Below are 56,242 nucleotides of genomic sequence, written 5' to 3' on the forward strand. Positions count from 1 at the left end.
CCAACACGACGCTAACCAATTGATCCGTCGCAAAACACGTTTCGTCTTACTGCATAACGAGATCCAACCAATCATCCAGCCAAGTTACCCCAGCCAAACAATCGACCTTCTCTCTACAGAAACACGCTAAGGCTTCGCGACAATCTCTCGAGCATAAACCCTAAAGACCCGCCGCCCGCGTATCCCTTCTGACTTATCCACTTTGTCAAACAGCTGCCCGGCTCGAAGGGGCCGGTCCGTCTCGCTCTGGCCGGTTGGCCGCGTCGAGGGGGCGGCTTATACCCCTGCTTTTCAGAGCCTGTCAACGATCAGTTTTAACTTTTTTTGCCGATCGGCTGAAATTCCCCCAAACGGCGGGAATTATTGAGGAAATGGGTGGTGTCGCCGCGCCTTTCCAGCCCCTGTGCCAGCTTGTCACGGCATGTTTCACGCTTTTTTCAGACCTTGCGGACATAATTCCGTCAGATTTCCCCGGCAGAACCCTGAGGGCTCCGTTGGGGCAAGCTGGATTCCGGGCCGCCCGGGCTCTCGTGCGGCACTGGGATTCACCATTTAGTCTTTTGATCTTCTTGGGAAATTTGAGTTGACAAGAATCTAGCAACGCAGGCAAGGTCAGAATCGCTTGCATTGTTGGCAGCCAAGGTCCTGGGGGACTTACGGAATTTGGGATCGCTGCCGGCAATCAAGACCCATCACATGTTTTCGAGTTTTTGGTGACAGTATTGCATAAACCGCACACGCAGGTCTGGGGGACGCTTCGGCGCTATCTGACTTACACAACCGCCGGTATCGCCGTCATGGGCGGCGTCGGCGCTTTCGAAGCGCATCGTCCTTCCAGCATCGACACCGCCAAAGCGGCTGCGTTTGTCAGCGAGTTTTCCGGCACACAAGCCGTCACCACGGGTTTCGCCGCCTCCGGCGCCCTGGGCCGCGACGCGACATTGCCGATCTGGGCACAGCGCATTCCGACCGGCAGCAACGATTACAAGCTGGCCTCGTCGGAAACCACCACGACACAGACACCGCGCGTCACCGCGCCCGCTCTGACGCATCTGTCGCCGGGCAATGCGCTCGAGGCGACGATCGATTCCGTGACTGCCGCGGCCGATTACGCAGCCAGCGAATCCGGGTCGCCCAGCTTGTTGCCCTTTGCCGGTCAGTTCGGCATGGAAACCGGCAAGCGCGGTTGGGATGCGGGTGATTCCTTCCTGCAGGCGGCCAGCCGCGACATGCAGAAGGTGATCGAAGTCCAGCCGGGCGATACATTGTTCGGCGTGCTGGTCGATGCGGGCCTTTCGCAGGAAGATGCGACCAATGCCGTGGGCGCCCTTGCTGACGTGTTCTCGCCGCGCAGCCTGAAGGCCGGACAGGAAATCACCCTCAACATGACGACCGCGGCCGGTGCTGCGGAAACGCCCGCCCAGCCGCAACTTGTGAGCCTCAGCCTGGAACCCTCGGTCGAGCGCGACGTCACCGTGACGCGCGATGCCCAGGGGACTCTGGTGGCCGAAGCGGTCGAGAAGCCGCTCACCGAAACCCGCGCCCGCGTCGCAGGCGTGATCAAGTATTCGCTCTATGACGCAGCGATGAAATCCGGTTTGCCGAGCTCGGTGATCGCGGATGTCATCAAGGCCTATTCCTACGACGTCGACTTCCAGCGCGATATCCAGGAAGGCGATTCCTTCGAGATCGTCTACGAGCGCATCGAGAACGAAGACGGCGAGCTCGCCCGTACCGGCCAGATGCTCTATGCCATGCTCAACACCGGCGGCGTCGCGCATCCGATCTACTGGTTCGAGCGCGACGGCGATGGCGAGTTCTTCAATCCGAAGGGCGAGGCCGTCAGGAAGTCACTGCTGGCGACGCCGATCGACGGCGCGCGGATCACATCGGGCTTCGGTGCGCGCAAGCACCCGATCCTCGGCTATACCAAGATGCACAAGGGCATGGATTTCGGCGCCCCCACCGGCACGCCGATCTACGCCGCCGGCAACGGCACAGTAGCCGAGATCGGCAAGAAGGGTGCTTACGGCAATTACGTCCGCATCAAGCATAACGGCACCTTCCAGACCGCCTATGCCCATGCCAGCAAATTCGCCAAGGGGTTGAAGAAGGGCGACAAGGTCAAGCAGGGCGAAGTGATCGCCTATGTCGGCACCACCGGCCGCTCGACCGGACCGCATCTCCATTTCGAAGTCCTGGAGAACGGTACCCAGGTCAATCCGAAGAAGATCAAATCCACCGGCGGCGACAAGCTCGCGGGCAAGGACCTGAAGGCCTTCAAGGCCCAGGTTGCGGCCATCGATGCCGAAAGGCAGCAGATGCGCAATGTGGTCGAGATCGCCGAAACCCCGGATTCGACCCCGGTCGATTGCTCCGGCACCGAGGGTTGCCAGAACTGAGACGGCACGCCCGAAACGGCGCCAGGAGCGCCGTTATCCCGCCTTCCGGAACGTCAGGTTGATGCGCTGTGGCCCCAGGATTGTCGATTGATCGGGTTTCAGCGGCAAAATGCCGTGAAAATTCAGCCGCGCCTGACCACCCCAGACGACGACATCGCCGTGGAAGAGCTTCAGGCGCCGCGGCTTTTCGCTGCGCTCGCGCCCGCCGAAGAGAAAGATCGCCGGCGCGCCGAGTGAAACCGAGACGATCGGTGCGGTGAAATCGCGCTCGTCGCGATCCTGGTGCAGCGCCAGGCGCGTGCCCGGTTCATAGCGGTTGATCAGACAGACATCGGGCGAGAAGCCGGGAAAACCCGCGTCATTGGCAGCGCCTTGTGCCAGATCGCGGAACAGGTCCGGCAGCGCCGGCCAGGGCCGTCCATGCGCTGGGTCGCAAGCGGCGTAGCGATAGCCTTTGCGGTCCGATACCCAGCCCAGTGCCCCGCAATTCGTCATGGCCACGGACATGAGATGCCCGCCTTTGGTCACCATCTGACGGAACGGGGATTGCGCCGTCAGGTTGGGTAGAATCGCGACAAGGTCATCCGATTGGGCCAGGGCAAAACCCCGCAGCAAGGTCGCACCGGGACACAAGACAACTGTCTCTTCGCGCAGTTCGGGCAGAAGAAACGGCGTCATTGATAAAGGCCCTTGATCACGCAATCCGGCGGATCGATTGGACACCTGCCCCGGCACCGATAGGATGCGCGCCGACCCGTCGCGTGAAAGGCCTTCCCCACATGTCCCGTTCCGTTCGCCTGCTGGCGCTGCTGTCGCGGCGTCTGCACAATGCCGGCCTGGTGATGCTGGCCGTCGGCATTCTGGCTCTCATTGCCCATCTCTCCCACGAGCCCTTGCTGATGGCGCCTTTCGCACCGTCGATTCTCGCGATCCTGACGCAGCCGCGCAATCCGCATGTTGCTCCCAACGTGCTGATCGCCGCTTATATCGTCGCCACTGTCACAGCCGTCCTGCTGAAAAGCGTGCTGCCGCCGGAATGGTGGAGTGTCGCCATCGCCGTCGGAATCGCCATGCTGATGCTGGAAGCGCTCGACATCCTGCATCCACCGGCCGTTGCCATGCCGATCCTGGTGATGCTGGGGAGCGGCGACTTCCCGCTCCCCGCTTTCACGATCGGCGTCGTATCTCTGGCCGGCCTGTCGATGATCGGCCGGCGCTTGCCGCGCCGCGCCGAACATCCGGCAATCACTCAGCCGGCAGAGTAAGCCTTAGGCTGCGGCGCGGGACAGTTTCTCGCCGCCGATGGTAAGGCCATCCTCGCCAGCCGAGACCGAAATGGTCTCGCCCGGCTTGAAGCGACCTTCGAGGATCATCGTGGCCAGCGGGTTCTGCATCTCGCGCTGGATCACCCGCTTCAGCGGCCTGGCGCCATAGACCGGATCGTAACCGGCCTCGGCCAGCCATTCCTTGGCCTTCGCATCGACCTGGAGCGTGAGCTTGCGCTCGGCCAGCAAGGCTTCCAGCCGCTGCAACTGGATGCTGACGATGCCGGTCATGTGCTTGCGGCTCAGGCGATGGAACAGGATCACCTCGTCGAGACGGTTGAGAAATTCCGGCCGGAAAGACTGCCGCACCACACCCATCACCTGATCACGCACGGCACTTGAATCCTGGCCTTCGCCCAGACCTGCCAGATACTCGCTGCCCAGATTCGAGGTGAGGATGATGATCGTGTTCTTGAAATCGACCGTGCGGCCCTGACCATCGGTCAGACGGCCGTCATCCAGCACCTGGAGCAAAACGTTGAAGACATCGGGGTGCGCCTTCTCGACCTCGTCGAAAAGCACGACCTGATAAGGCCGGCGCCGCACCGCTTCGGTCAGCACGCCACCTTCGTCATAGCCGACATAGCCCGGCGGCGCGCCGATCAACCGCGAGACCGCGTGCTTCTCCATGAATTCCGACATGTCGATGCGGACCATCGCCTGATCGTCGTCGAACAGGAAGCTCGCCAGCGTCTTGCAGAGCTCGGTCTTGCCGACGCCGGTCGGGCCAAGCATCAGGAAGGAGCCGATCGGCCGATTCGGATCCTGCAGGCCGGCCCGCGCGCGCCGCACGGCATTGGAAACGGCGGTCACAGCCTCATCCTGGCCGATCACGCGCGCACCCAGCGCCTCTTCCATTTTGAGGAGCTTGTCGCGCTCGCCAGTCAGCATCTTGTCGACCGGAATGCCGGTCCAGCGCGAGACCACACCGGCGATGTCCTCTTCCTTCACCACCTCATTGAGCATGCGGTTCTCGGCAGCCGCCTCGGCCGCCTCCAGGCGCCGCTGCAGATCGGGAATGGTGGAATAGGTCAACTCCCCGGCGCGGGCGAAATCGCCACGGCGCTGAGCCTGCTCGACCTCGATCTTGGCATGATCGATCTGTTCCTTGAGCTTCTGCGCATCGTCAATCTTCTGCTTCTCGGCGCGCCACATGGCGGTCAGGGAGCGTGACTTCGCCTCCAATCCCTCGATTTCCTCGATGATGTGCTGCAGGCGCTCTTTCGAGGCGGCGTCGCTTTCCTTCTTCAAGGCTTCGCGCTCGACCTTGAGCTGAATGAGCTTGCGGTCGACCTCGTCGATTTCCTCGGGCTTCGATTCCACTTCCATGCGCAGACGCGACGCAGCCTCGTCCACCAGATCGATCGCCTTGTCGGGCAGGAATCGGTCGGTGATGTAGCGGTTCGACAGCGTGGCAGCGGCGACGATCGCGGCATCCGTGATGCGGACGCCGTGATGCATCTCGTATTTTTCCTTGAGACCGCGCAGGATCGAGATGGTGTCGTTGACATTGGGCTCGGCCACGAAAACCGGCTGGAAACGCCGCGCCAGCGCGGCATCCTTCTCGATATGCTTCCTGAACTCGTCGAGCGTGGTCGCACCGACGCAGTGCAATTCGCCACGCGCCAGAGCGGGTTTCAGCATGTTGGAAGCGTCCATGGCGCCTTCCGCCTTGCCGGCCCCGACCAGGGTGTGGAGCTCGTCGATGAAGAGGATGATCTCGCCGGCAGCCGCCGAGATTTCCTGCAGCACCGATTTCAAGCGTTCCTCGAACTCGCCGCGATACTTGGCCCCGGCCACGAGCGCGCCGAGATCGAGCGACAGGAGTTTCCGGTTCTTCAAGCCTTCCGGCACATCGCCATTGGCGATGCGCAGAGCGAGACCTTCGATGATCGCGGTCTTGCCCACGCCGGGCTCGCCGATGAGGACGGGATTGTTCTTGGTCCGGCGCGAGAGCACCTGGATGGTGCGGCGGATTTCCTCGTCACGGCCGATCACCGGATCGAGCTTGCCTTCGCGCGCCATTTGCGTGAAGTCGCGCGCGTATTTCTTGAGCGCGTCATAGCCTTCCTCGGCGCTGGCGCTGTCGGCCTTGCGGCCCTTCCGCAGATCGTTGATCGCCTGATTGAGTTTCTGCGGAACGAGCCCGGCATCCTTCAGGGCCTTGCCGGCAGCGTTGTCGGTCGCCATGGCCAGAGCCAGAAGCATGCGCTCAACGGTGACGAAACCGTCACCCGCCTTCTGCGCCAGTTCTTCCGCCTGGCCCAGGATACGGGCCAATTCCGGCGACATGTAGACCTGACCGGCCCCGCTGCCTTCAACCCGCGGCAGCTTCTCGATCTCGCGCTCGATGGCCGCCTGCGCGCGCGCTGGATCGGCGCCCGCCGCCTTCATCAGATTGGCGGCCATGCCTTCCTTGTCGTCGAGCAGGGTTTTGAGCAGATGTTCCGGGTTCAGGCGCTGATGGCCCGAGCGTAATGCCAGAGTCTGCGCAGCCTGCAGGAAGCCGCGCGAGCGTTCGGTAAACTTTTCCAAATCCATAATTTAGCCCTCTCTCAATCGCGCCCTCTTTGAGGCGCACGATCATGGATGCCGCCGATTGATCAGGCTGAAAGCTCGGCTCCCCGCCCATCCCTCTTCTGAAATATGGAAAACGTTAACGCCAAAACAAGGCCCCAAAACAAGAAGGGCCGGGACATTCCTGCCCCGGCCCCCATCCTGCGCCGAAATGCCACGCCGTCCAAGCTGGAGGCGGGCAATCCAAGGCCTTAATCGTTGCTCTCGACCCCGGGCAAAGCCGGTTCCGCATTCCCCTCAGCCGGGGCATCCGCCCCCGGGGCACGGGGCCGGCGGGTGCGTTGCCGGCCACGGGGGCGCGGACCGCGCCCTTCCTCTCCGCCGGCGGCGACCGCCGCCGGGGGCAAGAGATCCTCGGGATAATCCGGCTGTTCGTCGGCAGGCACGGCCGCTACCGGTGCTGCCGGCGTCTCGCTGGCTGCGACAATCGACTCGGCCGGATTTGCCGGGCCATTCACCGGGACATTCACTGGGGCGCCATTGGCATTGCCGGAATTATACTGGCTGTTGCCGTATTGGCCGCCGCCCTGGCGGTTGTCTTGCCGGTTGTCTTGCCGGTTCTCCTGGCGGTTATCCGGTCGATTTTCCTGTCGGTTATTGTGACGCGGCCGCGGCCCGCGGCCTTGCTGCTGCGGCACGAAATCGACACCTTCCTCGCTATCGCCCTCGCCATCACCGCCTTCGGTGGTGTTGCCGCCGGCATTGGTGTTGCCGCCATTGCCTTGCGGAGCGCCCGAATTGGGATTGCCGCCGTCATTCATGTTGGGCTGTGGTGCCTGGCCGCCGGTATAGAGCGCCGCCGAAAGACCCTGGCTCACATTCTGCACGTTGAAATCGGCGACCGAAATATCGCGGCCGCCGACGCGGGGCCGCTGGCCGTCATTCATCGACTGGATCACGCGGTAATAGTGATCGGCGTGCTGCAGGTAGTTCTCGGCGGCGATGCGATCACCCGAGACGCCGGCGTCCCGCGCCAGCTGCAGGTATTTTTCCAGCACCTGATAGACATTGCCGCGGACCCTGGTCTCGGACCCGCCGCCGTCGTAACTCTGATTCTTGTTGGGGATGCCGCTATGCGGCTTCCGCTGACCGCGATTGCGGCCGCGACGGTTGTTGTTGCCTGGTCTCATGCGTCGATCATTCGCTTCTGTTAGCGGCTCAGCTCCGGTCACTCGGCGCCAGGGTCAGACGGCCAGCAAGGGCGCCCATCAGCCAGGATCGGCTGCAGACGTTGCTGGCAGGTTCAGACTCCCCGGCTTAAACGCGATGTGCGGAGGCCCAGAGGGGGCGGTTCGGCCCAACGGCCATTCACCAATTACCTCGCCCCGATGCCGCGCAAACCGTATCCGCTCCGGCGCTGATTTCCAACAACTATTTTACTCTTTCGAGGCTGTCACAAGGTCGCAACGGGGCCCTGCCGAAATCCCGGTAACAGCTTGATCTGCCAAGCGATCTTAAACCGTACGAAACAGCAGGCAGCGCGTCCGCCGTGCCAGGTCGGCCTGCCGGCCCGATGGCACCATTCCAGCCGCCGTCATCAGGCCCGTCACAGACTCGGCCTGGCCGAGTCCGATCTCCAGGGCCGCCAGTCCCGTGGGCGCGAGGCGGGTTCGCAGCATCGGCGCCAGAGCACGATAGGCATCGAGACCGTCTTCGCCGCCATCCAAGGCGAGCCGCGGCTCGTGACGCGCCACTTCGGGCTCCAGGCCGGCGATCTCCGCCGCCGGAATATAGGGTGGGTTACTGACGATGAGGTCGAAGTTCGAGGGATCTTCGGCCGCGAGGGCCGCGACCCAGGCGCCTTCACGGAACGTCACGCGTTCGGCAAGCCCCAGCCGCTCGGCGTTGCGGCGCGCGATGTCGAGCGCGGCCGGCGACAGGTCGACGGCCCAGCCATGTGCTTGCGGCAATTCGCGCAGCAGGGTCAGCAGCAGACAGCCGGATCCTGTACCAAGATCCAGCACGCGCAGAGGCGCAGCGCGGTCCGGAATTTCCGCCAGGACCGCTTCGATCAGCGCCTCGCTATCTGGGCGCGGGTCCAGCACATCGCGGCTGACGACGAACGGCAGCGACCAGAACTCGCGCTCACCGATCAGATGCGATACCGGCTCGCGGTCGGCGCGGCGCGCGATGAGCGACCGATAGGCGGCGGCGGCTTCGCTTTCAACACTCCGCTCGGGAAAGCCGATCATGACGGCCGGCGGCACCTTGGCGGCAAGTCCCAGCAACAAGCGCGCTTCCCGCGCCGGCGCCTCGATGCCGGCAGCGCCCAGCGCCTTCATGCCCTCGCTCAAAAGATCGGCGATGCGGACTTGGCCCGACATCTCACTCCACTTCGGCCAGGCGTTCCGCCTGATCGTGCTGGATGAGCGCGTCGATCACCTCGTCAAGTGCTTCACCCTCGATGATCTTGTCGACCTTGTAGAGTGTCAGGTTGATGCGATGATCGGTACAGCGGCCTTGCGGAAAGTTATAGGTGCGGATGCGCTCCGAACGATCGCCGGATCCCACCTGGCTCTTGCGATCGGCGGCGCGGGCGGCATCCAGCTTGCCGCGCTCCAGATCATAGAGCCTGGCACGCAGCACCTTCATCGCCTTCGCCTTGTTCTTGTGTTGCGATTTTTCGTCCTGCTGCTGCACCACAAGGCCGGTCGGCAGATGGGTGATGCGCACGGCGCTGTCGGTCGTGTTGACCGACTGGCCGCCGGGACCGCTTGCCCGGAAGACATCGATCCGCAGATCCTTGTCGTCGATCTTGACGTCGACCTCCTCCGCTTCCGGCAACACGGCCACAGTGGCAGCAGAGGTATGGATGCGGCCCGAGGCTTCGGTTTCCGGGACACGCTGCACCCGGTGCACGCCGCTTTCGAATTTCAGCCGCTCGAACACATTGCGGCCGGTGATCGAGGCGGTCGCTTCCTTGTAGCCGCCGAGACCTGTCTCGCTGATATCCATCGGTTCGAAGCGCCAGCCCTTGAGGGCGGCATAGCGCGCATACATGCGAAAGAGACTGGCCGCAAAGAGGGCCGCCTCTTCACCGCCCGTCCCGGCGCGCACTTCGAGGATGGCGTTGCGGGCATCGGCCTCATCCTTGGGCAGCAGCATGACCTTCACCTGCTGCTCAAGCTCCGGAATGCGCACCTTCAAATCCGCCATTTCCGCTTCGGCCAAGGCCTTCATCTCGGCATCGGCCGAGAGATCGCTCGCCATGACGGCAAGCTCTGCCATTTCCTTGTCGGCTTTCTGCAGATCGGTGATCGCCGTCACCAGCGGGTCGAGATCGGAATATTCCTTGGAAAGGCGCGCAAATTCCTGCGCGTCCTTGTGGCTACCAGCCGCCAGCAAAGATGAGAGTTCCTGATGCCGCTTGACGACGCGGCCGAGTTTTTCGCGAAAGGACATGAGTTACTCTTTGTTGCGGTCGAGCCCGAACAGGCGCCGCACGGCGCGCTCGAGATCGGTATCCTTGGCATCGTCGCGCAAGGCTGTGATGGGGCGGTGCAGCAGTCGATTGACCAGCCGCCGCGACAATTCAGCGGCATCCATCTTCGGATTCTCGGACAGCAGGGCCAGCCGCTCGGCTTCGAAATGATCGCGCAAGCTCGCCAGCGAATCGCCTATTCCGCGCGCCTCTTGCGCCCGCAGGAACTGATCGAGCTCTTCCTCGATGATGGCGTTGGCAGCCTTGATCGCCGCCGATCGCTCCTGCCGCCCCGCCATGGCGAGGCGTTCGAGATCGTCGAAGGTGTAGCGAAAGGCGTCATCGATCGCATCGACCTTGGCGTCGACATCGCCGGGAACCGCGAAATCGACCAGCAGCATGGGCCGGTGCCGGCGCTTCTTGAGTGCCGCCGACACCATTGCGGCGTCGATCACGGTGCGGGCGCTGTCGAGCGCGGCCACAACAATATCGGCATCGATCAGCGCCTGCGGCAGATCGGCGAGCGACGCCGCATGCGCCTTGAATCTGGCGGCTATATCCTGTGCGCGGGCGGCGCTGCCATGCACCATGGTCCAGCGCGTGACACCCGCCTCGCGCAATTGCTCGGCCACCATCTGGCCGAGATCGCCATCGCCGACCAGCAAAGCGCCCAGATTATCGAGTTTGCCGTGCACCTGACGCGCGAGCTTTACCACGCAGGCCGCCATCGAGACTGATTGCGCGGCGATGTCCGTCTCGGTGCGGACCCGTTTCGCCGCGGCGAAGGCCGCCTGCAGGATGCCGTCGAGCTCGCCGCCCATGGCACCACGCTTGGCGGCGAATTGATAGGCGTCCTTGACCTGGCCCAGCACTTGCGGTTCGCCGACCACCTGGCTTTCCAGCGAAGACGCGACCGCAAAACTGTAACGGAGCGCGGCACGCTCGGTGAGATAGTGGAGATGCGGCGCCACCTGCGGCACCTCGGCACCCGCCGCTTCTGCGATGAGGGCGGTGATGTCGGCGGCAGCCCGCGTCTCGTCGGTGACCGCAGCCCAGACTTCGCAGCGATCGCAAGTCGCCACCACCATCGCCTGATCGAGTCCGATTTCGCGGCATCGCGACAGCAGGCGCAAAACATCGGCCTCGTCGCCCTGCAAATGCTCGCGCAACAGGTCAGGTGCCCGCTTGTGGTCGGCACCGACGATCAGGAATGTGCGCGGCGCTATCCCAAGCGGATCACCGATAGGGCGCGAGGGCCGCGGCCAAAGCATCCAGGCGGACGCTCTGCTGCTCGCCGGAATCGAGGAGCTTCAATGCCGCCTCGCCCCGCGCCAATTCATCATCGCCCAGAATGATCGCCGCCACCGCCGCGATCTTGTTGGCGCGCTTCATGCGCTTGCCCATATTCCCTGAAAAGCCGAGATCGACCACGAAATCCTGGCGCCGCAGATCGGCGGCGATGGCCAGCGCCTTGCGCTCGGCCGCCTCGCCCATCGGCACGATGGCGATCGGACGTGGTGCCGGCGGTACATCGGCCAGCGCCATGGCGCAGCGCTCGACACCGCTCGCCCAGCCGACACCCGGGGTCTCCGGACCACCCATCATGGAAACGAGTCCATCGTAACGGCCGCCACCCAGCACGGTCTTCTGGGCACCCAGATCGGCGCAGGTGATCTCGAAACAGGTGTGGCAATAATAATCGAGGCCGCGGACCAGGCGCTGGTTGAGCTCATAGGAAATGCCCAGAATATCCAACCCCTCCCGCACGACGGCGAAAAAGTCGCGTGCTTCCGATGTCAGGTATTCGCTGGAGAGCGGTGCGTTGGCAACGATCTTCTGGTCACCCTCGTCCTTGGAATCGAGCACACGCAGCGGGTTCTTCTCCAGCCGTTCCAGGCTGTCCTTGGAGAGCTTGTCGCGGAAGCTGTTGAGATATTCGACCAGCACCTTGCGATAGGCGAGCCTGCTCGCGACGTCGCCCAAGGTGTTGAGTTCCAGCACGCAGCGGTCCCAGACACCGAGGCGGCGCAGGAACTCGACGCCGGTCGCGATCGCCTCGACATCGCCGCCGGGTTCCTTGACGCCCAGCAATTCGATGCCGGTCTGATGGAACTGGCGCAGGCGCCCTTTCTGCGGCCGCTCGTAGCGGAACATCGGCCCGGCATAGAAATATTTCAGCGGCAGATGTTGGCTGAGGCCTTCCGAGATGAGCGCGCGCGCGACACTTGCCGTATTCTCCGGCCGCAAGGTGACGGTCTCGCCGCCCTTGTCGGTGAAGGTATACATTTCCTTGGTGACGACATCGGAGGTATCGCCGAGCGTGCGCTTGAACACCTCGGTGAACTCGAAGATCGGCGTCGCAATTTCCTGATAGCCGAAGCAAAGCGCCGCGCGCCGCGCCGTTTCGACGACATGGCGATGACGCCGCATGTCGTCGGGCAACAGGTCATGCGTGCCGCGAACCGGCTGCAAACCAGACATCGTTGATTTCCCCAGTGGCTATTCGGCGGCGCTCTTGCCGGCGTTTTGATCGTTGGCGGCACTTTCATTCGCAGCCTTGGCGGCTTCGATTTCGGCCGCCTTCTGCTCGATGAGTTCCGCCATGTGCTCGACGATGTCCTGGTCCTTCAACCGGTGATGCTGATTGCCGGCGAGATAGACCATATGCGTGTTGTTGCCACCGCCGGTAAACCCGATATCGGTTTCGCGCGCTTCGCCGGGACCGTTGACGACGCAGCCGATGATGCTGACCGACATCGGCGTGGTGATATGCGAGACGCGCTTCTCCAGCGCCTCCACCGTCTTGATGACGTCGAAATTCTGCCGCGCGCAGGACGGGCAGGAAATGATGTTGACGCCGCGATGCCGCAGGTTGAGCGACTTCAACAGATCGAAGCCGACTTTCACTTCCTCGACCGGATCGGCCGAGAGCGAGACGCGGACCGTGTCGCCGATCCCGGCCCAGAGCAGCGAGCCGAGACCGATCGCCGATTTCACCGTGCCGACGCGCAAGCCGCCAGCTTCGGTGATGCCGATATGGAGCGGATAATCGCAGGCATCGGCAAGCCCCTGATAGGCCGCAACCGCCAGGAACACGTCCGATGCCTTGACGCTGATCTTGAACTCGAAGAAATCATGGTCTTCGAGAATCTTCGCATGATTGAGCCCGCTCTCGACCATCGCTTCCGGGCAAGGCTCGCCATAGCGCTCGAGGAGTTCGCGCTCCAGCGAGCCGGCATTGACGCCGATGCGCATCGAACAGCCGTAATCCTTGGCGGCCTTCACCACCTCGCGCACGCGCTCCGCGCTGCCGATATTGCCGGGATTGATGCGCAGGCAGGCGGCACCCGCCTGCGCCGCTTCGATGCCGCGCTTGTAATGGAAATGGATGTCGGCGACGAGCGGCACTTTCACCTGTTTCACGATCTCCTTCAGTGCCGCGGTCGATTCCTCGTCGGGGCAGGAGACGCGCACGATATCGGCGCCGGCGGCTTCGGCCGCCTGGATCTGGGCTACGGTCGCCTTCACGTCCGAGGTCAGCGTGTTGGTCATGGTCTGGACGGTGATCGGCGCGTCGCCGCCGACCAGGACGTTGCCGACGCGGATCTGCCGCGACTTGCGACGCTGGATATCTCGATAGGGCCGGACGCTCATGTTTATCTTTGCTCACAAATGGCTTAGGGGGCATGCCGCCGCTGCCCCGCTTGGCTCGATGCAGGCCGGGCGCACCTGGCAAATCATTGGCCCTGAACATGCGCTGCCAGCCCCAAAAGATCAAGTCCCGGCGGGCGATGTAGGCGGCCTTGATGTCGCGCTAAAGCCTTGCTGTTTCAGGTGCTTACTGCTCGGTAAGGGCGCTCGGCTCGAGCTTGATCCCGCGTTTGACCACGCCGACCGAGCCGAGGCTCGGCTGCGCCCGGCCGTCCAGCTCGATCACCAGACCGCCGGCATTGCCGGTATTCATGACCAGGCCCGGCTGATCCGGCACGGCATAGCTCTCGCCCGCCCGCAGGATTCGCTGCAAAACGACATTCTGTTGGGAATCAAAGATTTCGACCCAGGAATCCTTGGCCGCGCGCAGGACAATCCGCGGTGTCGGAACAGCGCCTTCCGCTGCGGCCGGATCGGTCGGGACCGCCGCCTGCTGCTCGACCGGCGCCGTTTCGCTTGTGGCCGGCGAATTGGTGTCGGGGGTCGTGGCGGCCTCGCCGGCAGGCACGGTCACGCCGGATGTGGTCGCACCGGGCATCGTCGTGGGCGCGGCTGGCTGTGCGGGATCCGCAATGCTGCCGGTTGCCGGGGCAGATGCATCGCCAATGGAAGTTGTCGGGGCGCTGGCGCCCTCGGCCGGAACCGCGATCATGGGGCTGGTGGCCGGCGCGGCCGTACCGGTCGCGTCCGAACCCGTGGGCGTCCCCGTGGGCGTCCCCATGGTCGTCGTTGTCGTCGCGGGTGCAGCGCCTGCTTGCGACGCCTGCGCACTGGAGGGCGCGGTCTCGGCACTCGAATCGTCGGCGCTGGGAATGGAAGCGGGCGTACTCGTCGCCGATTGGCTCGCAACATCTTCGGCCGTCTGCGGCGCCTGCTCGGCTGCCGGCTCGTCGGCCTGCTTCTTCATGAGTTCCGGCACCTGGTCGATGAGATCGATGCCGGTGCCACCGGGCTGCGAGGCGAAATACCAGCCCCCATAGAGCACCACAGCCACCACCAGGCTCACCACCAGGATGATGCCGCCGGGGAAATGTTTGTGTTCGACCTGGTCGACCGGCCAGATCAATTGATTCTGGCGCGACCGACGCGCGAGTTCGTCGCGGTAATCGCTGACGATGCTGTTGCCGTCGAGGCCCAGGTAATCGGCATAGGCGCGGACGAAACCGACCGCATAGGCGGTGCCAGGCAGATCCTGCAATCGACCGTCTTCAATGGCCTGGATATAGATTGCCCGGATACGAAGCTGGCGGGCCACAGTGGCGACATCCCGCCCCAGTTCTTCCCGACGGCGTCGCAAGAGGGCGGCAACGCCGTCCTCATTCCGGTCATCAATGAATTCGCTGGGTTCGACCCCAAACATTCCTATTCTACGACTGGCCATCAAGCGATCCCGGTTACCGCCACCCACGCCGCAACCTCGATAAAAAAGGCCACGCCGAGTCAATTACTTATATAACTTCGCCGAAGTTTTGCCGCAATCGACTTTCGACGGCAATTCCCACCAATCGCACACTTACGTACGATTGTCCGCATATCCTCAAGGTAATGCCACCCCATGGTCGCGGGCGAAGGCGCGGAGGCTGCTGCGCATGTCGGTTCCGCGCTGCCGTCCCAGCGCCGCCATATGCGCCCGGAGCTGGTCCAGGTCAAGGCTGCGGATCATCGCCCGGATGGGTCCGATTGCCGGCGGCGCCATGGAGAGGGTCCGCAGACCCAGCGCCATCAGCGCCATCGCATCCAAAGGATCGCCGGCAGTCTCGCCACACAGGCTGACCGGCCGGCCGCGTGCATCGCTTGCCTTGATGATATCGCCGACGAGGCGCAGGAAGGCTGGCGAGAGCGTGTCATAACGCCCCTGCAATTGCGCATTGCCGCGATCGGCAGCGAAGACGAATTGCGCAAGGTCGTTGCTGCCGATCGAAAGAAAATCGACCCGGTCGAGAATCTCGTCCATCTGCCAATAGAGTGCCGGCACTTCGAACATGGCGCCGACGCGCACGCGCTCCGGTAGAGCCTGACCCTTGGCTTCCGCGCGCTGCAATTCCAGATCGAGAATTTGCTTGGCGTCGTCGAATTCCTCGACCTGCGCCACCATCGGGAACATCACATGCAATGCACGTCCCGCCGCCGCCTTGATCATGGCGCGCAATTGCTGGCGCAGCATCGCGGGGCGATCGAGCGAGATGCGCAAGGCGCGCCAACCCATGGCCGGGTTTTCCTCGGCGTCGCGATGCCAATAGGGCAGCACCTTGTCCGAACCGATATCCAGCGTGCGGAACACGACCGGCTTCCCCTCGGCCCCGTCCAGCACGCGCGTATAGACTTCGCGCTGCCGCGCGACATCGGGAAAGGTATGCGCCACCATGAAGGTGACTTCGGTGCGGTAGAGGCCGATGCCCCCGGCGCCCGTCACCGCCACCTGCGGCACGTCGATGAGCAAGCCCGCATTGATGAGGAGGTTGATCGCGACACCGTCGAGCGTCACCGCCGGCAAATCGCGATCCGCGGCATAGGCTTCCTGGCGCACCGCGCGCGCATGCATGCTCTTGGCGAAGACCTGCAGGATGTCTTCTGACGGCCGCAGGAAAACCTGTTCGTTGTCGCCGTCGAGGACGAGTGAATCCCCCGCCTGCACCTTGTCCATCAGATTGGCGCAATGGCCGAGCAGGGGAATATCGAGGGCACGGGCGACGATGGCGACATGGCTGCTCGCCGTCCCCTCCTCCAGCACCACGCCCCGCAATCGGTTGCGGTCGTAATCCAGCAGTTCCGCCGGCCCCATATTGCGCGCGACGATGATCGCCGCTTCCGGCAGATCGCGCGCCTGCGGCAATTCCTGCAAGCCCAGCAGATGGCGCAGCAGGCGGTTGTTGAGGTCATCGAGATCGGAGAGGCGCTCGCGCAGATACGGATCCTGGATCTCGCGCATGCGCGCACGCATGTCGTTCTGTACCTTCTGCACCGCGGCTTCGGCGGTGAGGCCGGTTTCGATCGCCTCGATGATGCGGTTGGCCCAGCCGCGATCCTCGGCCAGCATGCGGTAGGTGTCGAGCACCTCGCGATGTTCGCCCGCACCGCCCGTGCCGTCCTGCTCGACCAGCAATTCATCCAAGGCGAGCTTCATCGCAGTCATCGCATCGTCGAGACGCTCGATCTCCTTGATCGGGTCTTCGGCCACCAATTGCGTCAGCGTGATGTCGGGCTGGTGCAGCACCGCCGTGCCCAGCGCCAGACCGGGCGCCAGGACCTGCGCCTCCAGACGCTCGGGCAGAACGCCAATGCCGGTGACGGGCGACAATTCATCGCGCGCCACCAGGTCGCCGCCGGCCACCAGTTCCGCCACGACCATGGCGACGGTTTCCAGCGTCTCGACTTCTTCCTCGGTATAGTGCCGGCGCGTCTTGTTCTGGACGACCAGCACGCCGAGTACGCGGCCCGCGCGCAGCACCGGCACACCCATGAAGGATTGATAGAGTTCTTCGCCCGTTTCCGGGCGATAGGCGAATTGCGGATGATGCTGGGCATCGGCCAATGCCAGCGGTCGCGCATGGCTGGCGATATCGCCGACCAGGCCTTCACCGACACGCAGGCGCGTCAAGTGAACGGCTTCCGCCTTCAGACCCTCGGTGGCAAAGAGTTCCAGCACTTCGCCGGCGCGCAGGATATAGACCGAGCAGACTTCCGCCACCATGGCGCTGGCGATGGTGCGGGTGATTTCGTCGAGCCGGCGCTGCGCCGGCAGGTTGCGCGCCATCACCGTGCGGATGCGCCGCAGCAACAGCCGAGCGCCCGTCAGATCACCACCCGAGGGGCCGCCCGACTGCGTCATACCTCAGCCTCCCGAAATCTCTTGGAAGATCTGATGCCGGTCGGCGAGGGCCTCCACCGCGCCATCGATGAGATCCTGGATGATCGCCGCCGTCGGCTCTTCCTTGCTCACCATGCCGACCGATTGCCCGGCCATGACCGATCCGGTTTCGACGTCGCCGTCGATCACGGCGCGCCGCAGCGCACCGGCCCAGAAATGTTCGATCTCCAGCTGCGCGGCCTTCTGGTCAAGTTCGCCCGCATTGAAGCGGTCGATCACCTGGCGCTGCATCTCCATGAATTTCCGCGTGCCGTCATTGGCCAGCGCCCGCACCGGAATGACGGGAAAGCGCGGATCGATCTGGGTCGACGGCACCGCGTCGCGCGCGGCACCGCGGATGAAGGCCAGCTTGAATTTCTGATGCGCGATCGATTCCGTGGCGCAGACGAAGCGTGTGCCCAATTGCACGCCGGAGGCACCCATTTCGAGATAGCCCAGCATCGCCTGGCCGCGGCCGATACCGCCCGCGACGAAGACCGGCACCTCGCGAATGACCGGCAGGATTTCCTGGGCGAGCACGCTGGTCGAGACCGGGCCGATATGGCCGCCCGCTTCCATGCCCTCGATGACGATGGCATCGCAGCCGGATTTCACCAGCTTCTTCGCGATAGCGACGGCGGGCGCGAAGCACAGAACCTTGGCCCCGCCTTCCTTGATCCGCTTCAAGGCAGCCCCCGGCGGCAGCCCGCCCGCCAGCACGATATGCGACATTTTGAGATCGAGGCAGACATCGATCAATTGATCGAGCTGCGGATGGAGCGTGATCAAATTGACGCCGAAGGGCGCGTCGGTCATGCCCCGCGTCGCCTTCAGCTCCGCTTCCAGGATGTGCGGCGGCATCGAGCCCGACGCGATCACGCCGAAGCCGCCGGCATTCGAGATCGCCGAGACCAGGTTGCGCTCCGAGACCCAGGTCATGGCGCCGCCCATGATGGCATAGCGCGTGCCCAGGAACATGCGCCCCCGCTGCCACAGCTCATCCAGGTGAGCGAGTGCGTGGGCTCGGTCCATGGGCTGGTCTCCTTCTAATCCGGCTGAAGCTTACTCTGAATCGAGACCGTAGGCCGTGTGCAAGGCGCGCACGGCAAGTTCCGTATATTCCTCGGCCACCAGCACGCTGATCTTGATTTCGGAGGTCGAGATGACCTGGATGTTGATGCCCTTCTCGGCCAGCGCCTTGAACATGCGCTGCGCGATGCCGGCATGAGAGCGCATGCCGACGCCGATCACCGAGACCTTGACGACATTGCTGTCGGAAATGAGATCGCGGAACACCAGCTTGTCGCGATTGGCTTCCAGCACCTGCTTGGCGCGGTCGAAATCGCCCTTCGAGACGGTGAAGGTCATGTCGGTGGTCTGGCCGTCCTCGGCGATGTTCTGGACGATCATGTCGACATTGACGTTGGCATCGGCCAGCGGACCGAAGATGCCGGCAGCCACACCCGGCTTGTCGGCGACCCGCGTCAGCGTAATCTTCGCCTCGTCGCGGCTATAGGCGATGCCGCTCACCAATTCCTTTTCCATGATCTCTTCCTCATCCACCACCATCGTGCCGGGCTTGTCCTCGAAGCTGGAGAGGACCTGCAGCCGCACACGGTGCTTCATGGCCATTTCAACCGAACGGATCTGCAGGACCTTGGCGCCCAGCGACGCCATCTCCAGCATTTCCTCATACGTGATCTTGTCGAGCTTTCTTGCCTTGGCGACGATCCTGGGATCGGTCGTATAGACGCCGTCCACATCGGTGAAGATGTCGCAGCGATCGGCACCAACCGCCGCCGCCAGCGCCACCGCCGAGGTATCCGAACCGCCGCGTCCCAATGTCGTCACCCGGTTGTCCGAGCCGATACCCTGGAAACCGGCAAAGACCGCGACCTGGCCGGCGGCGAAACGCCGGTTGAGGTCGTCGCAGGGAATGTCGACGATGCGCGCCTTGCCATGGGCGTCGTCGGTTTTGATCGGCACCTGCCAGCCGAGCCAGGAACGCGCATCGACACCCAATTCCTGGAGGGCGATCGCGGTCAGACCGCAGGTCACCTGCTCGCCCGAGGCCACCACCACGTCATATTCCCGGGCGTCATGGAGCGGGGCCAGTTCCTTGGCCCAATCGACCAATTGATTGGTGACGCCCGACATCGCCGAAACCACCACGGCCACTTCGTTTCCGGCATCGACCTCGCGTTTGACGCGCTGGGCGACGGCCTTGATTCTTTCAATATTGGCGACCGACGTGCCGCCGAATTTCATCACGATTCGGGCCTTCTTGGCCCCAACCCCTGTCGCCGCTGCTTGCATCGGGAATAGCCCTACCTACCGCCCCAGTTACTGCCCAGATTTAGCGTCTGGCTGCCGGCAAAGTCAGGCTGTCCGCGAATTCCGTGCCAAGCCAGCCGTTTGAGCTGTCCATCGAGCCAAAACAGCCAGACGAAGGGGCGGCGAAATCGTGGCGGTTGCAATCTTGTTTTGCCGGGCGCGCGTATCCATACTCAAGGCCAGCTTTGGGCGCAAGGGTGCCGGCCGGATTCCCTGCCTATTTTTCAATCGCTTGATGGATTTCCCCATGTCTCCAGGCCAGGCTACCGCGCAACCGCCAAAAACCGGGCAGAGCACTGCCCAAAATTCGACCAAAGCCGGTTCGACGATCGATCCCGCCGAGATCGAGAAGTTCGCCGCCATGGCCGAGGCCTGGTGGGACCCCAGCGGCAAGTTCCGGCCCCTCCATCGCCTCAATCCCGTCCGGGTGAGCTATATCCGGGACAAGGTGGCGGTCCATTTCGGCCGCGATCCCAATTCGCCTGAGCCACTCTCGGGGCTCAGCCTGGTCGATGTCGGCTGTGGCGGGGGGCTCCTGACCGAGCCCATGGCGCGGCTGGGGGCCGAGGCGACGGGTATCGACGCCACCCGGCGCAATGTCGAGATCGCCCGGATTCATGCCGAGCAGACCGGCCTGCAGGTGACCTATCTGCCCTGCCCCGCCGAGGATCTGGTGGCGGAGGGGCGGAAATTCGATGTCGTTCTGGCCATGGAAATCGTCGAGCATGTGGCCGATGTCGATGCCTTCCTGGCTGCCCTCTCGGGCCTGCTGAAACCAAACGGCCTCCTCTTCATGGCGACCATGAGCCGCACCGCGAAGAGCTATGCCATGGCCATCATCGGCGCCGAATACATCCTGCGCTGGCTGCCCAGAGGCACCCATGACTGGAACCGATTCATCCGTCCGTCGGAACTGGCGCGCGGCCTGCGGCGGCATGACCTCGCCATCGCCGAACTGACCGGCGTCGCCTACAATCCCTTCAAGGATTCCTTCCATCTCAGCCGCGATCTCGACGTCAATTACATGGCGCTCGTCAAACCTGCGTGATCGCGGCATCCGCGCTCATTGCGCGGACTCGTCCCTGAGGTTATCTCTGAACTGACTTCACGCTCCGAGTCGCGGCTGCCTTAATCCTGCCTTAAAAATTAATTGGCACGGAATTGCCGACTGGGCGTTGCGACGCTGCACATTGGGAGAGAGACCATGACCATTCTGCGTAAAATGGCCGCTCTGGCGGTCTTGGCTGTCACCTTGCTCCTGGGTCAGGCCGGAACCAGCCAGGCACTCACGCCCCAGCAGGAGTTGATCGACAAATCGCGCATCACCTTCGAGAAGCTGATCGGCTCCTATGAATTCGGCGAGCTGCCGGGCTACCTGAAACGTGCCAAGGCCGTGATGATCTTCCCCGAGATCTTCAAGGCAGGCTTCGTCATCGGCGGCGAAGGCGGCAACGGCGTTCTGATGGTGCGCGATCCCAATCAGGGCTGGAGCCAGCCGGCCTTCTATACCCTGGCGGCCGGTTCGCTGGGCCTCCAGATCGGCGGCCAGCTCTCGGAGACCGTCTTCACGATCATGAGCGACAAGGCGCTCCAGGCCGTGCTCAACGACCAGATGAAATTCGGCGGCGACATGTCGATCGCGGCTGGCCCGATCGGCAAGGGTGTGGGCGCCAACACCACCACCAATCTCGATGCCGATGTCTACACCTTCGCCAAGACCTCGGGTCTTTTCGGCGGCGTCAGCTTCAACGGCGCCGGCATCTTGCGCAAGGACGATTGGAACGCCGCCTATTACGGCGCCGGCACGCTCCCGCAATGGATCGTCATCGACCGCAAGGTCTCGAACCCCAACGGCCAGGCTCTCGTCAACGCGCTCTCGCCTTACTGATAAGGGCTTGGTCTGAAACGCGAACGGCCGGCGCGAAAACGCCGGCCGTTTTCGTTTGTGCGCCTACGCTTCACCAAACGACTGGTGGCGCTTTCTTCTGCGCCTCGATCTTTTTCACGATATCGCCGACGTCAGCACTCAGCAGGAACGCAGGTATCTGGACAAGAGTCGCTGAGAAGGGAAACACTAGGCAAAGGCATGCACGACGCCACAGTGGCAACCGAGAAATCACCGCCTTGCGGTCCGCAACCGTGATATCAAGTGTCGAACAGCCGCGATAGCTGCCGACGCAACCGGACTTTATTTCGGACCACGCAATGAACCCGGAGAAAGGACCGGTCGCCGTCACCGTTATGCCCTTCTCGTCGAATTGCAGCGCCGGTCGAGGTCGCGCGAGTCGCGAAAACGACCAAGTCAGCACCAGGAAGGATACGCCCAGACCCAAAAAACCCAAACCACGTAGGCAAGCGCTGATCAGCGCTTCCAGTCGATTGGTTACCGTACCGTCGAGATGGCTGAATACCCATCCCATCAGCAGCAGAACGCAACCGTACGCGCATGATGCGAGAAGGCCTTTGCGACTTAGACAGACATCCACGGCTCAATGCGCCTCGGCCCAATTCGGGCCGGTGCCAACCTCGGCGATGAGCGGCACGGAAATCTCGCGCGCCGGCAGCGGCGCCTGTTCCATGATCCTTTTCACCACCGGCCCGGTCGCTTCGACCTCCCCCGAAGGCACTTCGAACAGAAGTTCGTCATGCACCTGCAGGAGCATGCGCGCTTTGAGGCCGGCTTTGGCGAGTGCTTCCGGCATGCGGATCATGGCGCGCTTGATGATGTCGGCGGCGGTCCCTTGCAGCGGCGCGTTGATGGCGGCGCGTTCCATGAAGCTGCGCCGTGCCGGGTTCTTGTCGTTGATCCCCGGCACATGGCAGCGACGGCCGAACAATGTCTCGACATAGCCCTTCTCGCGCGCGAATTTCTTCATCCGCTCCATGTAATCGCGGATGCCCGGATAGCGCTTGAAATAGGCATCGATATAGGCCTTCGCCTCGCCCTGCGGAATGCCGAGTTGCTGGGCGAGGCCAAAGGCCGAGATGCCGTAGATGATACCGAAATTGATCGCCTTGGCCTTCCGGCGCACCATCGGGTCCATGCCTTCGACCGGCACGCCGAAGACCTGGCTCGCCGTCATCGCGTGAATGTCGGCGCCGTCGCGGAAGGCATCCTTCAATGGCTGAATCTCGGCCATCTCGGCCGCAAGGCGCAATTCGATCTGGCTGTAATCGACCGACATCAGCACATGTCCGGGCTCGGCCACGAAGGCGCGGCGGATCTTCCGCCCCTCTTCCGTCCGGATGGGAATATTCTGGAGATTGGGATCGGTCGAGGCCAAGCGCCCGGTCGATGTGGCCGCCAGCGCGAACGAGGTATGGACGCGCCCCGTCTCGGCATTGATGGCCAGCGGCAGCGCATCGGTATAGGTGCTCTTCAATTTCGACAATTGCCGCCAATCGAGGATCTTCTGCGGCAGCGGATGACCCGAGGTCACGGTGAGTTCCTCGAGCACGTCGGCGCCGGTCCCGTAGGCGCCGGTCTTGCCCTTCTTGCCGCCTGGCAGCTTCAGCTGGTCGAACAGCACCTCGCCCAATTGCTTGGGCGAGCCGACATTGAATTCGGTGCCGGCGATCTGATGGATCTCGCGCTCGATCTCGACCATGCGCTTGGCGAAATCCTGCGACATGCGACCGAGTTCCGCGGCGTCGATCTTGACGCCCGCCAGCTCCATATCGGCCACGACCTTGATCAAGGGCCGCTCGATGGTCTCGTAGATCGTGGTCAGGCGCTCGGCCACCAGACGCGGCTTCAAGAGATGATGCAGCCGCCAGGTGACATCGGCATCCTCGGCGGCATAGGCGAGCGCCTTGTCCAGCGGCACGTGATCGAAGGTCACCTGCGACTTGCCGCTGCCCGCCACGTCGTTGAACTTGATCGTGTCGTAACCGAAATGCAGCTTGGCAAGCTCGTCCATGCCGTGGCCATGGGCGCCGCCTTCCAGCACATAGGAGATCAGCATGGAATCGTCGATCGGCGTTACGTCCAGGCCATAGCGCTTCATCACCGCCATGTCGTATTTGATGTTGTGGCCGATCTTGAGAACCGACGGGTCTTCCAGGAGCGGCTTCAACAATGCCAGGGCACGATCGAGCGGAATTTGCTTCGGCCGCTCGGTGCTGCCACCCAGCAGGTCGCCGGCCACACCCACATGCCCCACCGGCACATAGCAGGCGGCGTTGGGGGCAACAGCCAGCGACACGCCCACCAGTTTCGCCTCGACGATGTTGAGCGAGGTGGTCTCGATGTCGAAGGCAAGCGATCCCGCCTTGCGTGCTCGCGCGATCCAGGATTCGAGTTGCGCTTCTTCCTGCACCAATTCATAGCCGCCGGAAAAGACCGCCGGATCGGCATCGATCTGCACTTTGGTATCCGGCGCCGGCGCGGCATTTGTACCGACGCTCCGCGCGGCCTTGATCGCCGCCTCGCCGAGCCGCGCCTGCACCTTGGCGATGAGGGAACGGAATTCATTCTGCTGCAGGAAGGCGACCGCCGCCGCGCCATCGATGCCGCGCTTGGTAAGATCGTCGAGCGGCACCTCCAGCGGCACGTCGCGCTTCAATGTCACCAGATCGCGGCTGATCCGCGCGAGATCGGCATTGGCCTGAAGGTTTTCGCGCCGCTTAGGCTGCTTGATCTCGCCGGCGCGGGCCAGCAGCGTATCGAGATCGCCATAGGTGTTGATAAGCTCGGCCGCCGTCTTGATGCCGATGCCGGGCACACCCGGCACATTGTCAGAGGAATCGCCGGCCAAAGATTGCACATCGATCACCTTGTCCGGCGCGACACCGAATTTCTCCACCACCTCCGCCGCGCCGATCTTGCGGTTCTTCATCGGGTCGAAGAGATGGATGCGGTCGCTCACCAATTGCATCAGATCCTTGTCGGACGAGACGATGGTGACGTCGTGGCCCTGGGCGGCCGCCTGCGAGGCATAGGTGGCGATGAGATCGTCGGCTTCATAGCCCTTGATCTCCAGCGCCGGCACATTGAAGGCGCGCGTCGCCTCGCGGATGAGGGCAAATTGCGGAACGAGCTCGGGCGGCGCTTCCGGGCGGTGCGCCTTGTATTCGGCATAGATCTCGTTGCGGAAGGTCTTGCGGCCGGCATCGAAGATGACCGCGATATATTCCGCGTCGGCATCCTCGATGAGCTTCAGCAGCATGTTGGTAAAGCCCAACACCGCATTGACCGGCGTGCCGTCGCTCCTTGTCAGCGGCGGCAAAGCATGGAAGGCACGAAAGATGTAACCCGAACCGTCCACCAGATAGACGTGATCGGGCTTCCTGGCTGTCTCACTCATCGACCGGCCCGATCAATGGGCCCTGCATCAATGAGCATGGGCCGCTGCACCCTCTTTGAGGACGAAGCGCTTGCCGCAATAGGGGCAATCCACATGCCCTTCGGCGCCGAGATTGAGATAGACCTTGGGATGGCCGCTTGGCCCCCCGCCGCCATTGCAGGCAACGCGGCTTTCCGTGACGGTTTCAGTCTCGACAGGTTCCATTTTGGCTACTCGGCTGAAGATTGACGCTGCTTGGGGGCGATGATAGGCAGGCGGCCGGATTGAAATCAACCTTGGCCAGGCCATATTGGGCTAGGCCCCTATCTGCCCAACCCCAGCCGCAAAGGGCGCGACTCCGACCATGGCTCCCAATTCCGCCGCTTCTTTGCCGGACCTTGCCGTCTCGATCAAGGGATTGGTCAAGCGCTATGCCCCCAATAAGGGCCAGGCGGAAGGCAAGCTCGCCCTCGACCATGTCGATCTCGCCATTCCCCGGGGTGGGATTTTCGGCCTGCTCGGCCCCAATGGCGCCGGAAAATCGACCCTCATCAACATCATGGCCCAATTGGTCAGGAAGACCGAGGGTAGCGTCAAAATCTGGGACATCGATCTCGATCGCGATCCCCGGCATGCGGCCGCGGCGATCGGCGTGGTGCCGCAGGAACTCAATATCGATCCCTTCTTCACGCCGAAAGCGCTGCTCGACCTCCAGGCCGGTATGTATGGCGTGCCCAAGGCCGAGCGTCGTTCAATGGAATTGCTGGAGGCTCTCAGCCTTGCCGACAAGGCCGATGCCTATGCCCGCACCCTTTCCGGGGGCATGCGGCGGCGCCTGATGGTGGCGAAGGCCATGGTCCACAACCCGCCGGTCCTGGTGCTCGACGAACCCACCGCCGGTGTCGACGTGGAACTCCGCCAGCAGCTCTGGGCCTATGTGCGCGAACTCAATGCCCAGGGCGTCACCATCCTCCTCACCACCCATTACCTCGAGGAAGCGGAAGAGCTCTGCGATCAGATCGCCATCATCAACAACGGCAAGGTGATCGCCTGCGAGCCCACGGCGAAACTGGTGAGCCGCCTCGACACCAAGGAAGTCCTGCTGACCCTCGGCGCCGATCTTGCGAGCGTGCCGGCCGCTCTCACCCCCTTCGCCGCCGAGCTCAAGGATGCGCGGCATTTGAAACTGCACTACCGCCCGTCCGACACGCGCTTTGCCACGGTTCTGGATGCGATCCGCTCGACCGGGATCGAGATCGTCGACCTCACCACGGTCGAAACCGATCTCGAGGACATCTTCCTCGAACTCACCCGCCGCCAACCCGCGGCCTGAGGCAGGCTCAATCCATCATGTCGCCGCCCGGCAAATGCCGGCGCGCGGCTGCGATCAATGCCGGCGGCACGCCGATCTCTTCGCTGAAGGCCAGCAACTCCGGCTCCCAGCCCAGGAGATGATCGAGCACCGCCCCAAGCCCCGCCGGATCCTGCGGCAGGCGCCGCACCGCCTCGGGATCGAGCCCCGTGAGGCCGAGAAACCGGTTCCGCCGATCGTCATCCGCCAGGATATAGGCCAATGCCTGCAAGGCGAGGATTTCCGGCTCGGGCATCGGGGCTTTAGGTGGCTTCAAGGGCATGGCGATTCTCAAAGATGGGGTCACGCGGCAGACAGCTTAGCGCCAATCGGCTATACCGGCAGCAACAGAACCGCCCTTTGATTCCTGCGAGTGAGCAACATGCGCGCCGCCATCTTCGAGACCTATCGCCAGCCTCTGGAAATCCGCGATCTGCCGGACCCGGCCTGCCCGCCGGATGGCGCCATCGTCGAGGTGAAGGCCTGCGGCGTGTGCCGGTCCGACCATCACAGCTGGAGCGGCGCCGATCCCATCACGCTGCCCCATGTGCCGGGCCATGAATTCTCAGGGATCGTCACCGAAGTGGGTCCGCTCTGCCGCCGCTTCAAGAAGGGCGACCGGGTCACCGCCCCCTTCATCCTGGGCTGCGGCATCTGCCCGGATTGCCAGAGCGGCCACGCCACCATCTGCAACGATCAGATCACCGTGGGCTTTGCAATCTGGGGCGCCTTCGCCGAGCGGATCGCGATCCCGCGCGCCGATTTCAATCTGGTGCCTTTGCCGGAAAGCCTTTCCTTCGAACTGGCGGCGGCCATGGGCTGTCGCGTCACCACCGCCTTCCAGGCTTTGGTCGAGCGCGGCCAGGTGCGGCCCGGCGAATGGGTCGCCGTGCATGGATCGGGTGGCGTCGGTCTCTCCGCCATCATGATCGCGCGGGCCATCGGTGCCCGCGTCATCGCCACCGACATCCGCGATGAATCATTGGCCCTCGCCAAGGCGGCCGGCGCCGAGATCACGGTCAATGCGACCGCGCCCGATCTCGGCACCGCCATCCGCGATCTTACCGGCGGCGGCGTCCATATCTCCGTGGACGCGCTGGGCATCACGCAAACCTTCGACAATTCGATCCGCTCGCTGCGGAAATTCGGCCGCCATGTGCAGATCGGCATGCCGGTGGGCCACCACGTCACCGTCCCCCTGCCGCTCCTCGACATCCTCTATGCGCGGCAAGTGAGCCTCCTGGGCTCCCGCGGCATGCCGGCTCAGGGCTTCCGCCCGCTCCTCGCCATGGTGGAATCCGGCCATCTCGACCTCAACCCCCTGATCAAGCGCCGGATCGCCCTTTCCGAAGCCGGCGCGGCCCTGGCCGCCCTCGATTCCTTCACCGGGGCCGGAATCACGGTGATCGACCGGTTTGCCGCCTGAAAAGGCCCCCTTTTCCCGGGGCTTGCGGTTATGGATCGCCCTAGGTATGTTCCGCCCCAGCTAAGTCGTTACGACCCCAGAGGGGTCCACAGACGGCATGCACCCGTAGCTCAGCTGGATAGAGCGTTGCCCTCCGAAGGCAAAGGTCGGACGTTCGAATCGTCTCGGGTGCGCCATTTCAAGCCAATCAACCCCGTACGACGTCGATCGCGGCAACAGCGGCGCCGACCTGCGTTTGCACCCCATACTTCGCCAATCGGCAAAGTATCTTGACGGCCGATAACCGCTCCCCTAATACTTTTCCACATGGAAAACAAACAGCCGCAACTCGACCGCGCATTCGCCGCTCTCTCTGATCCGACACGTCGCGCGGTTGTGGCGCGCTTGTGCCTAGGCGAGGCATCGGTGAGCGAACTTGCCGAGCCGTTCAGCATCGGCCTGCCGACATTCTTGAAACACATCCGCGTCCTTGAGGACGGCGGATTTCTGGAGACGCGCAAGAACGGCCGGGTTCGCGTCTGCGCCCTCAAACCGGAGGCGCTGCGCCAGACGGACACCTGGCTCAGCGAACACCTCCGCCTCTGGACCGCGCGGCTTGACCGGATGGAGGCCCACATTCAGCGCCGCAAGAAGGAGATCCGCAACGATGAGTGATATGGCCAACGCCCGCCCGTCGCCGTGGTCCGAATGGCCGCTCGATCGCGAGATCGTCATCACGCGCCTGGTCGATGCGCCGCGCAGCCTCGTCTTCGAAGCCTGGACTGATCCGGTGCAATTGCCGGCATGGTTTGGGCCGGAGGGGTTCGCGATCGAGACGAAGGCGATCGACATCCGCGTTGGCGGACAATGGCGCTTCGACATGATTGCGCCGGACGGAACGCGTTACGGCAACCGCATGTCTTTTCTCCGGCTGGAGGCGCCGGCCTTGATCGAGGTTGATCACGGCTCCGACCAGGATCAAGACCCATCGGCGTTTCGAATGCTGTTGACCTTCGACGAACAGGCCAACGGCAAGACCATCGTCACCTTGCGCCAGATGCACCCGACCAAGGCACGCCGCGACGAGACGATTGGGTTTGGCGCCTTCGAGTATGGCGGCCAGACGCTCGACAAACTCGCGCGGCATGTGCAAGCGCGGGGGAAATGAGGCGCCGCTTTCCAGCCCGATTCAGCACGCGATCACAATTGCGCACCGATGCCCCGTTGCATCCTCTGAGGTGCGCCCCTTTTTCAATTAGTTAGCAGCAAGCTGCTATTCGCCCGTGCGATAGGCACTTCGCGGCGAAAGTTATTGCGAATAATATTCACTCGCATATAAACGATCCCAGTTTCTACCTTCACAGCGAGAGCAACATGACTTTTCGAGGGATCGCCACCATGGCCATTGGGGTGGCCCTGGGTATTTTGTCCCTGGCGATGACCGCCAGGGCCGAAACGGTGACCGTAACTGACATCGCCGGGCGCGAGGTCGAGGTCAGCATCCCCGTGGAGCGGATCATCCTGGGCGAGGGACGGCAGATCTATCTGCTGGCCGCCCTCGATACCGAAGACCCGTTCAAGCGGGTGGTCGGCTGGCGCGAAGACCTCAGCCAGGCGGACCCGGACAGCTACGCCGCCTATCTCGCGAAGTTCCCGCGTATCGCCGACATTCCGACTTTTGGCGGCTTCAAGGACGGCTCGTTCGACGTGGAACAGGCCGTCTCGCTGAAGCCGGATGTCGTCATCATGAACATTGAATCAAAGCAGGCGACCGAGGATGCCCGCTATATCGAGAAGCTGGCCGCAGCCGGCATACCGCTGGTCTATGTCGATTTCCGCGAGCACCCCTTCGCCAACACCGAGCCCAGCATGCGCCTGTTCGGCCACCTCATCGGCAAGAGCGAGCGGGCGGAAGAGTTCGTCGCCTGGCGGCAGGCGGAAATCAAGCGCGTCACCGACGTCATCGATAAAGCCAACCCCACCCGACCCACCGTCTTCATCGATCGCGCCGGCGGCTATTCCGAGGAATGCTGCATGAGTTTCGGCGATGACAATTTCGGCAAGTTCGTCGAGATGGCGGGTGGCACGAACATCGCCAAGGATATCATTCCCGCGACGTTCGGCAGCGTAAACCCGGAGCAGATCATCGCCGCCGACCCGGACCAGATCATCGTCACGGGCGGCTGGTGGGAAGCCTATGTGCCGGGCGGCGCCTGGGTCGGCGTGGCACCTGGCCGCAACATGGAAGCGGCCAGAGAGAAGCTGGCGGCTCTCGCCAAACGTCCGGCGATGACCGGCGTGAAGGCGGTTGAAACCGGCCGGATGCACGCCATCTGGCACCAATTCTACAACAGCCCCTATCAGTTCGTCGGCATCCAGCAGATGGCGAAGTGGCTGCATCCGGAACTCTTCGCCGACCTCGATCCAGAGGCCACGTTTCGGGAATTGCACGAAAGGTTCCTCCCCGTTCCCTACCGGCCGGGATATTGGGTGTCGCTGACCGATGCCCAGTGAGGCGGCGACTACCATCGAGATAGATGCCAAGGGAGGGCGCGGGCGCTACCGCGCCCTCATCTGGCGGCGCCAGCTCATTCTTGCCGGGCTTTCGGTTGCGCTGGTCTTCAGTTTCTGCGTCGATCTCGCCTTGGGGCCGGCACAATATGGCCTCGACGACGTGGTGCAGGGGCTCCTGATGCCGGATGCCGTGCCGCTGCAGGTCCGTGTGGTGCTGTGGGAAATCCGCATGCCGATCGCGCTGATGGCCATCGTCGTCGGCGCGGCACTCGCGGTGGCGGGCGCGCAGATGCAAACCATCCTGAACAATCCGCTGGCCAGCCCCTTTACACTCGGTATCTCTGCGGCTGCCAGTTTCGGTGCGGCCTTGGCGCTTGCCTTCGGTGTTGCCTTCATTCCGGCCGCCATCGGCTACGTCGTGCCGGCAAACGCTTTCGTGATGGCCATGCTGGCGGCCCTGCTGATCCATCTGCTCAGTGCCAGACGCGGCGTGACCGTCGAAACCGTCGTATTACTTGGCATTGCGATGGTGTTCACCTTCAACGCCCTGCTGGCGCTGGTTCAGTTCTTTGCCTCTACCGAAGCCCTGTCCGCCGTCGTGTTCTGGACGATGGGCAGCCTGATCAAGGCGACCTGGCCCAAGCTCGGCGTTACGGCGCTGGTATTTGCCGCCGTTCTGCCGGTCTTTGTCCGGCGCGCCTGGGCGCTCACCGCGCTGCGGCTCGGCGAAGACAAGGCCGCAAGCCTCGGCGTCAAGGTCCGACGGCTGCGCCTTGAAACCCTGATGCTGGTCAGCCTGCTGGCGGCCATTCCCGTCGCCTTCGTCGGCACGATCGGCTTTATCGGACTCGTCGGCCCGCATATTGCCCGCATGCTGATCGGCGAGGACCAGCGCTTCTTTCTGCCCGCCTCGGCGCTGTCCGGCGCATTGATCCTCTCGCTCAGTTCCGTGGTCAGCAAGTCGCTTATTCCCGGCACGATCTTCCCCATCGGCGTGGTCACCTCCCTGATCGGAATCCCGTTTTTCGTCTCGCTCATATTGTCCCGGCCTGGACGGGCATCGTGACATGTCCATGGTAACGATCCGTTTCGAGTCTGTCGGCGCGCGCTATGGCAAGAGCCTGCCTCTCCAGAACGTGACCACCCCGGTGTTCACCGGGGGTGAAGTCGTCGCCGTCATCGGACCCAATGCTGCCGGCAAATCCACCCTGCTGAAGCGCGCGGCGGGATTGCTCGACGGTCCGGGGCAAGTCCATGTGGAAGGCACGCGCGCAGGACACAAACGCATCTGCTACATGCCGCAGGACAACTCGGTCAATGCGGTGCTCAGCGTCTACGAATCGGTGCTGCTCGCGCGCAAGCAGGGTGCTGGCTGGTCAGTCAGCGACGACGATCTGGCTCGCATTGACGAGACGATCTCGGCACTCGGTATCGGCAACATCGCCTTCAGAAACATAGGCGAGCTTTCCGGCGGCCAGAGGCAGCTTGCCAGCCTCGCGCAGACACTGGTACGCGAACCGGATGTTCTGCTGATGGACGAGCCCACTTCGGCGCTCGACCTTTCCCGGCAGGTCGAAGTGCTCAGCTACATGCGCCATCTCGCACGCCGGCGCGGCATGGTCGTGCTGATCGCGCTCCACGACCTACATCACGCCTTGCGCTTCTGCGACCAGGTGATCGTGATCGCGAATGGCAGCCTGGTCGCCAGCGGGCGGTCGGCGGACATCATCACGCCGGCGCTCCTGCGCGACGTCTATCGTGTAGAAGCCCGCATCGAGCCTTGCTCACGCGGCATCGGGAACATCATTGTCGACGGCGTGACGTCCGAAGGCCGCTCGATTGCCGTGTAGCCGTCCGCGTCGCCTATTCCTCGAAGCGGCCCGTATCGTCACGATCACGCTCGTATCGTCTGGCGAGCGGAAATGGCGGCAACCAGGACTCGCGGCGGATGGTCCAGAGTTCGTAGGTGGGCTTCAGTTGGTCGGGGGAATCCAGGGATCCCAGGTTCACTTCGATTTCATCGGCGCTGCGTGAAAAAACCGACGAGCCGCAATGGGGGCAGAAAAACCGCCCGGCATAGTCGCGGGTTTCGCCCTCGATCGTCACCGCCTCCTGGGGGAATATCGCGGAAGCGTGAAACAGCGCCCCGTGATGCTTGCGGCAGTCGAGACAATGGCAAAGGCCGACCCGGTAGGGGAGCCCCGTCGCCACAATGCGAACCTTGCCGCACAGGCAACCACCGGTGAAGCGCTCCATGCCGCATCTCCCCTGAAATCAATCGGTCGGAATATTTATAACGCTACCCTGCCGAGCGTCCATCAAAGATGCGCTTCGGCGCCCGCGCCTTCCTTTGCGGCTTGCCTTGATTTTTTCGTGCCTTGATCTTGCGCATGGACATCGGCCGCGCGTGGGATATCTGTAAAGGGTCCATGCATCAGCCCGCGCGGGTGTGAAATGATTAATATCAAGCTGGCGTTCATCGCGCTTATCTTTGCGCTCACGGTACTTTGGACACTGGCAGACACGATGCTACCGGCACCCTTCACCTATTTCTCGCTTCGATCCGTTCTGGTGCAATACACCGGCATTATTGCCGTGGGCACCATGAGCGCGGCGCTGGTCCTCGCCCTTCGCCTGAAATGGCTCGAGCCTTATCTGAATGGGCTGGACAAGATGTACCGGCTGCACAAATGGCTGGGCATCACAGCGCTCGTCTTCGGCTTGATCCACTGGTGGTGGGCGCAAGGAACCAAATGGATGGTCGGCTGGGGCATGCTCGCGCGGCCCGAACGGGGTTCGTCCGCAACGCAAACTTTGGGCCCGGTCGAGAGTTTGCTGCGCACGCAGCGCGGCGTGGCCGAATTTCTGGGCGAGTGGGCATTCTACGCGGCCGTCGCGCTGATCGTCTTGGCCCTGTGGAAGCGCTTCCCCTACCATTTGTTCGTCAAAACGCATAAATGGCTGGCGGCACTCTATCTCGTTTTTGTCTACCATGCCGCGATCCTCGTGAAGTTCGCGTACTGGACGCAACCGATTGGCTGGGCGGTCGCGGTGTTGTTGCTGGCCGGCACTCTGGCGGCGATGGCCTGCTTGCTGGGCCGCATCGGTTCCGGGCGCAAAGTGCAGGGCGAGATCGAATCGATCATCGACTATCCGGAATTGCGCGTGCTCGAAACCTCCATCCGGCTGAGCGATCAATCATGGCCGGGCCACAGCGCCGGCCAATTCGCGTTCGTCACGTCCCGCAAGGACGAGGGCGCGCATCCCTACACCATCGCGTCCGCCTGGGATCCCGATGAACGTCGCGTCGTCTTCATCACAAAGGCACTCGGCGACCACACCGCCAGGCTGAAGACGTGGCTGAAAGCCGGCATGTCGGTGACAGTGGAAGGTCCCTATGGCTGTTTCGACTTTCGCGGCAAACATGCCTGTCAGATCTGGGTGGGCGCCGGCATCGGCATTACGCCCTTCATCGCCCGCATGAAGTATCTGGCCCGCTCGCCGGGTGCTCAGGAGATATTCCTGTTCCATCCGACGGCCGATTTTTCGCAAGTAGCCATCGATAAGCTCACGGCCGACGCAAAGGCTGCGAACGTGTCCCTCCATGTCCTCGTCGATGCCAGGGATGGGTTGCTGAGCGGCGAGCGCATCCGTGCCGCGGTGCCGGGCTGGCGGTCGGCCAGCCTTTGGTTCTGCGGCCCATCCGCCCTCGGCGAGACCTTGCGCCAGGACTTTGCCAAGCACGGCTTTCCTGCGGCGGATTTCCATCAGGAAATGTTTGAGATGCGCTGAACCGCCGCCCCGATCCGGCACAAAATCGCGCGGCATGCATAATGAACGGCTGATTACTTTCCAGCTCTGCGCTTCTGCTCGGCATGCCAGTTCAGAAACCGCATATCCATCATCAGGACAGTACCAAGCAATTCATTGAAGCACGCCGCGGCAATGTCACCAGGCTCGAGCCGGCCGTCATCCAGTTCTTCGGCCATGCGGGCGAGTGCCACAAGGGTTTCGGCGTGATGTTTGGCATGGGCATCTCGCGCCGGGTAGCGCAGCAGATCTAGATAGGTCTCTTCGTGGCGGAAATGCAACGCCATCTCATCCTTGAAGGCGATCAGACGCTTGATGAGGTCCGGAACGGCATGGCGGTGTTCGGCCTCCTCGATCAGATTGATCGCAAGCACGAGGTCTTGATGCTCGGCATCGAGCTGCGAAACCCCGGTCAGCATGGACGGCGTCAGGGAATACATGGCACTTTCGCAAGGTCGGCGTGACTGCCATCCTTGAGTGACAAGGTTAATATTCTCTTATACTGAGGCCCTCTTTCCGGCCGTCCAGAGACCAATTCACAACAACTGATCAAACGCACATGAATGGAACCAGCTTCACCTATTGTTTCCTCGATATCGAAGTGGACGGCCCCGATCCCGGACGCCATTCCATGTTGAGTTTCGCCTGCGCCGCCTATGACGAGGAGGAGCGCGAGATCGGCCACTTTGCCCGCAACCTCGCGCCCCTGCCCGGCGCCGGGCGCAGCCCCAAGACCATGCAGTTCTGGGCAACGGTCCCGGAAGCCTGGGCCTTCATCAACACCGACCCGCAAGATCCCGCGCTGGTGATGTCCGATTTCGTCGCCTGGGCCGCGACGCTCCCAGAGGAGCGCGTGCTGTGCTGCCACCCGATCCTGTTCGATGCCTTCTGGCTGGATTGGTATTTGCGGAAATTCGTCGACCAGCGCGCTTTGCAGGGGCCCTTCGACGTCACCTCGCCCTTTGCCGGGGGCGGCATCGATGTGCCGTCTTACGTTCGGGCGGCGGCCAACCTCCCCTATTCCAGCGCTCAGCCCGCTTACCCCGCCCCGCTGACCGTCGGCATCAATCACACCCATAAGCCGATCGACGATGCCCGCGGCCACGCCACCCTCTTCTTCCACGCCCGGCGCTGGACGCGGGGCCTCCGCTCTTGATTGCCACCCGCCACTCGGATTAGATGCTCCGGCTGACGGGGATCAGCACGCCCATTAATTTCATTAACTTCTTTTGCGCCTCCCGACGCGACGCCACCGGGAGCCTTGGTCGATTGAATGCTTTTCAACTCCTTTGAATTCATCTTCATCTTCCTGCCGGTCACATGGGTGACCTTCTGGATATTGATGCGCTGGACCGAGCCGCGCTTCGCGCTGGCCTGGCTGGTGGCCTCGTCGCTGTTCTTCTACGGCTGGTGGAACTGGAGTTATCTTTTCATCCTGCTCGGCACCGGCCTCTTCAATTTCTCGCTGTCGCAGATCCTGTTCGCGACGGCGCGGCCGCAGGGACAGCGACGCCTTGCGCTGATCCTTGGCATCGCTGCCAACCTCACGCTGCTCGGCTATTTCAAATACGCCAATTTCTTCATGGAGAACTTCCAATCGCTGGTCGCGATCGACTGGAATTTCGCCCATATCATCCTGCCGCTCGGCATCTCGTTCTATACCTTCCAGCAGATTGCCTATCTGGTCGACGCCTATCGCGGCGAATGCCCGCGCTACACGCTGATGCAATATCTGGGCTTCGTGACCTTCTTCCCGCATTGCATCGCGGGTCCGCTGGTGCATCCCCAGGAATTGCTGCCGCAGATGGCGGAACTCGGACGTCATGGCCGGATTCCCCGCACGCTGGTGCCGGGCCTTTTCCTGTTCGCGATCGGCCTTGTCAAAAAGACCATGATCGCGGATTCCATCAGCCCCTCGGTGGACACGATCTTCAATTTCGTGGCTGGCGGCGGCGAGATCGGCCTGGTGCAGGGATGGGCGGGCGCGCTCGCCTACACCATGCAGCTCTATTTCGATTTCTCGGCCTATTCCGACATGGCCTGTGGCCTGGCACTCATGTTCGGCCTGCGCCTGCCGGTCAATTTCCTCTCGCCCTACAAGGCTGCCAACATCATCGATTTCTGGCGGCGCTGGCATATCACCCTGTCGCGCTTCCTGCGGAACTACCTCTATTATCCGCTGGGCGGCAACCGCAAGGGACCGACGCGGCGTTACGTCAATCTGATGATCACCATGCTGCTGGGTGGGTTGTGGCATGGCGCCGCCTGGACCTTCGTCATTTGGGGTGGGCTCCACGGTCTCTATCTCGTGATCAATCACGCCTGGCGATACCTGCCCATCGGCCGTGCGATCCCGCGTGCCATTCTGACGCCGCTCGCCTGGCTCATCACCTTCGCCGCCGTGGCCATCGCCTGGGTCTTCTTCCGTGCACCCGATCTTCAGACGGCGCTCGAGATCGTGGGGGCGATGTTCGGTGCCAATGGCCTCTCCGACGGCCCCCGCGAGATCCGGCGCGCCTTGGGAACGGACGAGATGATCCTGATCGTCGGCGCCTTCCTCGCCACCCTCATCCTCCCCAACATGCCGCAGATGCTGCAGCGCTGGTCGCTCTATTGCAACCTCGGCGAATTGGAGGTGGCGCCTCTGCGCAGCCGCCTCGCGCGCCTCTTCATCTGGCGGCCGACCTGGTACTGGTCGGTGGCCGGCGGCGTGGTACTCGCCCTCGGCATCGTGGCGATCTCGCCCGATTCCGAATTCCTCTATTTCGATTTCTAGGCGGCGGGAAAATCCATGTTGCGACAAACCAAGCTCGCCACCATCACGATCGGCACCGCGGCCCTGTTGCTGGCGGGCGTCGCCGCCTTCAACATATCGGTCGATGCCAACAATCTGCTCCTCGACATGCATCCCTGGCGCGGCGACGAGATCGGCGATTACGTGGCCGAGATGCGTAGCACACCGGCTGGCATCCGCTATTCCTCGCAGGAACGCCGCATCAAGGCCAGGCTTGCGCAAACGACCAAGGCCGATTGCTACATCATCGGCTCCAGCCAGATCATGATCGCCAACCGCGACACCCTGCCCTATCTCGAATCGCACTGCACCGAGACCGTCAATCTCGGCGTATCCGGCGCAGCACTCGAGGATGCCGGCATGTTTGCCGGCATTGTCGGCGCGAAGGAGACGACACGCCTGGTTCTCTTCGGCATCGATCCCTGGGGTTTCAAGCTCAATCAGGACCGCCGCTGGCGCGAGGTCGAGCCGGCTTTCTGGCAGGGGCGCGAGGCCATCGGCCTACCCAGGCGCGATGACCTCAGCGGCGATCCGGAAACGCCCGCCATCTTCCGCCTTTTCACCTATGCCTATCTCGACCGCAATTGGCGCGTCCTGCGCAAGGAGCAGGAAGACGCCGAGGAAGCGGCGGCCCAGCCTGCCGGCGCTGCGGGCGATCCCGGCGATTACATGCGCTTCATGCCGGACGGCACCTTGGGCTATCCGCAATTTCTCCTCAACCGCGATCCGATGCGCCCCCTCGAAGACGGCGGCTATCGCATCGAAGAGCCCTTTACCGACGCCGAAGCCATCACGGAATGGAAGGCAATCATCACCTGGCTGCGGCAACGCAAGATAGAGGTGGCACTGCTCATCCCGTCCTATCATCCCCGTGTTTGGGATTGCCAAAACCAGACCATCTGCGACGGCCTCAAGGCAGCCGAGGCGGCGGCGCGGTCACTTGCGGCGGAGATGGGGATCAAGGTGATCGGTGGCTACGATCCGCGGCCTTTCGCCCTCACGCCCGCGGATTACATCGACGAGCGTCATTTGCGGCCGGAGATTCTCCGGCGGCTGGAATCGCCTCAGAACGAGTGATCGCCGCCGACATGCCCGTCGGCGCTGACGAAGATCTGGTTGGCGGTATAGGCGACCGAGGCTGATTCAAAGACGTACCAGGCGGTCTTGCCGAGATTGGCGGCAACCTTGCCGGCCGGCAGCAGCTTTTCCATTTCCAGGTTGATCGCCTCGCCATGGCGCGAGGTCATGTTCTTCTTCAGCACGATCTCGTCATCGATCCAGACGGTGAGTTCGCCTTCGGAAGTTTCCGCCTGCGGCACCGGATCGCTGAGATGCGCGATCATCAGCCAGTTCTTGCCGCCCTCACGCAGGGGCAGCGGGCCCCACATATAGCTGCGCTGCTTGGCACGAAACGCCGTGGTGAACATGGCCGAGGTGTTGATGTTGACGCCGGGCGAAGCCGCCGTGCGGTAATTGAGGCCGATCGGGATGCGTGCCGGAACCTTGCCGTCATGCGCAACGACGCGCAGGACATAGAGCACCTCGCGCGGCTGGACACCTTGACCGGCCAGAAAATCCGTGAGGTTGAAGCGCAGCATGTCCTGGCCGGAACCGTCGTAATTGTCGTTGACCAGATAGGTCTGCGCAACATCACCGTTCGGCGCACGCTCTTCCAACGTGATCTTGAGCAGCGAGGGGCTGAGGATCGGATAGAACACGACCTCGACATCCAGCCCTTCGACATAGTTCAGCGGGAAGAAGCAGTGGATGTCGTCGGCCGTGTAGTAATCGTCGAACTTGCGGCAATCGTAGAAGGAATGCGTCACCGACATGGTCTCGAAATCGGCGCCGAGATTGCCGCAGGTCAGGCGGCAGAAGACGTCATTGGTGTCGAGGTCCACCACGCAATAGCCCGGCTCGCCGGCCAGAAAATCGTTGAGGCCGGGAATATCCGTCAGTTCCACCAGCCGCGCCGCGAAGGGCACCAGTTCACCAAAGGATTGCTCGTGGCGCAGCGTCGCGCCCTTGTGATTGATGACCTCGATCCGCGCTGAAGCAGCGGCAACCGCGCGCGAGCCGTTGATCAACGAGAAGAAAGGCCGGCTGCCATTCGTGGTGATGAGATCGAAGGCCGATTGGCGCGGATTGAACCGCGTGCCGCGCATGGCATCTTCGGTATTGTTGAACTTGCGCTGGCAGGTATGGACATAGGTCAAGCCCTTGGGCGTCTCGTAGATCACATCCAGGGCCGGAAAGGCGAATTTGAGGTCTTCGGAAGAGTGAATTTCGACTTCGATCGAGCCCATGAATTCGGCCGGATTACCCAGCATCTCGCCGACATCGATGTCAAAGGCGACCTGATCCAGTTTCCAGTACTGGCGCGCCACGCGCTTGCCGTCCTGGTCACGGATGGTCGCCAGGACGCTGCCATCGGTAACGCCGTTCTTGATCTGCCAGTAATTCATGAAGACGACGCGCGTCTTGACCCGCGGATTGACCACCGCCAGGAACAGGGCGGCGGCGCGGAACACGGGATCGTAGCCAAGATCGCCGTAATTCCCACGCTTGTTCTTGAAGGTGAGGGCGATCGACTGATCGTAGGAAAGCTTGGCGACGTTCATGTTCATGACACAACTTTTATTTTTGCGGCCGGCGGAATTTGAGCCAAACTAGGCCCCCGGCGGATTTGCTGTCAACGTCACGCCGCCATATTGCGCTATCTATACCATAATTGTCGCCACGTCGTAACACCCTGATACCAATACTCTTTATTCCACTGAACACGCGACCTGGACCCCATGCTGCGCTTCCGTGCCGCAGCCCTTGATTTTCGTCATCCCGCGCCACCACCGATCGCGCAACTTGTTGTGATTGTGTCACTAATCAGCGCCTAACAGTTGGAATCGCGGGATCGCCGCTGGCTGCCCCGGAACCATCAGCCTCGGCCTTCGTTGAGGATGGCGCGTCCATTTCTCGCGGGGGAGCTCCCCCGCGCAAGTGGTATCGCGTCACTCTTTGGGGGAAATAAGCCATGAAACCAATGTCGGTACTCGGCCTGCTGCTGATCATCGGCGGCGTTGTCGCCCTCGCGATCGGCCGCTTCTCCTACACCACCGAAGAAAAGGTCGTTGAACTCGGCCCGCTGGTGGCAACGGCAAGCGAAGAGCATACGGTGCAAATTCCCGATCTTGCCGGAATCGCCGCGATCGTTGCCGGCATTGCGTTGGTCGTCGTCGCCCGGCGCCGCGCGTGAGCCGCATCATTGCGGGTGGGTGCACCCTATGAGTCGGCGCAACCCCTGGCTCAATATCGGCTTTGCCATGTGGTCCCTGGGATACGAAGCGTCGACCGTGATTGCGCTCCGCACCCTCAAGATCGCCGCTGGCGGCCCCGAGGCCTCTGCCGAATCCCGCCGCATGATCGACGAGAAGCTCCAGGCCGGGGCAGCCCTCCAGGCCCTGGCCATGACCGGCGCTCTGGGGGTGACCGCCCCTGCCGCCGCAGCCAAGACCCTCTCCCATTACCGGCGGAAAGTGCGCGCCAACCGGCGCCGGCTGACCAAGATCTAGCCAGGACCTAGCCAGCCGCCATTGTTTCCAGGCCGCTTTCGTAATATATCCTCGCCATCGGCTGGCGCTGTGGCCCCGGCCCACTTTTCCGCATCGCGCGCCATTTGGCGGTAACCGCTTGATCGGTTATCGTTATTTCCGTTTGGCGCGCCTGGGACGCATGGATCATGGAAGCCGCTAGAAACCTGTTTTCGCATCGCAAATACTGGGCGCAACGCTTCGGCACGGCCCCTTTCCTGCCCATGACCCGGGCGGAAATGGACGAATTGGGCTGGGATTCCTGCGACGTCATCCTGGTCACCGGCGATGCCTATATCGACCATCCCAGCTTCGGCATGGCCGTGGTCGGGCGCCTTCTGGAATCCCAGGGTTTCCGTGTGGGCATCCTGGCGCAGCCCGATTGGCAGAGCGCCGAGCCCTTCAAGGCTTTGGGCAAACCCAACATCTTCTTCGGCGTCACCGGCGGCAACATGGATTCCATGGTGAACCGCTACACTGCCGACCGGCGCCTGCGGCACAACGACAGCTACACACCCAACAATGAGGGCGGCAAGCGGCCGGACCGCGCCGTCATCGTCTATTCGCAGCGCTGCCGCGAGGCCTACAAGGACGTGCCGATCGTCCTCGGCGGGATCGAGAGCTCGCTGCGCCGCATCGCCCATTACGATTACTGGTCGGACAAGGTGCGCCGCTCGATCCTGGTCGATGCCAAGGGCGACGTGCTCCTCTACGGCAATGCCGAGCGCGCCGTCGTCGAAGTGGCCCACCGCCTTGCCAAGAAGGCCGACATCGCCAGCCTCGACGACATCCGCGGCGTGGCCCTCATGAAGGATCGCGTGCCCGAAGGTTGGGTGGAAGCCCCCGCCAACGACATCGACGATGCCGGCGAAGGCGCCCGCATGCTGGCCGAACAGACGGTCATCCGCCTTCCCGATTTCGAGCAGGTGGTAAACGATCCGGAAGCCTATGCCCGCGCCTCCCGCGTGCTTCACCGCGAGAGCAATCCGGGGAATGCCCGCGCGCTGGTGCAGCGCCATGGCGACCGCGAGCTTTGGGTGACACCGCCGCCCATCCCGCTGGAAACGCCGGAGATGGACGGGGTCTACGAACTCCCCTATGCCCGGGCGCCGCATCCCTCCTATGGCGATGCGAAGATCCCCGCCTGGGACATGATCCGTTTCTCGGTCACCATCATGCGCGGCTGCTTCGGCGGCTGTTCCTTCTGCTCGATCACCGAGCATGAGGGGCGCATCATCCAGAACCGCTCGGAAGGGTCGATCCTCAAGGAAATCGAGCAGATCCGCGACAAGACCGAGGGCTTCACCGGCATCATCTCGGATATCGGCGGGCCGACCGCGAACATGTACCGCATGGCCTGCAAGGACAAGCGCACGGAATCGCTCTGCCGCCGCCCTTCCTGCGTGTTCCCGGATATCTGCCCCAATCTCAACACCAGCCATGAGAGCCTCATCCAGCTCTACAAGAAGTCGCGCGAACTTCCCGGCATCAAGAAGGTGATGGTCGCTTCCGGCGTGCGCTACGATCTCGCGGTCAAAAGCCCGGCCTATATCAAGGAATTGGTGAGCCACCATGTCGGCGGTTACCTGAAGATCGCCCCCGAGCACACCGAGGACGGCCCGCTCTCCAAGATGATGAAGCCGGGCATCGGCACTTATGACAAGTTCAAGGAGCTGTTCGACAAGGCGGCGAAGGAAGCGAAGAAGGAATACTTCCTCATTCCCTATTTCATCGCCGCCCATCCCGGCACCTCGGACGAGGACATGATGAACCTCGCCATCTGGCTGAAGCGCAACAAGTACCGCGCCGACCAGGTGCAGACCTTCCTGCCCTCACCCATGGCGCTGGCGACCGCGATGTATCATTCCGGCTTCAATCCCCTGCGTCCGATCCGGCGCGGTGCGTCGGAAGCGGTCGAGACCGTGAAGGGCTTGAAGCAGCGCCGCCTCCACAAGGCGTTCCTGCGCTATCACGATGCCGAGAACTGGCCGCTGTTGCGCGAGGCTCTGAAGCGCATGGGCCGCGCCGACCTCATCGGCAACGGCAAGCATCACCTCGTCCCCACCTGGCAGCCCGCCGGCACCGGCCAGACCGGCGGCGAAGGCAAGCGCCTGGGCCGCAAGCACGGCGCGCAGATCTTCACGACCAAGGGTGTGGCGAAGAAGTATTGATTCAGTTTTCGGCTGTCGTGTAGCTTTCGAGTTGTCCGCAACTTGCCGCGTCGATTTGGAGCTGCCGCATGAGGGCGTTCACTTGGTCGGTATTGTTCGCTCTTGGCATGTCTGCCTGCACGAGCGCGTCTGGCACAACCAGTGCTATCGCGAAAGATCACCCTCTGTCCGGCCCGACCTGGGTCCTCGAAATGATCGGCGACAAAAAACCGATTGGTGAGGTACCGCTTTCCTTCCATCTTATGAGCAACGGCCAGATAGGTGGGTCTGGCGGGTGCGGCGAGCTCTTTGGGCTGTGGTTCCAGGCGAAGCCGGAGGATCCTATCGGATTGGTTGGAACAACTGATCAAGATCCCAACTGCTCGCGCGACGTCAAAGAACAAGAACAGCGCTATGTCTGGCTTCTCGATCTGGTCAAAACCTATCAAGCCGCGGGCGACACGCTGACGATGACGACAAGCACGGGTACATCACTCAGGTTCCGGCGAGCCCCTGGCAACTAAGATTAAGCCTGGCAACAACGTCGCCCTTTCGGGCAAGGCATTACCCCGCCCGGCCGGCACTCGGCTGGCGGCGTTTGCCTTTGTCCTTGTTGGTCTTCTTGCCGCGATGCTTCTTGTCGTCGAATTTCTTGGGTCCGGCATTGGCGCCTTCATGGGGCTTGGCGCCTTCATATTTCTTGAAGGCCGGGCGGTCGCCGCCATCGCGCGGTGCCTGGTCGACACGCGAACGGATGCCGAAAGGACGGTCGCCCGCCCCGCGATCCCGCGGTGTTTTCGCCCAGGATGATTTCTCACGCGGCGCGCGCTCTTCACGCGGTGCCGAATCCCGCTTCTGATAGGGCGCTCGTTCCGGGCGGTCGCCACGCGGCGCGGGTCGCTCGCTGCGTTCCGGGCGTTCGCTGCGCACAGGACGCTCGGGCCGCTCGCCGCGCGGGGCGGCGGCGCCATCGGCGCGGCGGATGGAGATGTCCTCGTTCGGCATTTTCGCCACCGACGCGCTGAAGCGCTCGGCCGCGGCAGCCGCGATTTCAAAACGCGTCGATTCCGGCTCGATCTTGATATAGCCGATCTCGTTCTTGGTGATATGGCCGCGCCGGCAGATGAGCGGGATGAGCCATTTGGGATCGGCCTGGTTGGCGCGCCCGACCGAAAGCTCGAACCAGACGGTATCGCCGGTCATGCGGTCGCGCGGCGCACCCTCGCGCGGGGCACCGCTCGGCCCACCTTCGCGCGGACCACGCTCGCGGAAGCGATCTTCGCGCCCACGATCTTCACGCGGGGCACGATCCTTGAAGCTGCGCTCGTTGCGGTCGGCACCGCGCACATCTTCGAACAATTCCTCGGGCGCCGGCAGGCGCGCACGATGGAATCGGATGAAGGCCGCCGCCACATCTTCCGCCGACCGTTCGGCCAGCAGAGCCTTGGCCAGCGCCAGATCCTCCGGCGACGCCGTTTCCGTCAGCAACGGATCCGAAAGCAGGCGCTCCTGATCGCGCTGCCGCACGGCCTCGGCCTTGGGCGGCTCCTGCCAGGAGACCTTGATATTCGCGGTGGTCAGCAATTCTTCGAGGCGCCGGCGGCGGTTATAGGGCACCAGCAGCACCGAGATGCCCTTCCTGCCGGCGCGGCCCGTGCGGCCGCTCCGATGCAGCAAGGTTGCCTTGTCGCGCGGCAGATCGGCATGGATGACGAGGCCGAGATCAGGGAGATCGAGGCCGCGCGCCGCCACGTCGGTGGCGACACAGACCCGCGCCCGGCCGTCGCGCAAGGCCTGCAGCGCATGGGTGCGCTCGCTTTGCGACAGTTCCCCCGACAGCGCCACGGCCGAGAAGCCGCGTTCGCTCAAGGATGCATGGAGATGCCGAACCGCCTCGCGGGTATGGCAGAAGACCAGAGCCGCCTTGGCTTCGTGGAAACGCAACACGTTGACGATGGCATGGTCGATATCGGTCGGCGCCACGCGCAGCGCCTGATAATCGATATCGCCATGGGCCTGGTTCTTGACCAGCGTGTCGATGCGCAAGGCATCGCGCTGATAGGTCTTGGCAAGATTGGCAATTTCACGGGCGATGGTGGCCGAGAACAGCAAGGTGCGGCGGCTCGCCGGCGTCGCATCGAGAATGAATTCGAGATCCTCGCGGAAGCCGAGATCCAGCATTTCGTCGGCTTCGTCGAGCACGGCCACGCGGAGATCGGCGGCATCGAGATGCCCGCGCTCCAGATGATCGCGCAATCGACCCGGCGTTCCCACCACGATATGGGCGCCATCGGCCAGCTGGCGCGCTTCGCGCCGCGCATCCATGCCGCCCACGCAGGCGACGACACTGCCGCCGGTTTCGGCGTAGAGCCAGGTCAGCTCGCTATGCACCTGCATGGCAAGCTCGCGCGTCGGCGCGACAATGAGAGCCAGCGGCCGCGAGCGGCGCGGAAACTGATCCTGATCACCCAGAAGCGTGGCTGCCATGGCCAGGCCGAAGGCGACGGTCTTGCCCGAGCCGGTCTGCGCCGAGACGAGGAGATCGCGGCCGGCGGCGTCGGGCGCCAGCACGGCTTCTTGCACCGGTGTCGGCTCGAGATAGGCGCGCGCGGCCAAAGCGCGCTCAAGCGCGGGATGGGAAGTGGGGAAAGGCATAACGATCCAGTCTGAAAAAGGGGGGCGCGGGCCGGTTTCCGCTGCGGAAAGTCCACAGCGCCAACCTCTGGCACATCGCGTCAAGTTGGCGGCTTGATAGACCAAAACCGGGGAAAGTGCGACCCCTATTCCCTCACATCATGGGGGATACCGCCCTATTTCCCGTCCCAAAGCGGTCGAATCGAGGCAAAGTGCCGCAGTTCCTGCCAGCCGAGGTCAAAATCATGCCCCGCGAGCCGCGTTTCGATCCCCTGTTCCAGCCCCTGAAGATCGGCCCCGTAACGGCGCCCAACCGCTTCTATCAGGTGCCGCATTGCACCGGCATGGGCTTCGCGATGCCCGAGACCCTCGCCGCCATGCGCGCCGTCAAGGCCGAAGGCGGCTGGGGCGTTGTCTGTACCGAATATTGCTCGATCGACCCCACCTCGGACGATCATCCGGCGCCCTATGCCACGCTGTGGGATCAGGGCGACGTCCGCAACATGGCGAAGATCGCGGCTGGCGTGCACGCGCATGGGGCCTTGGCGGGAGTCGAGCTTTGGCATGGCGGCTTCCGCTCCTCCAACAATCTCAGCCGCGCCACCCCATTGGGCCCGGTCAGCCAACTCACCTCCACGACGCCGGTGCAATCCGCGCGCATGGATCTGGCCGACATCCGCGACTACCGCCGCGCCCACAAGGCGGCGGCACTCCGTGCAAAGGAAGCCGGCTTCGACATTGTCTATGTCTATGCCGCCCATACCTATCTGCTGGCGCAGTTTCTCAACCGCCAGATCAACCAGCGCGATGACGGCTATGGCGGCAGCATCGGGAACCGCATCCGCCTCATTCGCGAATTGCTGGAGGAAACCAAAGAGGCCATCGGCGACAAATGCGCAATCGCCATCCGCCTGGAAGTGGATGACGAAGTGACGCCGGGCAGCGATCCCTTGGGCGAAAAGCGCTTCCTGCTGGAATCGATCCGCGACACGACCGACCTCTTCGATCTCACCATCTCGGATTATTACCAGGAGATGGGTGTTTCGCGCTTTCACAAGCAGGGCTCGCTGGAATCCTTCATCGCCGATGTGAGAACCCTCGTTGGAAAACCCGTGGTCAGCGTCGGCCGCTACACCTCGCCCGAAGCCATGCTCAGCCTTGTCAAAGGCGGCATCACCGATCTCGTCGGCGCGGCGCGACCCTCCATCGCCGATCCCTTCATCCCCAACAAGATTCGCGACGGACGCCTCGACGACATCCGCGAATGCATCGGCTGCAATATCTGCTACGCGAGCGACCATCAGGGCGTGCCACTGCGCTGCACCCAGAATCCCACCATGGGCGAGGAATGGCGCCGCGGCTGGCATCCCGAGATCGTGCCGGCGGCCTCAACGCGTGAGAAAGTCCTCGTCATCGGCGCGGGGCCGGCAGGTCTGGAAGCCGCCCTCACCCTCGGCCGCCAGGGGCATGAGGTCATTCTGACCGAAGCATCGCGGGAACTGGGCGGGCGCCTCATCAACGAGACCAAACTTCCTGGCCTCCAGGAATGGATGCGCGTGCGCGACTACCGCGCCCATCAGCTCTCCAAGCTCGACAATGTTGCGATCTATCGGGAAAGCCGGATGAGTGCCGCCGATGTGCGCGAGATCGGCGCCGCTCATGTGTTGGTTGCCACAGGCAGCCATTGGCGGAAATCGGGCTCCGGCCGCTATCACCTCGCGGGCGTCGCCAGTTTTGATGATCCGCGCACCTTCAGCCCCGATGAGATCATGGCCGGAAAGCGCCCGGCCACTGGCCCCATCGTGATTTTCGATGGCGAGGAATATTACATGGCGAGTGCTTTGGCTGAGATGTTGGCGAAGGAAGGCCGTCAGGTCACCTATGTCACAGGTGCTGGCGTGGTGTCGGCTTGGTCCGTGAAAACCGCCGAGCAGCATCTGGTGCAGGCGCGCCTCATCGAATGCGGCGTCGAAATCGTGGTGAGCCAGGTCGTCACGGAACTGTTTCCGCAGGAGGCGGAGCTTGCCTGCGCCTTTTCGGGCCGTACCCGGCGCATCGCCTGTGCCGGCTTCATACCGGTGACGTCGCGCGAGCCGAATGATGCGCTGTGGCAGGAACTCAGCGCCGATGCGAGCACTTTCCGCTCCCTTACCCGAATCGGCGATTGCAAGGCGCCGGGCCATATCGCCATCGCGGTCCATGACGGCCACCGGGCGGCACGCGAACTGGGCCAACCCGCTCTTGTCAAACGCGATCGGGCTCTGGTAGATGCGCATCTATGAGTCAGATACTCGTCGATGCAGATGCTTGCCCGGTGAAAGCGGAAATCATCCGCGTCGCCGAGCGGCATGGAATCGCCGCATCCTTTGTCAGCAACAGCGGCTTTCGCCCGCATCCCAACCCGCTCATCCGCAATATTGTGGTCGGAGACAAGTTCGACGCCGCCGATGACTGGATCGTCGAACAGGTGAAGCCGGGCGACATCGTCATCACCGCCGACATCCAATTGGCCGATCGCTGCCTCAAAGCCGGTGCCGAGGTCATCGGCAATACCGGCAAGCCCTTCACCATGAACAGCATCGGCACGGCGCTGGCCATGCGCGAACTCAGCAGCCAGTTGCGCGACATGGGCGAGATCAAAGGTGGTGGCCCAGCCTTCTCGCAGGCCGACCGCTCGCGATTTCTGAATGCACTGGAAGTTACCGTGCAGAAGATGAAGCGGCGGGGCGTTTAATATTCATTTTCTGTCATGGTCCGCGAAGGCGGACCATCCACGAGTTTGGCTAACACCTGAAGAAAGTAAGTCGTGGATCCTCCGCCTTCGCGGAGGATGACAGTTGAGAGAGCTCGCATGATTATCGCTCCCCCAACTCCACCGGCTGCCCATGCGGCGTGTGTTCATAGGCCTCGATCCAGGCCTCCTTGCGCGCGGCGAGCTGGGCCGCATCGGTCAAGGCATGCTTCTTCGACAGCCGCTCCAACGCTTCCAGCGCGCATTGATAGTAGGTAGATGCCGTATCGGGTGCGCCGCCAGCATTGGCGCGGCGGATTTCGTCCCCCAGCGTGTCGGACCATTCCGCCGCCGTGAACCGGCCCTTGGCCACCAGCGCCGAAGCGAGCGCGATCACCTGGGCCTGCCAGGGTTCGGCGAAAGCGGGCTCGCCGTCGCGAGCCTTCAAGGGCGAGAGTTCAGCGGCCTTCAAGATAACGCTCCCACAGATCGACGAAGACACGGTCGCGGCGCCCGGTCGCTTCTGGCCACAGATCCGCCGCCTGGAAGGCGACGGTATAGAGCGGTTCGGCGATTTCGCGGCCCAGAGCGTTCTCGTCGGGGACGATATGCGTGCCGCGATAGGCATGCACGATTCCCGGCCGCTCCATGGCATAGCCGGGCAGGCGCGTATGGGCGATGCCGCCGAGGCGGATCGTTTTCACCTTGTCGCCGATGGCGAAGGCCGGCTTGCGATCGACCGTCAGGCGGAAATCCTTGGCAAAGCGCGAAGCTTTCTCCACATCGGCTGCGCGTTGTGGCGGCGGCACCTGAGGGGCTGCGCGCTCGGCCTTGCCACGCGCGATCTCGCCAACGCTCGCCCAATCGTCATCCACCATCATGGCGGCATAGACCAGCAGCCATTGATCGAAATAGGGCCGCGTCATGTATTGTTCGGCCGGAATGAGCTCGCGGACATGGCGCCACCAATCCAGCGTCCAGCCGGGCGCCCCGGTCATCGCTTCGTTGATGCCCCACATGCGCGCTTCCCATGCGGCATGGAACGGCGCCTCGTCGGCATCCATCACCACCGCGCCCAAGCCGTCGCGCCCGCCCATATCGTGAATGCGCGTCATCGCTCAGGCCCTCGCCTTCAGAATATCCGTGCCGATCATGCTGTTGCGCGTGACGAGTGCCGCGAGTGCTGCCGCGTCCAGCCCTTCCGTCCCGCGCGGGCGCTGCGGCAGAACGAGGTAGCGGAGTTCCGAGGTGCTGTCCCAGACCCGAATTTCGACCTCGTCGCCAAGCTCCACACCGAATTCCTTCAACACCGCACGCGGCTCGCGCACGATGCGCGCCCGGTATTCCGCAGCCTTGTACCAACCCGGCGACATGCCGAGCAGCGAAAAGGGATAACAGGAGCAGAGCGTACAAACGACGACGTTGTGAACGCTGTCGGTGTTCTCGACCGCCACCAGATGGCCGGTCGCATGCCCCTGATACCCGAATTCGCGGATGGCCGCGGTGCCGTCGGCGAGAAGCTTGGCCTTAAAGGCAGGATCGGTCCAGGCCTTCGCCACCACATGGGCGCCGCGTTTCGGCCCGATCTCCTCGGCATAAAGATCGATCCAGGCATCGATCGCGGCGGCATCCACCAGCCCCTGCTCCACCAGCAGGCTTTCCAGCGCCTTCACGCGCAAGGCGGGATCGCTCGGCAGATCGCTGTGCAGATGTTCGTGAATCTCGATGATTTTTTTGGGATCGTAACTGGTCATGATGGCGGCGTTCTTCCCTGACATATTCCGCCGCATCTCATCCGAGAGCGGGAGAGCGGTCAAGGGCAGTCCGTTGAGAAGTGTTAATTGTCATGGTCCGCGAAGGCGGACCATCCACGAGTTTCCTTCAGTTGCGCGGAAGTAAGTCGTGGATCCTCCGCCTTCGCGGAGGATGACAATCTAAAGGGCCATCGACAACTGGTCCCTCACGCCACATGCCCACGTAATTTCAGCAGATCGATCAGGAACCGGTCCCGTTCCGCCTCCAGGTCTGCAATTGAGCGGCCGGAAGCCTCGCTCTCGATACCAGCCACCAGCATCGCCTTGATCTCGTCGGTGAGGCGCACGCGGCCAAGACTTTGCCAGCGTTTCTCCTGGCTGGGTCCGAGATGGTCGAGATAATGCCGGATCCCGCCGGCACCGCCGCCCAGATGATAGGTCAGATGCGTGCCCTGCACCGCCCAGCGCATGGCCGGACCGTGGATCAGCGCCTTGTCGATATCGGCGACATCGGCAACGCCCTCGGCCACCAGGTGGACCGCCTCCTGCCACAAGGCAGAGCCCAGGCGATTGGCGACATGACCCGGCATCTCGCGCTTCAACCGAATGGTCACTTTGCCGAGACTTTGGAAAAAGGCGTCCGCGACATCGAGCACCACGGGATCTGTGCCGAAGAGTTCCACCAGCGGCATCAGATGCGGCGGATTGAAAGGGTGGGCGACGATCACGCGCCCTTTGTTCCGGCATTTTGCCGTCATGTCACTCAACAGCAGTGACGATGTATTGCTGGCGATGATGGCGCCAGCGGGTGCCACCAGGTCGAGTTCCATCAGGAGGCCGATCTTGAGATCCAGCCGCTCCGGTGCGCATTCCATGACGATCTCGGCATCGGCCACGGCTTCGGCCAGCGTCCTTGCCAGATGGACCTCGCCGCCGGCATCTGCCCGCAATTCTGCCAATTGCCCACGCAGCCGATTAACCACAGTGGGCAAGGCCGCAAGCGATTCAGCCGCCGGGTCGAAAGCGCGCACCGACAATCCACGGCTGGCACAAAGGGCTGCCCAGCTGGCGCCGATCAGGCCGCAGCCGATAATCGCCACCCTGTTCACAAGAATATCGGCCATGGTCTCGTCAGTTGATGGTGGCTTGCCCGTAGCGGCGCTGGATCGCCGCGAAGCTACCATCCTTGCGCATCGCGGCGATAGCCTTGTTGATGCGCGGCATCATCTCGGCCGTATCCGGCACCGCCTTGCTGAGACAGATGTAATAGGGCGAACTGCGAAGCTCGGTATAGGTCATGTCGCGCTGCGGTTCGTCGCGCAACAGGAACTCGATCGGCGCCTTGAAGGAATAGAGATGATCGAAACGGTCGTTGCGCAGCATGTCATAAGCTTGGCGGTCGCTGCTCACGGTTTCGTATGGCAACGTCGCATCGGCAAGCTCGGCTTCGAGATTGTAGCCCTTGACCACACCAATCCTGTGGCCGCGCAGATCGTCGAGATCGGCGATCGGCGCCGGGTGCCCATGAGGGCGGCTGTAGACTCCGATCGACGTCTCGCCGATGGCCTCCGAGAAATGAAATATCGGCGCACGATCTTCGCGATAGGAGCAGGAGCAGAGGCCATCGAGGGTTCCGTTGCTGGCTTCGGCATAACCGCGCTTCCACGGCATGAAGCTGGGTATGAGGTGCAACCCCGCACGGCGGCCGATCTCGGCAATCGCCTCCACATCCGCGCCGCGAAGGCCGTCGGCACCAGGATGTTCGATCTTCAACGGCGGAAAATCATTGCAGGCGAGAATGACACTGCGCGGTTCGGCCCCGGCCGGCTGTGGGGCCAGGATGACCGACAGCAGCATCGCCACCAATAAGCCGAACATGGCGGCACGACGGTCGAAGAATCGCTCACGTATGATGCATGACATGAAAACGAACCGGCGGAATAGACACGATGACGATATGGTTTCAGGTATTCGTTAAGGAAAGGGAAAGGCCCCAGCATAGGCATTTAATGCCGAATGCGTTGGTGCTAAACGAGACGCTCCACGCATCGTTTAAAGGTCTCCCATGCTGATCTTCAAAATTCTGCCCTTGATTGGTGCATTTTCCCTCGCCGCCTGCGCGCATTCAGGGACGACTCCTTCCGCCGCCGACCTCCAGGGCGCCGAATGGGTCGTCGCGGACATTGCGGGGGCCGGCGTTGTCGACAAGTCCCGCGTGACGCTGAATTTCGATGCCGAGGGCCGCTCGGGCGGCATGGGATCCTGCAACACCTATGGCGCCGGGTATCAGATCGAGGGCAGCAAGATCACCTTCGAGCAACCCTTCTCGACCATGATGGCCTGCGAGCCCGCTTTGATGGATCAGGAACGGCGCTATTTCGATCTGCTGCCGCAAATCCGCACCTTCGACATCGCCGATGACGGCGCACTCATCCTCTCGACCGAGGATGGCCGCAAGATCATCGCGCGGCGCTGATCCTATTTCTTGTGATGGAAGATGCGGCCCAGCGTGTTGAGCAGCACCTGGGCCGCGAGGATCGCGGTCATGCCGGTATGATCATATTCCGGCGCCACTTCGACCAGATCGATGCCGACGATATTGCCGCGCTGGGCGAGGCCGTCCAGGAATTCCAGCATGTCGTAATAAAGGAAGCCGCCATGGCTGGGCGTGCCGGTCCCGGGCGCGATCGAGGGATCGAAGCCGTCGATGTCGATGGTGAGATAATAGTTCTTCCCCGCCGGCACCCGCTCAAGGACCGCCGCCACGCCGAGCTTCCGGAAATCGCGCACCGAGAGGATGTCGGAGCCCATGCGCCTGGCATCGGCATAGCCTTCCCGCGCGGTGGATGAGACGTTGCGGATGCCGAGCTGCGTCAAGCCGGTGACGTAATCCTTCTCGGCGGCACGGCGCATCGGATTGCCGTGGCCGAAGCGGACACCGTGGCGTTCGTCGACGAAATCGAGATGGGCGTCGATCTGCACCACATGAATCGGGCCCTGATCGTCGAAGGCGTTGATGCAGGGAATATTGACCGAGTGATCGCCGCCGAGGACCACCGGCAGGGCGCCGGCCTTCAGGATCTTGCGGACGGCGTATTCGACATTGTCGTGGCTCTTGATCGTGTCGGTATGGACGATGTCGGCATCGCCGATATCGACCATGCTGACCTTGCTCTTGGGCATATAGACGACGTCGTCCTCGAAATCATAGGCGCCGTCATGGCCGAAGGAGAACAGGGTCGAGGCTTCGCGGATCGAGCGCGGGCCGAACCTGGCACCGGCGCGCCATTGCGTGCCGAAATCGAAGGGAGCGCCGACCACGGCGACATCGGCCTTGATATTGTCCCAGTCGAGGCAGAGCGGGCTTTTGGCGAAGGTACAGATGCCCACAAAGGGCAAATCCAGCCTGCCCTGCTCGTAACCGTGACCGTTGTCAGCCATATCCCACTCCCAACCGGCGATGAATCGCTGCCGACCCTAGCGAGACGCCGCCGGTTGGGAAAGAGGTTTCCGTCAGGTCAGCTTCGACTTCAGGAATTCGATCGAGCGGCCCCAGGCGAGGGTCGCGGCACTTTCGTCATAACGGGCGGTATTGGTGTCGTTGTTGAAGGCGTGATTGGCACCCTCATACATGTAAAGCTGGAATTCCTTGCCTTCCTTTTCCAGCGCCGCCTTGTAGGCCTCGATCCCGGCATTCACCCGGTCGTCGATCCCGGCATATTGGAGGAGGAGCGGCGCCTTGATCTTCGGCACGTCGGCGGGATCGGGCTGCATGCCGTAATAGGCGACAGCGGCATCGAGGGTGGGATCGGCCACGGCGAGATTGTTGACCATCGCCCCGCCCCAGCAAAAGCCGATGGCGCCGACCTTTCCGTTGCTGTTGGCATGCGTGCGGAGGGCGGCAACGACATCGACGGCACCTTGCACGGTCGCGGCCTTGTCGAGGGTCCCGATCATCTCGCGCGCTTTGTCCTCATCAGCGGGCGTGCCGCCCAAGGGGGAGAGGAAATCGACCCCGCCGGCCAGGAACCCTTCCGTGGCGAGGCGCCGGGTCACGTCCTTGATATGCGGGTTAAGCCCGCGATTTTCATGGATAACTTCTACCGCCGGGAATTTGTCGCCGGAAGCCGGCTTGGCGAGATAGACGTTGAAGGCGCCGATTTGGATCGTTTCCACGACGATGCGGGCATCGTTTTCCGGCACGATCTCGGCCAGCGCGTAATTATTCTTGAGGAGCGGCAGCAAGGCATAGGCGGCACCCGTGCTGCCCGCCAAAATCGTCAATTTTTCCAGGAACTTGCGGCGATCGATGTCGCCATGGGTAAAGCGGTCGTAGAGATCGATGACGCCCTGATCGAGCTTTCCCTTCGCCATTTTACGGCCTCCCTTATGTTTGTTTGAACAAAGGGATATAGCGCTGATCGGTGACATATCCAGTTCCAGCGAACCGATTAGCTAATCGATTAGCTAATCGATTAGCTGGCGGATTTCTGGCCTAGAACAGTGACATGGCAGGTACCCCCGGAACTGGTCAGGATGGCTGCCTCAACATCGAAAGCGGCGGCGATATTTTGGGGGGTGAGGACGTCGCCGACCGCCCCCTGGGCCACCACCCGGCCGTCGCGGAGGAGGAGACCCTGATCGGCGAAGCGGAGCGCTTCGGTGAGATCGTGGAGCACGATCACGATGGCGATCCCCTGCCCGGCCAGACGGCGGACGAGATGCATGATGCCGAGGCGCTGGGCGGGATCGAGATTGTTGGTGGGCTCGTCGAGGAGCAGCAGGCGCGGCACGCAGGCACCCATCGGCTGCCAGATCTGGGCGAGCACGCGGGCGAATTGCACACGCTGACGCTCGCCGCCGGAAAGGCGCTGGTAGGATCGACCGGCAAAGTCGGTGAGACCGACGGCATCGAGCGCCCAGGCCACGGCGGCGCGCTCGCCGCCGGCGCCGTGATGGCGGTAGGGCAAGCGGCCGATCGCCACCAGATCGGCGACCGTGATCGGAAAAGCGACATGCGCAGTCTGCGGCAGCACGGCGCGGATCGTTGCAAGTTCGGCAGGCGACCAATCGCCAAGCTTGCGTCCGGCCACCACCACCGACCCGACGCGCGGTGGGAGATCACCTGCCAGAACATGGAGCAGCGTGGATTTCCCGGAACCGTTCGGCCCCATCAAAGCCAGCACCTCGCCCGGTTCGACCTTGAGCGAGATGTCGGCGAGATGGCCGCGCGTGGTGGCGATGTTGTCGGCGCGGATCATTGCGATCCGCTGCGCATCTGGCGCACCAGGAGATAGAGGAAGATCGGTCCGCCGAGGGCGCCCGTCACCAGGCCGATCGGCAATTCTGCCGGCGCCACGGCGATGCGCGTGACGAGATCGCCGAAGGTGATGATGACAATGCCGATGAGGGCCGAGACCGGCAGCAACCAGCGATGATCGTGACCAATGACGAGGCGCGCGAGATGCGGCGCCACCAGGCCCAGAAATCCGATGAGGCCGCAGAAGGCGACGATGGCGCCGATGGTGGCGGCGACCGTAACGACGATGAGGCGCTGCAACCTGGCGACGGGAATGCCGAGATGGCGCGCCACATCATCGCCGAGGCTGAGCGCGTTCAAGGCGGGGGCGACGCTCCAGGCAAAGGCCGCGATGATCGTCACCGGCACGGCGACGATGCCGGCCTGCAGCCAGCCATTGCCGGCGAGGCTGCCCATGCGCCAGAAGGTGATGTCGCGCAATTGCTGTTCGTTGCTGACGAAGATTAGGAAGCCGATAGCAACCTCGGCGATGACACCGATGCCGATACCGGCCAGGAGCAGCACCACGGTGGCGGTGCCGCCGGAAAGATCGGCAATGCGCAGAATGAGAAAGGTCGCGATGAGCCCGCCGCAGAAGGCCGCGATGGGGAGGACGAAGGCCGGATGGGCACCGAGCCAGAGCGGCAGACTAGGCAGCATGACGATCGCAAGCGCCGCCGCCAGCGCCGAACCGGAGCTGACACCGATGAGACCCGGATCGGCCAGCGGATTGCGGAAGAGGCTTTGCATCAGGCAGCCGCCGATGGCGAGGCCGATGCCCGCGAGGATCGCGATGACAATGCGCGGCAGACGGATCTGCGCGAGAAGATGCCGTTCCACGTCGCCCAGGGCGGAGCCATCATCAAATCCCGTCATCCAGGCGAGTACGTCCAGCACCGGGATGGCAAGTGGTCCGGTGGCGATGGCGGCGAGCGAGGCTATGACTGCCAATGCACCCAAGACCAGCACGACGCGCCGGCGATAGCGGTCGCGCCCCATTCCCGCAGGCGCCGGCGCGTCGATGTCCAGGAGGGTCATCTGCTGCCAGCGGCGCTAGCTGACCCAGGGGCGGCCGGGCAAACCCGGCCAGTCGAGATCGGGATGCAATTGCCGGGCAAGATCGTAACAAGCATGAGCCGAGCGCGGCCCCAAGGCCAGAAGTGCCGCACCATCGATCACGATCACCGGGGGCCGGGCGCTTTCCGGCAGATCGGCGAGGCCGAGATCCTGCGCGGCGCGCACGGCCGCATCGACATGGCTCTCCGGCGCCGCATCGCTCTGGAACATGGTGACGACGACATCGGGCTTGAG

General features: G+C 63.0%; 52 protein-coding genes and 1 tRNA gene (1 of these 53 cut by a window edge). 23 read left to right on the plus strand and 30 right to left on the minus strand.

All coding sequences use genetic code 11. The features are described 5' to 3' along the window. The first annotated feature begins 713 nt into the window (after nt 1-713). Nucleotides 714-2,402 (plus strand): peptidoglycan DD-metalloendopeptidase family protein, encoded by a 1,689-nt coding sequence (locus ACE3PR_RS20165; protein WP_374375824.1) that lies wholly within the window; start codon nt 714-716, stop codon nt 2,400-2,402. Between the two features lie 33 nt (nt 2,403-2,435). Here ACE3PR_RS20165 and alkB read toward each other — a convergent pair whose 3' ends face one another. Continuing rightward, nucleotides 2,436-3,080: a DNA oxidative demethylase AlkB gene (gene alkB / locus ACE3PR_RS20170; protein ID WP_374375827.1), complete on the minus strand. Its 645-nt coding sequence runs from the start codon at nt 3,078-3,080 to the stop codon at nt 2,436-2,438. A 101-nt stretch (nt 3,081-3,181) separates the two neighbouring features. Here alkB and ACE3PR_RS20175 point away from each other — a divergent pair, with 101 nt between their 5' ends. Next, entirely contained in the window at nt 3,182-3,667 is a 486-nt protein-coding gene (locus tag ACE3PR_RS20175) for an HPP family protein (RefSeq protein WP_374375829.1), read from the plus strand. A 3-nt stretch (nt 3,668-3,670) separates the two neighbouring features. On the opposite strand, the gene clpB is transcribed toward ACE3PR_RS20175, so the two are convergent. The 11 genes from clpB to ACE3PR_RS20230 form a co-directional block, all read right to left on the minus strand. Continuing rightward, entirely contained in the window at nt 3,671-6,268 is a 2,598-nt protein-coding gene (gene clpB / locus ACE3PR_RS20180) for an ATP-dependent chaperone ClpB (protein WP_374375832.1), read from the minus strand. A gap of 227 nt (nt 6,269-6,495) precedes the next feature. Continuing rightward, nucleotides 6,496-7,434 (minus strand): DUF4167 domain-containing protein, encoded by a 939-nt coding sequence (locus ACE3PR_RS20185; RefSeq protein WP_374375834.1) that lies wholly within the window; start codon nt 7,432-7,434, stop codon nt 6,496-6,498. Between the two features lie 324 nt (nt 7,435-7,758). Beyond that, complete coding sequence (prmC, locus tag ACE3PR_RS20190; RefSeq protein ID WP_374375837.1) at nt 7,759-8,628, minus strand: peptide chain release factor N(5)-glutamine methyltransferase; 870 nt, start codon at nt 8,626-8,628, stop codon at nt 7,759-7,761. 1 nt (nt 8,629) lies between these two features. Continuing rightward, entirely contained in the window at nt 8,630-9,706 is a 1,077-nt protein-coding gene (prfA, locus tag ACE3PR_RS20195; protein ID WP_374375839.1) for a peptide chain release factor 1, read from the minus strand. A 3-nt stretch (nt 9,707-9,709) separates the two neighbouring features. Next, the gene (gene hemA / locus ACE3PR_RS20200; RefSeq protein WP_374375841.1) at nt 9,710-10,996 is read right to left on the minus strand and encodes a glutamyl-tRNA reductase; all 1,287 of its coding nucleotides are present in this window, start codon (nt 10,994-10,996) and stop codon (nt 9,710-9,712) included. Continuing rightward, nucleotides 10,962-12,206, minus strand: a complete 1,245-nt coding sequence (gene hisS, locus ACE3PR_RS20205; RefSeq protein ID WP_374375844.1) for a histidine--tRNA ligase — start codon at nt 12,204-12,206, stop codon at nt 10,962-10,964. Before hisS ends, hemA begins: the two co-directional genes overlap by 35 nt. 18 nt (nt 12,207-12,224) lie before the next feature. Further along, nucleotides 12,225-13,379, minus strand: a complete 1,155-nt coding sequence (ispG, locus tag ACE3PR_RS20210; protein WP_374375847.1) for a flavodoxin-dependent (E)-4-hydroxy-3-methylbut-2-enyl-diphosphate synthase — start codon at nt 13,377-13,379, stop codon at nt 12,225-12,227. A gap of 184 nt (nt 13,380-13,563) precedes the next feature. Further along, nucleotides 13,564-14,796 carry a RodZ domain-containing protein gene (locus tag ACE3PR_RS20215; RefSeq protein WP_374375850.1) on the minus strand — a complete coding sequence of 411 codons (1,233 nt, stop codon included), beginning with the start codon at nt 14,794-14,796 and terminating at the stop codon, nt 13,564-13,566. Nucleotides 14,797-14,973: 177 nt separating this feature from the next. Next, on the minus strand, nt 14,974-17,265 hold the full coding sequence (gene ptsP, locus ACE3PR_RS20220; RefSeq protein ID WP_374375852.1) for a phosphoenolpyruvate--protein phosphotransferase: 2,292 nt from the start codon (nt 17,263-17,265) through the stop codon (nt 14,974-14,976). Nucleotides 17,266-17,268: 3 nt separating this feature from the next. After that, on the minus strand, nt 17,269-18,315 hold the full coding sequence (locus ACE3PR_RS20225; protein WP_374375854.1) for an NAD(P)H-dependent flavin oxidoreductase: 1,047 nt from the start codon (nt 18,313-18,315) through the stop codon (nt 17,269-17,271). 30 nt (nt 18,316-18,345) lie between these two features. Beyond that, entirely contained in the window at nt 18,346-19,551 is a 1,206-nt protein-coding gene (locus tag ACE3PR_RS20230) for an aspartate kinase (RefSeq protein ID WP_374375962.1), read from the minus strand. Nucleotides 19,552-19,864: 313 nt separating this feature from the next. Here ACE3PR_RS20230 and ubiG point away from each other — a divergent pair, with 313 nt between their 5' ends. Further along, entirely contained in the window at nt 19,865-20,665 is an 801-nt protein-coding gene (gene ubiG, locus ACE3PR_RS20235; protein ID WP_374375857.1) for a bifunctional 2-polyprenyl-6-hydroxyphenol methylase/3-demethylubiquinol 3-O-methyltransferase UbiG, read from the plus strand. Nucleotides 20,666-20,821: 156 nt separating this feature from the next. Continuing rightward, nucleotides 20,822-21,505 carry a lipid-binding SYLF domain-containing protein gene (locus tag ACE3PR_RS20240; RefSeq protein WP_374375860.1) on the plus strand — a complete coding sequence of 228 codons (684 nt, stop codon included), beginning with the start codon at nt 20,822-20,824 and terminating at the stop codon, nt 21,503-21,505. 70 nt (nt 21,506-21,575) lie between these two features. On the opposite strand, the gene ACE3PR_RS20245 is transcribed toward ACE3PR_RS20240, so the two are convergent. From ACE3PR_RS20245 to ACE3PR_RS20255, 3 genes are read right to left on the minus strand one after another with little or no spacing between them, the layout of a single operon-like run. Then, nucleotides 21,576-22,103, minus strand: a complete 528-nt coding sequence (locus ACE3PR_RS20245; RefSeq protein WP_374375863.1) for an STM3941 family protein — start codon at nt 22,101-22,103, stop codon at nt 21,576-21,578. Nucleotides 22,104-22,106: 3 nt separating this feature from the next. Beyond that, nucleotides 22,107-24,923: a DNA polymerase I gene (polA, locus tag ACE3PR_RS20250; protein ID WP_374375865.1), complete on the minus strand. Its 2,817-nt coding sequence runs from the start codon at nt 24,921-24,923 to the stop codon at nt 22,107-22,109. Between the two features lie 27 nt (nt 24,924-24,950). Further along, on the minus strand, nt 24,951-25,127 hold the full coding sequence (locus ACE3PR_RS20255) for a zinc-finger domain-containing protein (protein WP_374375867.1): 177 nt from the start codon (nt 25,125-25,127) through the stop codon (nt 24,951-24,953). Between the two features lie 139 nt (nt 25,128-25,266). Between ACE3PR_RS20255 and ACE3PR_RS20260 the strand changes: the two genes are divergently transcribed. Continuing rightward, nucleotides 25,267-26,235 (plus strand): ABC transporter ATP-binding protein, encoded by a 969-nt coding sequence (locus ACE3PR_RS20260; RefSeq protein WP_374375870.1) that lies wholly within the window; start codon nt 25,267-25,269, stop codon nt 26,233-26,235. A 7-nt stretch (nt 26,236-26,242) separates the two neighbouring features. Here the strand turns inward: ACE3PR_RS20260 and ACE3PR_RS20265 are convergent, their stop codons facing one another. Beyond that, nucleotides 26,243-26,509 carry a DUF3572 domain-containing protein gene (locus tag ACE3PR_RS20265; RefSeq protein ID WP_374375873.1) on the minus strand — a complete coding sequence of 89 codons (267 nt, stop codon included), beginning with the start codon at nt 26,507-26,509 and terminating at the stop codon, nt 26,243-26,245. A gap of 126 nt (nt 26,510-26,635) precedes the next feature. On the opposite strand from ACE3PR_RS20265, the gene ACE3PR_RS20270 reads away from it, so the two are divergent. The 7 genes from ACE3PR_RS20270 to ACE3PR_RS20300 all read left to right on the plus strand — a co-directional run bounded on the left by ACE3PR_RS20270 (nt 26,636) and on the right by ACE3PR_RS20300 (nt 32,022). After that, on the plus strand, nt 26,636-27,679 hold the full coding sequence (locus tag ACE3PR_RS20270; protein WP_374375965.1) for a zinc-dependent alcohol dehydrogenase family protein: 1,044 nt from the start codon (nt 26,636-26,638) through the stop codon (nt 27,677-27,679). A gap of 99 nt (nt 27,680-27,778) precedes the next feature. Continuing rightward, nucleotides 27,779-27,855: transfer RNA gene (locus ACE3PR_RS20275), tRNA-Arg, on the plus strand. Between the two features lie 130 nt (nt 27,856-27,985). After that, complete coding sequence (locus tag ACE3PR_RS20280; RefSeq protein ID WP_374375875.1) at nt 27,986-28,333, plus strand: ArsR/SmtB family transcription factor; 348 nt, start codon at nt 27,986-27,988, stop codon at nt 28,331-28,333. Then, nucleotides 28,326-28,826: an SRPBCC family protein gene (locus ACE3PR_RS20285; protein ID WP_374375877.1), complete on the plus strand. Its 501-nt coding sequence runs from the start codon at nt 28,326-28,328 to the stop codon at nt 28,824-28,826. The genes ACE3PR_RS20280 and ACE3PR_RS20285 overlap by 8 nt, the downstream gene beginning before the upstream one ends. Before the next feature lie 230 nt (nt 28,827-29,056). Beyond that, nucleotides 29,057-30,172 carry an ABC transporter substrate-binding protein gene (locus ACE3PR_RS20290; protein WP_374375880.1) on the plus strand — a complete coding sequence of 372 codons (1,116 nt, stop codon included), beginning with the start codon at nt 29,057-29,059 and terminating at the stop codon, nt 30,170-30,172. Then, nucleotides 30,162-31,238 (plus strand): FecCD family ABC transporter permease, encoded by a 1,077-nt coding sequence (locus tag ACE3PR_RS20295; protein WP_374375882.1) that lies wholly within the window; start codon nt 30,162-30,164, stop codon nt 31,236-31,238. Before ACE3PR_RS20290 ends, ACE3PR_RS20295 begins: the two co-directional genes overlap by 11 nt. 7 nt (nt 31,239-31,245) lie before the next feature. After that, nucleotides 31,246-32,022: an ABC transporter ATP-binding protein gene (locus ACE3PR_RS20300; RefSeq protein WP_374375885.1), complete on the plus strand. Its 777-nt coding sequence runs from the start codon at nt 31,246-31,248 to the stop codon at nt 32,020-32,022. A 13-nt stretch (nt 32,023-32,035) separates the two neighbouring features. Here ACE3PR_RS20300 and ACE3PR_RS20305 read toward each other — a convergent pair whose 3' ends face one another. Beyond that, complete coding sequence (locus ACE3PR_RS20305) at nt 32,036-32,428, minus strand: GFA family protein (protein ID WP_374375888.1); 393 nt, start codon at nt 32,426-32,428, stop codon at nt 32,036-32,038. Nucleotides 32,429-32,626: 198 nt separating this feature from the next. On the opposite strand from ACE3PR_RS20305, the gene ACE3PR_RS20310 reads away from it, so the two are divergent. After that, entirely contained in the window at nt 32,627-33,964 is a 1,338-nt protein-coding gene (locus tag ACE3PR_RS20310) for a ferric reductase-like transmembrane domain-containing protein (protein WP_374375892.1), read from the plus strand. Between the two features lie 53 nt (nt 33,965-34,017). On the opposite strand, the gene ACE3PR_RS20315 is transcribed toward ACE3PR_RS20310, so the two are convergent. After that, complete coding sequence (locus ACE3PR_RS20315; protein ID WP_374375894.1) at nt 34,018-34,422, minus strand: bacteriohemerythrin; 405 nt, start codon at nt 34,420-34,422, stop codon at nt 34,018-34,020. A gap of 119 nt (nt 34,423-34,541) precedes the next feature. On the opposite strand from ACE3PR_RS20315, the gene ACE3PR_RS20320 reads away from it, so the two are divergent. The 3 genes from ACE3PR_RS20320 (at nt 34,542) to ACE3PR_RS20330 (ending at nt 37,853) form a co-directional block, all read left to right on the plus strand. Further along, nucleotides 34,542-35,138, plus strand: a complete 597-nt coding sequence (locus ACE3PR_RS20320) for a hypothetical protein (RefSeq protein WP_374375896.1) — start codon at nt 34,542-34,544, stop codon at nt 35,136-35,138. A gap of 117 nt (nt 35,139-35,255) precedes the next feature. Continuing rightward, nucleotides 35,256-36,758 carry an MBOAT family protein gene (locus ACE3PR_RS20325; protein ID WP_374375899.1) on the plus strand — a complete coding sequence of 501 codons (1,503 nt, stop codon included), beginning with the start codon at nt 35,256-35,258 and terminating at the stop codon, nt 36,756-36,758. A gap of 15 nt (nt 36,759-36,773) precedes the next feature. Then, complete coding sequence (locus ACE3PR_RS20330) at nt 36,774-37,853, plus strand: hypothetical protein (protein ID WP_374375901.1); 1,080 nt, start codon at nt 36,774-36,776, stop codon at nt 37,851-37,853. On the opposite strand, the gene ACE3PR_RS20335 is transcribed toward ACE3PR_RS20330, so the two are convergent. Continuing rightward, complete coding sequence (locus ACE3PR_RS20335; protein WP_374375903.1) at nt 37,841-39,403, minus strand: hypothetical protein; 1,563 nt, start codon at nt 39,401-39,403, stop codon at nt 37,841-37,843. The two genes, ACE3PR_RS20330 and ACE3PR_RS20335, sit on opposite strands and share 13 nt — an antisense overlap. A gap of 404 nt (nt 39,404-39,807) precedes the next feature. Between ACE3PR_RS20335 and ACE3PR_RS20340 the strand changes: the two genes are divergently transcribed. The 4 genes from ACE3PR_RS20340 (at nt 39,808) to ACE3PR_RS20355 (ending at nt 43,037) form a co-directional block, all read left to right on the plus strand. Further along, nucleotides 39,808-40,029, plus strand: a complete 222-nt coding sequence (locus ACE3PR_RS20340; protein WP_374375905.1) for a hypothetical protein — start codon at nt 39,808-39,810, stop codon at nt 40,027-40,029. A gap of 28 nt (nt 40,030-40,057) precedes the next feature. Beyond that, nucleotides 40,058-40,345 carry a hypothetical protein gene (locus tag ACE3PR_RS20345; protein WP_374375908.1) on the plus strand — a complete coding sequence of 96 codons (288 nt, stop codon included), beginning with the start codon at nt 40,058-40,060 and terminating at the stop codon, nt 40,343-40,345. A gap of 167 nt (nt 40,346-40,512) precedes the next feature. Beyond that, the gene (locus ACE3PR_RS20350) at nt 40,513-42,534 is read left to right on the plus strand and encodes a YgiQ family radical SAM protein (RefSeq protein ID WP_374375910.1); all 2,022 of its coding nucleotides are present in this window, start codon (nt 40,513-40,515) and stop codon (nt 42,532-42,534) included. Nucleotides 42,535-42,602: 68 nt separating this feature from the next. After that, a complete protein-coding gene (locus ACE3PR_RS20355) occupies nt 42,603-43,037 on the plus strand; it encodes an META domain-containing protein (protein ID WP_374375912.1) in 435 nt (144 codons plus the stop codon). Between the two features lie 40 nt (nt 43,038-43,077). Here the strand turns inward: ACE3PR_RS20355 and ACE3PR_RS20360 are convergent, their stop codons facing one another. Then, nucleotides 43,078-45,168 carry a DEAD/DEAH box helicase gene (locus tag ACE3PR_RS20360; protein ID WP_374375915.1) on the minus strand — a complete coding sequence of 697 codons (2,091 nt, stop codon included), beginning with the start codon at nt 45,166-45,168 and terminating at the stop codon, nt 43,078-43,080. A 224-nt stretch (nt 45,169-45,392) separates the two neighbouring features. On the opposite strand from ACE3PR_RS20360, the gene ACE3PR_RS20365 reads away from it, so the two are divergent. Together ACE3PR_RS20365 and ACE3PR_RS20370 are read left to right on the plus strand one after the other, a co-directional pair. Continuing rightward, a complete protein-coding gene (locus ACE3PR_RS20365; protein WP_374375918.1) occupies nt 45,393-47,429 on the plus strand; it encodes an FAD-dependent oxidoreductase in 2,037 nt (678 codons plus the stop codon). Next, the gene (locus ACE3PR_RS20370) at nt 47,426-47,881 is read left to right on the plus strand and encodes a YaiI/YqxD family protein (protein WP_374375920.1); all 456 of its coding nucleotides are present in this window, start codon (nt 47,426-47,428) and stop codon (nt 47,879-47,881) included. Before ACE3PR_RS20365 ends, ACE3PR_RS20370 begins: the two co-directional genes overlap by 4 nt. Nucleotides 47,882-48,002: 121 nt before the next feature. On the opposite strand, the gene ACE3PR_RS20375 is transcribed toward ACE3PR_RS20370, so the two are convergent. From ACE3PR_RS20375 to ACE3PR_RS20395, 5 genes are all read right to left on the minus strand, one after another. Continuing rightward, nucleotides 48,003-48,350 (minus strand): nitrile hydratase accessory protein, encoded by a 348-nt coding sequence (locus tag ACE3PR_RS20375; RefSeq protein ID WP_374375922.1) that lies wholly within the window; start codon nt 48,348-48,350, stop codon nt 48,003-48,005. After that, nucleotides 48,337-48,993, minus strand: a complete 657-nt coding sequence (gene nthB / locus ACE3PR_RS20380) for a nitrile hydratase subunit beta (RefSeq protein WP_374375924.1) — start codon at nt 48,991-48,993, stop codon at nt 48,337-48,339. Before nthB ends, ACE3PR_RS20375 begins: the two co-directional genes overlap by 14 nt. A gap of 3 nt (nt 48,994-48,996) precedes the next feature. Continuing rightward, complete coding sequence (nthA, locus tag ACE3PR_RS20385; protein ID WP_374375927.1) at nt 48,997-49,656, minus strand: nitrile hydratase subunit alpha; 660 nt, start codon at nt 49,654-49,656, stop codon at nt 48,997-48,999. Between the two features lie 182 nt (nt 49,657-49,838). Next, nucleotides 49,839-50,756 carry a 3-hydroxyacyl-CoA dehydrogenase NAD-binding domain-containing protein gene (locus ACE3PR_RS20390; RefSeq protein WP_374375929.1) on the minus strand — a complete coding sequence of 306 codons (918 nt, stop codon included), beginning with the start codon at nt 50,754-50,756 and terminating at the stop codon, nt 49,839-49,841. A 7-nt stretch (nt 50,757-50,763) separates the two neighbouring features. Beyond that, complete coding sequence (locus tag ACE3PR_RS20395; protein WP_374375931.1) at nt 50,764-51,555, minus strand: substrate-binding periplasmic protein; 792 nt, start codon at nt 51,553-51,555, stop codon at nt 50,764-50,766. Nucleotides 51,556-51,697: 142 nt separating this feature from the next. Between ACE3PR_RS20395 and ACE3PR_RS20400 the strand changes: the two genes are divergently transcribed. Then, a complete protein-coding gene (locus tag ACE3PR_RS20400; RefSeq protein WP_374375933.1) occupies nt 51,698-52,108 on the plus strand; it encodes an META domain-containing protein in 411 nt (136 codons plus the stop codon). Nucleotides 52,109-52,110: 2 nt separating this feature from the next. Here ACE3PR_RS20400 and speB read toward each other — a convergent pair whose 3' ends face one another. The 5 genes from speB to ACE3PR_RS20425 all read right to left on the minus strand — a co-directional run. Beyond that, nucleotides 52,111-53,073, minus strand: a complete 963-nt coding sequence (speB, locus tag ACE3PR_RS20405) for an agmatinase (RefSeq protein WP_374375936.1) — start codon at nt 53,071-53,073, stop codon at nt 52,111-52,113. A gap of 72 nt (nt 53,074-53,145) precedes the next feature. Further along, nucleotides 53,146-54,006, minus strand: coding sequence for a dienelactone hydrolase family protein (locus ACE3PR_RS20410; RefSeq protein ID WP_374375938.1), 861 nt, complete (start codon nt 54,004-54,006; stop codon nt 53,146-53,148). A gap of 101 nt (nt 54,007-54,107) precedes the next feature. After that, nucleotides 54,108-54,893, minus strand: coding sequence for a heme ABC transporter ATP-binding protein (locus ACE3PR_RS20415; protein ID WP_374375940.1), 786 nt, complete (start codon nt 54,891-54,893; stop codon nt 54,108-54,110). Then, a complete protein-coding gene (locus ACE3PR_RS20420) occupies nt 54,890-55,969 on the minus strand; it encodes a FecCD family ABC transporter permease (RefSeq protein WP_374375942.1) in 1,080 nt (359 codons plus the stop codon). Before ACE3PR_RS20420 ends, ACE3PR_RS20415 begins: the two co-directional genes overlap by 4 nt. 15 nt (nt 55,970-55,984) lie before the next feature. After that, on the minus strand, nt 55,985-56,242 hold the final stretch of the coding sequence (locus ACE3PR_RS20425) for a hemin ABC transporter substrate-binding protein (RefSeq protein ID WP_374375944.1). Its footprint extends 651 nt past the window's final position; only the last 258 of its 909 coding nucleotides appear in the window; the start codon falls outside the window, past its right edge; the stop codon is at nt 55,985-55,987.

The sequence above is a fragment of the Dongia sp. genome (assembly GCF_041909655.1).
Lineage (GTDB): Bacteria > Pseudomonadota > Alphaproteobacteria > Dongiales > Dongiaceae > Dongia.

What these genes read in the sequence shown, in the direction of transcription:
- ACE3PR_RS20185 (WP_374375834.1), bottom strand. Translation starts at nt 7,434, where the DNA reads ATGAGACCAGGCAACAACAACCGTCGCGGCCGCAATCGCGGTCAGCGG.
- ACE3PR_RS20315 (WP_374375894.1), bottom strand. Translation starts at nt 34,422, where the DNA reads ATGTATTCCCTGACGCCGTCCATGCTGACCGGGGTTTCGCAGCTCGAT.
- alkB (WP_374375827.1), bottom strand. Translation starts at nt 3,080, where the DNA reads ATGACGCCGTTTCTTCTGCCCGAACTGCGCGAAGAGACAGTTGTCTTG.
- ACE3PR_RS20420 (WP_374375942.1), bottom strand. Translation starts at nt 55,969, where the DNA reads ATGACCCTCCTGGACATCGACGCGCCGGCGCCTGCGGGAATGGGGCGC.
- ACE3PR_RS20350 (WP_374375910.1), top strand. Translation starts at nt 40,513, where the DNA reads ATGGAAGCCGCTAGAAACCTGTTTTCGCATCGCAAATACTGGGCGCAA.
- ACE3PR_RS20295 (WP_374375882.1), top strand. Translation starts at nt 30,162, where the DNA reads ATGCCCAGTGAGGCGGCGACTACCATCGAGATAGATGCCAAGGGAGGG.
- ACE3PR_RS20340 (WP_374375905.1), top strand. Translation starts at nt 39,808, where the DNA reads ATGAAACCAATGTCGGTACTCGGCCTGCTGCTGATCATCGGCGGCGTT.
- ACE3PR_RS20395 (WP_374375931.1), bottom strand. Translation starts at nt 51,555, where the DNA reads ATGTCATGCATCATACGTGAGCGATTCTTCGACCGTCGTGCCGCCATG.
- ACE3PR_RS20175 (WP_374375829.1), top strand. Translation starts at nt 3,182, where the DNA reads ATGTCCCGTTCCGTTCGCCTGCTGGCGCTGCTGTCGCGGCGTCTGCAC.
- ACE3PR_RS20335 (WP_374375903.1), bottom strand. Translation starts at nt 39,403, where the DNA reads ATGAACATGAACGTCGCCAAGCTTTCCTACGATCAGTCGATCGCCCTC.
- ACE3PR_RS20300 (WP_374375885.1), top strand. Translation starts at nt 31,246, where the DNA reads ATGGTAACGATCCGTTTCGAGTCTGTCGGCGCGCGCTATGGCAAGAGC.
- ACE3PR_RS20225 (WP_374375854.1), bottom strand. Translation starts at nt 18,315, where the DNA reads ATGGACCGAGCCCACGCACTCGCTCACCTGGATGAGCTGTGGCAGCGG.
- hisS (WP_374375844.1), bottom strand. Translation starts at nt 12,206, where the DNA reads ATGTCTGGTTTGCAGCCGGTTCGCGGCACGCATGACCTGTTGCCCGAC.
- ACE3PR_RS20305 (WP_374375888.1), bottom strand. Translation starts at nt 32,428, where the DNA reads ATGGAGCGCTTCACCGGTGGTTGCCTGTGCGGCAAGGTTCGCATTGTG.
- prfA (WP_374375839.1), bottom strand. Translation starts at nt 9,706, where the DNA reads ATGTCCTTTCGCGAAAAACTCGGCCGCGTCGTCAAGCGGCATCAGGAA.
- ACE3PR_RS20255 (WP_374375867.1), bottom strand. Translation starts at nt 25,127, where the DNA reads ATGGAACCTGTCGAGACTGAAACCGTCACGGAAAGCCGCGTTGCCTGC.
- clpB (WP_374375832.1), bottom strand. Translation starts at nt 6,268, where the DNA reads ATGGATTTGGAAAAGTTTACCGAACGCTCGCGCGGCTTCCTGCAGGCT.
- ACE3PR_RS20240 (WP_374375860.1), top strand. Translation starts at nt 20,822, where the DNA reads ATGACCATTCTGCGTAAAATGGCCGCTCTGGCGGTCTTGGCTGTCACC.
- ACE3PR_RS20330 (WP_374375901.1), top strand. Translation starts at nt 36,774, where the DNA reads ATGTTGCGACAAACCAAGCTCGCCACCATCACGATCGGCACCGCGGCC.
- ACE3PR_RS20355 (WP_374375912.1), top strand. Translation starts at nt 42,603, where the DNA reads ATGAGGGCGTTCACTTGGTCGGTATTGTTCGCTCTTGGCATGTCTGCC.
- speB (WP_374375936.1), bottom strand. Translation starts at nt 53,073, where the DNA reads ATGGCTGACAACGGTCACGGTTACGAGCAGGGCAGGCTGGATTTGCCC.
- ACE3PR_RS20325 (WP_374375899.1), top strand. Translation starts at nt 35,256, where the DNA reads ATGCTTTTCAACTCCTTTGAATTCATCTTCATCTTCCTGCCGGTCACA.
- ACE3PR_RS20360 (WP_374375915.1), bottom strand. Translation starts at nt 45,168, where the DNA reads ATGCCTTTCCCCACTTCCCATCCCGCGCTTGAGCGCGCTTTGGCCGCG.
- ACE3PR_RS20285 (WP_374375877.1), top strand. Translation starts at nt 28,326, where the DNA reads ATGAGTGATATGGCCAACGCCCGCCCGTCGCCGTGGTCCGAATGGCCG.
- ACE3PR_RS20415 (WP_374375940.1), bottom strand. Translation starts at nt 54,893, where the DNA reads ATGATCCGCGCCGACAACATCGCCACCACGCGCGGCCATCTCGCCGAC.
- ACE3PR_RS20400 (WP_374375933.1), top strand. Translation starts at nt 51,698, where the DNA reads ATGCTGATCTTCAAAATTCTGCCCTTGATTGGTGCATTTTCCCTCGCC.
- ACE3PR_RS20370 (WP_374375920.1), top strand. Translation starts at nt 47,426, where the DNA reads ATGAGTCAGATACTCGTCGATGCAGATGCTTGCCCGGTGAAAGCGGAA.
- polA (WP_374375865.1), bottom strand. Translation starts at nt 24,923, where the DNA reads ATGAGTGAGACAGCCAGGAAGCCCGATCACGTCTATCTGGTGGACGGT.
- nthA (WP_374375927.1), bottom strand. Translation starts at nt 49,656, where the DNA reads ATGTCAGGGAAGAACGCCGCCATCATGACCAGTTACGATCCCAAAAAA.
- ubiG (WP_374375857.1), top strand. Translation starts at nt 19,865, where the DNA reads ATGTCTCCAGGCCAGGCTACCGCGCAACCGCCAAAAACCGGGCAGAGC.
- ACE3PR_RS20390 (WP_374375929.1), bottom strand. Translation starts at nt 50,756, where the DNA reads ATGGCCGATATTCTTGTGAACAGGGTGGCGATTATCGGCTGCGGCCTG.
- nthB (WP_374375924.1), bottom strand. Translation starts at nt 48,993, where the DNA reads ATGACGCGCATTCACGATATGGGCGGGCGCGACGGCTTGGGCGCGGTG.
- ACE3PR_RS20230 (WP_374375962.1), bottom strand. Translation starts at nt 19,551, where the DNA reads ATGAAATTCGGCGGCACGTCGGTCGCCAATATTGAAAGAATCAAGGCC.
- ACE3PR_RS20280 (WP_374375875.1), top strand. Translation starts at nt 27,986, where the DNA reads ATGGAAAACAAACAGCCGCAACTCGACCGCGCATTCGCCGCTCTCTCT.
- ACE3PR_RS20365 (WP_374375918.1), top strand. Translation starts at nt 45,393, where the DNA reads ATGCCCCGCGAGCCGCGTTTCGATCCCCTGTTCCAGCCCCTGAAGATC.
- ispG (WP_374375847.1), bottom strand. Translation starts at nt 13,379, where the DNA reads ATGAGCGTCCGGCCCTATCGAGATATCCAGCGTCGCAAGTCGCGGCAG.
- hemA (WP_374375841.1), bottom strand. Translation starts at nt 10,996, where the DNA reads ATGCTTTGGCCGCGGCCCTCGCGCCCTATCGGTGATCCGCTTGGGATA.
- ACE3PR_RS20290 (WP_374375880.1), top strand. Translation starts at nt 29,057, where the DNA reads ATGGCCATTGGGGTGGCCCTGGGTATTTTGTCCCTGGCGATGACCGCC.
- ACE3PR_RS20345 (WP_374375908.1), top strand. Translation starts at nt 40,058, where the DNA reads ATGAGTCGGCGCAACCCCTGGCTCAATATCGGCTTTGCCATGTGGTCC.
- ACE3PR_RS20320 (WP_374375896.1), top strand. Translation starts at nt 34,542, where the DNA reads ATGAATGGAACCAGCTTCACCTATTGTTTCCTCGATATCGAAGTGGAC.
- ACE3PR_RS20260 (WP_374375870.1), top strand. Translation starts at nt 25,267, where the DNA reads ATGGCTCCCAATTCCGCCGCTTCTTTGCCGGACCTTGCCGTCTCGATC.
- ptsP (WP_374375852.1), bottom strand. Translation starts at nt 17,265, where the DNA reads ATGACGCAGTCGGGCGGCCCCTCGGGTGGTGATCTGACGGGCGCTCGG.
- ACE3PR_RS20215 (WP_374375850.1), bottom strand. Translation starts at nt 14,796, where the DNA reads ATGTTTGGGGTCGAACCCAGCGAATTCATTGATGACCGGAATGAGGAC.
- ACE3PR_RS20410 (WP_374375938.1), bottom strand. Translation starts at nt 54,006, where the DNA reads ATGGCGAAGGGAAAGCTCGATCAGGGCGTCATCGATCTCTACGACCGC.
- ACE3PR_RS20265 (WP_374375873.1), bottom strand. Translation starts at nt 26,509, where the DNA reads ATGCCCGAGCCGGAAATCCTCGCCTTGCAGGCATTGGCCTATATCCTG.
- ACE3PR_RS20310 (WP_374375892.1), top strand. Translation starts at nt 32,627, where the DNA reads ATGATTAATATCAAGCTGGCGTTCATCGCGCTTATCTTTGCGCTCACG.
- ACE3PR_RS20270 (WP_374375965.1), top strand. Translation starts at nt 26,636, where the DNA reads ATGCGCGCCGCCATCTTCGAGACCTATCGCCAGCCTCTGGAAATCCGC.
- prmC (WP_374375837.1), bottom strand. Translation starts at nt 8,628, where the DNA reads ATGTCGGGCCAAGTCCGCATCGCCGATCTTTTGAGCGAGGGCATGAAG.